A 56,755-nucleotide genomic window follows, 5' to 3' on the forward strand; every position below is an offset into this window, starting at 1 on the left:
AGCGGGTGAAGTGAGCGATGTAAATCTCGCTAACCTCCTGACAAACCGAAGGTTTTCACCTTCATTCACCGCTGGTAACGCTTGGCGTCCCCGGCAGCGGATGCGTACTTTACGGATTCGCCGGGCGTTTGGCAAGGGGCTTTTTGAAATAAGTCTGAAAAACATCAGCGGCCTCTTTTATAAGACCTTGAAAGCACTTCGGCGAACCACGTATTGGCGGTTACACTACCCTCTGCCACTTCATCTACCCACTTATATGTATGAGGTCTGTGATGAGCCCCCATCTGCTATCCGTTGACTCCTTAAACCGCGACAGCGTTAATCACCTTTTGCGCGTTGCGGCGCAAATGGAGCCAATAGCCCAACGCCGCCAGATTACGCGTGTTCTTGAAGGAGCCGTACTGGGTAATCTGTTTTTCGAAGCCAGTACGCGTACGCGAGTGAGTTTTCATACGGCGTTCTGTCGGCTGGGCGGTAGCGTGTGCGATACCACTGGCTTTACCTTCTCATCCATGGCTAAAGGCGAGTCGCTTTACGATACCAGCCGGGTAATGAGTGGCTACTGCGATGCAATCGTTATGCGTCACCCGGATCAGGGTTCTGTTGCGGAGTTTGCGGCGGCGACGAATGTACCGGTGATTAACGGCGGCGACGGCCCTGGTGAACACCCAAGCCAAGCCCTGCTGGATATTTATACGATCGATAAGGAGTTTCAGCGGTTAGGCAAATCGTTTGGCGGGGCACATATTCTGCTGACTGGCGATCTCAAGTATGGGCGTACCGTCCACTCGCTGATCAAGCTGCTGTCTCTTTATGATCCGCTCCGTATTACGCTGGTATCACCGCCCGGGCTTGAAATGCCTACTGCACTGATTGACCTGGTCATATCTCGCGGGCACCAGGTAGAGGTACGCGATCATTTAGCCACCGACTTCAGCGATTTGGATGTGGTGTACACCACGCGGATCCAAAAAGAGCGTTTCACCGAGGAAATGAACGAGAACTTCCAGGGCATCTCGGATGACTTTATGGTCAATAAAGCGTTTTTGGATCAGCGTTGCACTGATTCCACCATCGTTATGCATCCGCTGCCCCGCGATAGCCGCGCCGGCGCGAATGATTTGAACGTCGATCTTAACGGCGACCCGAGACTTGCGATCTTCCGCCAGACAGATAACGGTATTTCCATGCGGATGGCTATCTTTGCCACGCTGCTACAGGTCGATACGCTGATCGAAAAAGATCTTCGCCCGGTGCGCTGGTTTGTGCCCAGCCAAATCGGCACGCTGGACCGCTAAAATTGCGTTCAGATTAGTAAGCAGAGCGCCCATCGGGAAGGCCTTCCTGGTGGGCGAACCAGCCTTCCAGGATCAATACCGCCGCAATGCCATCTACGCTCTCTTCGCGGTAGTTACCCCGATGCCCGGCATCGCGTGCGATCTGCTTGGCTTCGCGAGTAGAGCCGCGTTCATCGACCATCACACACGGTTTGCCGTAGCGCCCGTGCAGCCGATTGCCAAACTTGCGCGCACGCTTGCTCATGTCCGACTCGCTACCATCCATATTAAGCGGCAGGCCAACGACCAATAGGTCCGGCTGCCACTCTTTCAGCAGCTGCTCGACCTTATTCCAGTCAGGGATTCCATCGCGCGCGGTGAGCGGGGCAAGCTCACGAGCACTTCGCAGCAGCTCATTACCCACCGCCACACCGACTCGCCGCGTGCCATAGTCGAAAGCAAGAATTAAGCGCTGGCCAATATCCGCCATTACGCGTGCCCTGCGTCTCGGGTCATCAAGTTAAGGTCAACGCCAAGCAAGCCTGCCGCGGCGGTTAACCGCTCCACGGGTGGCGTGTTGAACAATACCTCAGGCTGCCCTTCAACCGTCAGCCAGCTATTTTCTTTAAGTTCATCTTCCAGCTGGCCGACTTCCCAACCAGCGCAGCCCAGGCAAATCAGAAAGTGCTCGGGCCCTTCGCCGTTGGCCAACGCCTGAAGAATATCCATGGAGGTTGTCAGCGCAATATCATCGTCTACCTGAACGCTTGAGTCCCACTCCTGGCTGTCGCCTAGATGCAGAATAAAGCCACGATCCTTGTGCATTGGGCCACCATAATAGACTGGCGCGTTACGGTGAGGGCTATCTTCACCGCCCAACTCTAACTGCTCAAACAATGCATCCAGGGTGATCTCAAGCGGCCGATTGGTAATAACGCCCATACAGCCGTTGTGGTCATGCTCGCACAGGTATATCAGGCTACCCTCAAAATTGGGGTCATCCAGATGGGGCATTGCCATCAAAAAGTGTTGCTTCAAACTTTGCATGCGTCTCCTACGGCCTGCCGGCATGACCAGCAGACCTCAGTCATCAAATGTGAATCGGTTTCTCAAGCAGCACTCAGGCGGCGCTCAATGGCATCCAGCAGCAGGCCGGCGATATTCGTGCCGCGCTGGTCATCAATTTCACGCACACAGGTCGGGCTAGTGACGTTAATTTCAGTGATGTAGTCGCCGATCACGTCCAGCCCCACAAACATAAGGCCTTTCTCACGAATCATGGGCTGTACTTGCTCAATGAGCCAGTAATCGCGATCGGTAAGCTCACGTGTGACGCCACGGCCGCCCGCTGCCAGGTTACCGCGCGTCTCGCCTGCCGACGGGATACGCGCCAGCCCAAACGGCACCGGCTCGCCATCGACCAGCAGAATGCGCGTATCGCCGTCTTTAATTTCAGGTAGATAACGCTGTGCCATGATCTGGCGCTGGCCACGTAGCGTTAGCTGCTCAATCACTGCGCCAATATTGCGGCCTTCAGGGCCGATATGAAAAATACCGGTGCCGCCCATACCGTCCAGCGGTTTAAAGATCACATCGCCATGCTCGGCATGAAAAGCCCGCAGCACGTCATCCCGGCTGGCAACCATGGTGGGCGTACAACACTCGGGGAACTGCTGGGCAAACAGCTTTTCGTTACACTGCAAAAGTGCGGCGGTCGGATTGACGATCAACACGCCTTCACGCTCGGCAAAGCCTAGAAGGTGAACCGCATTGGTGAAGTCAGCGTCCACCGGCGGGTCTTTACGCATTAATACCACATCCAGCTCAGCCAGTGGCCGGGCGGCCGCTTCGCCAAGGTCGTACCAGTGGTTAGGGTCGCGATGCACCGTGAGCGGACGCATGCGTGCATAGGCCTGCCCCGCCTGTAAGAAAAGATCTTCCTGCTCCATGTAGTGCAGAGTATAGCCACGTTCCTGGGCCGCCCATAGCATGGCTATAGTGGTATCTTTCTTGTAAGCGATGTCGCTGATGGGGTCCATCACGACGCCGAGATGCAGATTTGATTGACTCATCGGGGCACAATCCATACTTAAACAATAGATAGGCAGTATGCCGCACTGCCTGTCCAGCTCCAACCGCTGACGCCGTTACGGGGCAAGCACACCCGGCACCAAGCGTATCGCGTCAGGCGCAAGAGTAATCAGCTGCTGCTTATAGAGCCGCCCAATGGCTTGTTTAAACGCACTTTTACTTACGCCTAGACGCGCCTTAATCGCATGGGCGTCACTTTTATCGCCCAGCGGCAGGTAGCCGCCACTTTCACGCAGCGCTTTGAGTATTTTCTCACCCACCACGTCCAGGCGTGCGGCTCCTGGCGGTAATAGTGAGATATCCAGGCGCCCGTCTTCACGGCGCTGCTTCACGTAACCCGACAGCGCCTGCCCACGGCGCAGCGGCTGGGTAATATCATCCTGGTAAATTAGCCCCCAATAGCGGTGGTCGACTACGACTTTCATGCCTAGATCGGTGCGATCGGCCATCATCACGGCGACTTCAGCGCCTTTTTCCAAGGCCCAGGCGTCATCGGTCAAAAAACGATCCAGCTTCATCGTGGCAACAGGACGCCCCTGGTCGTCGCTATACAGCATTACCAGTACGCGTTTGCCAACGTCCGGCCGGAAATGTTGCTCACTAAAAGGTAGTAGCACATCTTTAGGCTGCCCCCAGCGCAAGAAGGCACCGGTGTTATTGACGGCCACAACGGTTAAATACGCCACTTCGCCTATTTGGGCAGATGCATCGCTGGCAGCGCGAGGAGGAGTTGTTGATTCACGGGCCATGGGTGCCGTCCTTAAAAAGTGAACCTGCATTATGGCGCCTGAGGATCATTGGGCAAAGTGGCAGCGCACTTTATTAACCCGCCGGGCCTCTTTCAAAATGACCGTAAAGCCAGGCGAAGCATGGAAGGCATCAATCATACTGCGCAGACTATCTGGCAAGCCGTTGGTATTCAGCGGGCTTAAACAGGCATAAAGCGAATATTCAGACATCCCCAAAAGCCAGGTCATCTGGACGTGGGAGCTAGGCAGGATAGTTAGTAAGTGCTTACAAATCGCCGAAGTAGTGCTGTAACAACGTTAAAGCAACCACCGGGGCGGTTTCAGTGCGCAGTACGCGCGGACCCAAGGTTAACGGCGTAAAGTCAGCCGCCTGGGCAGCTGCAATATCGGTGTCCGTCAACCCCCCCTCAGGGCCAATTAAAAGCGCGGCGGTTTCGGGGCGTTCTGACTGGTTAAACGCATTGCCGGTCGCTAAATGCAGCATCAGACGAAGCGGTTCCTGACGAGCGCTCAACCATTCATCAAGGCTCAGTGGAGAATGCACCGTGGGCACTACCGCTCGGCCACTTTGCTCGCAGGCACTGGCAGCCACCGCCTGCCAATGAGCCAGCTTTTTAGCTTCGCGATCTCTCTTCAAGCGTACATCGCCCCGCTCGGTATACAGCGGGGTAATGGCGGCAACCCCCAGCTCAACGGCCTTCTGGATCGCATAATCCATCCGGTCGCCCTTGGAGATCGCCTGACCAAGATGAACGGCAAAGGGTGATTCACTTTTACCCCGCCACAAGGCGTCCACTACGGCGAAGGTGTGCTTTCGCCCCACCTCTGCCAAGCGAACACCCGCTTCTTGCCCCTGACCATCAAACAGCACCAACGGCGCGCCTTCACCCATCCGTAATACACGGGTCACATGGCGCGCCGGGCCTTCCGGCAGCTCTACCGTCTCGCCCACATTAAAAAACGCCGGTACATAGAGACGGGGCATTTTGCCATGCAAGGCATACCAGTCGGCTGCTTGCATGCTTAGTGAGTACTTGCTTCGGCTTGGCTAGCCTGCTGCGCTTCACGCTGCTTGCGCTGGGCGTACATGGCTTCGAAGTTGACCGGCGCCAGCATCAGCGGCGGGAAGCCACCACGGTTGACCAGGTTATCCACGCACTCACGGGCGTAAGGGAACAGCAGGTTGGGGCAGAACGCACCTAGCGTCTGTTCCAGCTGCGCGCCTTCAATGCCGGAAATACGGAACAGGCCCGCCTGCTGGACTTCAGCCAAAAACGACGTGGTGCCGGTTTCGTTATCGTTCACCTGAGCGGTCACTTTTATAACCACTTCGTATTGGTCGTCAGCGATTTTTGTGCTGCTGGTATTGAGATCCAGATTCACCTTGGGCTTGAAGGCCTGTTTGAAAACAGATGGCGAATTCGGCGCCTCAAAGGAGATATCTTTTACATAAATACGCTGCAAAGAGAACTTCAGCTGCGGCTTATCGCCTGACGCTGCTGCGCCAGCTTGCGGGGTGTTGTTATCTTCCGCCATGGGGAAACTCCTCGTTGTTCATTCAATCAATATAAAAGGTGCGACGTTACTTACTTCTTGACCACAGGAAGGCTATCAGCCTGCCACTGCGCCATACCGCCTTTTAGCTTAAACACGCGCTCAAAGCCCGCCTTGGCAAGCTTGGTCTGAACCACACCTGAGCTCTGGCCCTGCTTGCACACCACAATGATCGGCTGATTTTTTACTTTATTCAGTTCGCTCATGCGGCTGTCGATATTGCTTTGCGGGATGTTACGTGCGCCAGCGATATGCCCAGCTTTAAAGTCTTTCGTTTCGCGAATATCCAGCACAACCGCGTCTTCACGGTTAATAAGCTGGGTTGCCTGCGTTGAGGTCACCGCGTTGGTTGAGGCACTGCGTGTTTCATAAATAAGCCACGCTACAAGCACCAGTAAAAACGCCCCGACGAGCAGGGGGTGGTTCTGTACGAATTCGAGCAGCTGATCGATCATCGCGAACACAATCTCTTAGTCTATGCGGAAAAAAGCGGCTGAACCGCTGACAAAACGCGACAAGTATACACGTCACAAGGCACCCCGCGCAGGCCTTGGTCATGACGCCCGGCAGTTGCCTACGTTATGATGCCCCAAGCGTGCGTCAGTCGCGACCCTGTTCACAAGGCATTGTCTGAAAATAACCGGTGTGGCACGTTTATTTTCAAATAATTCTTTAGCGTCAAATCATCTTTTCGCTTTGCGCCGCTTTTTAAGCCGCTTCGATTATTCAACCTAACGAGGTTTTTATGGCTACTTCTACCCCGCGCCCCGTCGCGCTGATCATCCTCGACGGTTATGGCCACAATCCTGATAACGCGCACAACGCCGTGGCATCCGCCAACACGCCGGTAATGGACGACCTGTGGGCCAATCGGCCACACGCCTTTGTACATACCGATGGCCGCCACGTGGGCCTGCCCGATGGCCAGATGGGCAACTCTGAAGTCGGCCATATGAATCTAGGGGCGGGCCGCATCGTTTACCAGGACTTCACCCGCATTACCAAAGCGATTGAAGACGGCGACCTGGATATTAACGAAAACCTGACGCAGCCAATCGATGAAGCGGTGGCCAATGGACGCGCCGTTCATCTGCTGGGCCTGCTTTCCCCGGGTGGCGTGCACAGCCATGAAGATCACTTTATCGCCATGGCCGAACTGGCGGCGCGGCGCGGCGCGCAGCGCATCTTCATTCATGCGTTTCTAGATGGCCGAGACATGCCGCCGCAAAGCGCCCTGTCTTCCATCGAGCGCGCTAACGCCCGCCTGGCCGAGCTGGTAGGCGCTGACAATGGCTTTGTGGCCTCGATTATTGGCCGCTTTTACGCCATGGACCGTGACAACCGCTGGGAGCGGGTCGAAAAAGCCTACCACTTGCTGACGGAAGGCCAGGCGGACATCTATGCGACCAGCGCCGAAACTGCGCTGCGCGACGCCTATGAGCGTGGTGAAACCGACGAGTTTGTATTGCCAAGCTGCGTATTGCTCAATGATAAGTGCGTTACTTTACAAGACGGTGACGCCGCTCTGTTCCTCAACTTCCGCTCTGACCGTGCCCGCGAGCTTACCCGCGCGTTTGTAGAGCACGAGTTCAGCGGATTTTCACGCAAAGCCCGCCCGTCACTGGCCGGTAAAGGGCTGGTCATGCTGACCCAGTATGCAGCGGACATTTCCGCACCGGCCGCGTTCCCGCCATTTGATCTCAACGACACCTTAGGCGAAGTCGTCGCCAAACGTGGTTTAACCCAACTGCGTATTGCCGAAACCGAAAAATACCCGCACGTAACGTTTTTCTTTTCAGGCGGACAGGAAACGGAGTTTGACGGCGAAACGCGTATTTTGCTGCCCTCCCCTCAGGATGTGCGCACCTACGACGAAAAGCCTGAGATGAGCGCCTATGAAATTACCGACAAGCTGGTTGAGGCGATCGATGCCGGGCAGTTTGACTTGATTGTGTGTAACTACGCTAACGGTGACATGGTTGGCCATACCGGCGACTTTAACGCCGCGGTAAAAGCCATTGAAACGGTCGATATCTGTGTAGGCCGCGTTGTAGAAGCCATTGAGCGGGCAGGCGGCGCGTGCCTGATTACTGCCGATCACGGCAACGCCGAGCAGATGGTTCACCCAGAGACCGGCGCCCCGCAAACCGCGCATACAACGTTCGTCGTGCCGCTGGTCTACGTGGGCGAACGCGCCGGCGCGTTAAGCGATGGCCGTCTGTGCGATTTAGCGCCCACGCTATTAACCATGATGAATCAATCCGTTCCCCAGGCGATGACCGGGAAGCCATTGATCGATTTCAGTTGATTATACGTCTGCTAATATCCATGCGTGCGGCATTAGCGCTTAGTGCGCTTTTGATAGCCATGTATTCACCGGCGGGCTTGGCCCAGCCGGATGAAAACGCGGCACGCCAGCAGCTAGACGCGCTAGGCCAGGAAATCGAGTCGCTCTCACAGCGACTGAGCGCCACCGGCCAAGCGCGCGATAGCGCCGAACGTGAATTGCGTGAAGTCGAGACGGAACTGGCCGAGACTCACCAACGCCTTGATGCCCTGCAGGCCGAGCGGCGTCAGCTAGATGACGAAATGGCCCAGTTAAACCAACATCGCGAGCGCCTGGAAGGAGAGCGAACCGGCCAGTATGCGGCGCTCAGTCAGCAGCTGGCCGCCCTGTATCGACTAGGCCCTACGCCGCAGCTTAAGCTACTGCTTAATCAGGGCGACCCGGCCGAGCTGGACCGCATGCAGGCTTATCTCAACCGGTTTACCCAAGCGCGTAACCAGCGGCTTGCCGATATCGCCCGCCTGGACGCCGCGCTTGCCGATACCCAGCACGCGCTGAATGAACGCCAGACGCGCCTGTTGAGCCTGGAGGACGAGCTGGATTCACAGCGCGCTCGATTGGTCGAACGCACTAACGAGCGGAGTAGCGTGGTGGCAACGCTGGATGACCGTTACGGCAGCGAAGCCGACCGGCTAGCGGACCTGAACGACAACCGAGAACAGGCGGAGCGCAAGCTGCGTGAAATACAGGCAGAACTCGCTCGCCTCGATGCCCCCACGCCTACGACCAATATCACCCGCACCCAGGGAGATTTGCCGTGGCCGGTACAAGGTGACATTACCACGGCATATAACCGTCGTGACGGGGTTCACTATAATGGTATTGTCATTCAGGCCAGTGCCGGTACTCAGGTGGGTGCAGTGCACACTGGGCGGGTGGTATTTGCCGAATGGATGCGCGGGTTTGGCAATCTGGTGATTATCGACCATGGTGATCAGGTAATGACGCTTTACGCTCACCTGCAGCAGTTTAGCGTTCGCCCCGGCCAGCAGGTCAGCCGTGGCGATGAGATCGGTCGTGTAGGCGACAGTGGCGGGCAACCCCGCGCCGCGCTCTACTTTGAAGTACGTCAACGTGGCGAACCAATTAACCCTCAGCGTTGGATTGCGCGCCGCTGACGGGATAAGCTGAAACGCATTAATGTCAACTAAGGTGGCGCTTTGTAACGCTGCCTATCGCCTTGCGGAGTCTGCATGACGCCATTTGTTACCGACGTATCGGCCCCTGCCAAGCGACTCTTGGCTACCCTGCTTCCCCTTGCGCTACTGTCGGCCCCGCTACCGCTGCTTGCTCAGCCAGCCAACCAATCGGTAGCCGATGACCTGCCGCTTGAAGAGATCCAGACCTTCGCCGAGGTATTCGAGCGCATCAAGCGTGGCTACGTTGAAGAGGTCGATGACCGCACTCTCTTGCGTAACGCCATGCGCGGCATGCTGAGCGAGCTGGATCCGCACTCGGCGTATCTCGATGAAGAGGAATACCAAAGCCTGCGTGAAACCACCCAGGGCGAGTTTGGCGGTATCGGTATCGAAGTGGGCATGGAGAACGGGCAGCTGGTGGTGGTAACGCCCATCGACGATACCCCAGCCTCACGGGCAGGGCTGCTGTCACGCGATGTGATCATTGCCATCAACGGTACGCCTACCGAAAGCATGTCGCTGCAGGAAGCGGTGACCATGATGCGCGGCGAACCGGGCAGCGAGCTGCGTATTTCCGTGCTGCGCACGGGCGAAGAGACGCCGCGCACCTTTACGCTGAACCGCGAAGTGATTCGCAGTGAAAGCGTCAAGCACGAGCTGCTTGAGCCAGGCTATGGCTATTTACGCATCAGCCAGTTCCAGACGCGCACCACGGAGCAGGCACGCCAGGCGATTGAGCGCATGATGCGCGAGCAGCCGCTGGAAGGCCTGATCCTTGATCTGCGTAACAACCCCGGCGGTATCCTGCAGGCCGCGGCTGGCGTGGCGGATCTCTTTTTAGATGATGGCCTGATCGTGTACACCGAAGGACGCCTTTCTGACACTGAGCTTTCGTTCTCAGCCTCGCCGGATACCCCCGCAGGCGATATTCCTCTGGTGGTGCTGATTAATAGCGGCAGCGCATCGGCCGCAGAAATTGTTGCCGGCGCCCTTCAGGATCAGCGGCGCGGCGTGATTATGGGCACCGATAGCTTCGGCAAGGGCTCGGTTCAGCAAATTATGCCGCTGGGTAATGGCGAAGGCCTGAAGCTCACCACGGCGCTCTACTACACGCCGAACGGGCGCTCCATTCAGGCCCAGGGCATTGTTCCAGATGTAGAGGTGGTCCGCGGCCGCCTTGAAGTGGCCGAAAGCCGCCTGGAACTTCGCGAGTCGGATTTGGGCGGCCATCTGGATGCTCAGCAGCCAGCGACACAGGCACGCATGTCAGCGACTGAACGGCTGCGCGACGACTACCAGATGAGCGAAGCGCTTAACCTGCTTAAAGCCCTCAACGTGGTGGATCGCCGCCGCCGTTAACGACAGCTAAGCGGCAGGCGCCCACGCTCTCCGGTGGCCTGCCGCATTACCATTCGCTTTAAAGGACTGAGTCGATTCATACCGCTCATGCCCAGGTTGCGCACTAACGTAAACACCGGCATTTGGGTACCAAACAGCTCTCTAAAGCCCTTCATCAGGCCTAACATGGCGCTATTGTCCAGACGCCGCCGACGCTCATAGCGGCGTAGCGTGGTTAGCTCGCCCCAGGGGGCACCGCGTCGCCAGGCACTGATGACTTCTTCAGCAAGCACCGCTGCATCCATCAGGCCCAGATTAACCCCCTGCCCCGCCAGCGGGTGAATACTATGTGCGGCATCGCCCACCAGCGCAAAGTGCGCCAGCACATACTGCTTTGCATGGCGCTGCACCAGCGGAAAACGGTATGCCTGATCACAGGCGACCACGTCGCCCAAACGATGGCCAAACGCCTCGCCTAGCGCCTGGCCCAAAGCCTCGCGCGATAACTGGCCAAGCGTTGAGGCGTGCTCAGGCGTGGTCGACCAGACAATCGAGCAGTAGCGTGCGTCACCATCTACGGTAAGCGGTAAAAAAGCCAGCGGCCCGCCCGCCATAAACGCTTGGCGCGCAGTGCTGCCATGGGTTTGCGTGCACTTGACGGTGGTGACCACGGCTTCCTGGCCCATGTCGTCACTGACAACGTCTATCTCGGCCATTTCGCGCAGCGTTGAGCGCGCGCCATCCGCCGCCACCAGCAACGGCGCATGCAGCGTGCGCCCGTCAGCCAGCTTCAACCAGCGCCCGGTGACCGAGGTTTGCAGCGCCCGTAACGTCGCCCCAAAAAAGCACGTTACGTTGGGGTGACCAAGCACCTGATCGTTTAGCGCTGCTTGGGTGACCGCGTTTTCAACGATATGTCCAAGCACGGGCACGCCGGCTTCGTCGGCAGAAAAGTTGATCTCCCCACTGCCATCGGCGTCCCAGACCTGCATATAGCGGTAAGGCGTTACACGACACTCGGCCATCGCGGGCCATACGCCCAAATGGGTGAGCAAGCGCTGGGAGACCGGCGTTAATGCGCTTACCCGAGGGGCTGGCAATGCCTTGTCGATCGCCTCCCAGCCAAGCGGTTCTTTACGTGCCTCAACCAATGCAATGCGCATGCCCGCCTGCGCCAGCAAGGCAACCAGCGCCGTCCCGACTACGCCCGCACCGACGACGACAACGTCAAAGCATTGGGTAGGGTCAGTTTGTGTCGCATGCGTATCCATAGCGTTCCTTGGGTCTGATCTTGATTATCCTGCGGTTGGTTCGGCGCTTTACTCAAGCCTGGGCGAGCGGTTGATAATTAACGCTCCAAACCCATCGCCCGGCGTGCCAAGCCGCGGCGCAACGGTCCAATCAGATTAAGGCCAATCAGTCCCGCGGCCCTGGCATGCGGCAGTAACGGCAATGATTGACCAAACAGGCGCACCAGGCCATCGCTAAAGCGAATCACATTGCTGCGATCACGCGCCCGCTTTTGCTCAAAAGCCAGCAGCGTGGCCATATCGCCCAGTGACCGCTTGGCCTGTTCGCCCTGCTCGAGTGCTTCGACTAAATCCATGATACCGCGCAGCGCCAGATTAAAGCCCTGCCCGGCGACCGGATGTAGTGCATGGGCGGCGTTGCCCAGAACCGCAAGCCCTGGGCGAACCGGTTCTTCTGCCGTCACCAGCGAAAGCGGGTAGCTATAGCGCTTGCCTGCCCGGGTAAAGCGCCCTACACGATCACCAAAAGCGGCCTGTAACTGAGAGAGGAATTCGCGATCTGGCAACGCCATTCGCGCCTGCTCCTGGCCCGAGGGATGTGTCCATATCAATTCCATTGCCTGCCCGGGAAGAGGCAAAAGGGCCATCGGCCCTTCCTGGGTAAAACGCTCATAAGCCACCCCCTGATGGGGCTGGCTGATACCTACATGAGCAATCAGTGCGGTCTGCTCATAGGAGTTACGCCGGCTGCTGATGCCCAACTGCTCTTTAAGGCCCGAACGGCCACCGTCGGCAAGTACGGTTAATGCTGCACGTAGTTCGCTACCGTCAGAAAGGCGCAGATAGTGGCCATTTGCTTCAGGTGAGAGCTTGTCTACCTTGGCCGGGCAGTACCACTCGACCGGCAGGGTTCTTAAGTGGCGATGAAGAACCCGCCCCATCCAGGCGTTGGGAATGACATGCCCCAGCGCATCGACCCCTAGCTCCTGAGCACTAAGGCGTGTAGCACCCAGACGCCCGCGCTCGCTGATATGAATATTTCGAATAGGTGTCGATTCCGCCTGCATGGCCTCCCAGACGCCCAACTGGCGAAAGCGCTGCGCAGAGCCCTCGGCAATAGCGCTTGCCCGGGCGTCAAAGCTTGGCTGCCAACTCTCGTCAAGCGGCGCGTCATTAAGCGGGGTCGCTTCGATAATTGCGACTTTCCAACCGTAACGCTCGATCAGCGGAGCCAGTGCGCAGCCTAAGCTGGCGCCCACTAGCCCCCCCCCGACGATGACAATATCGTGGGTGGTCGTCTGTGCTGGCGTATGCCCGGACTGCGCCATTGGCGTCTCCTGTTACTTAACTCACCACCACTTTGTAATGGTGTAATGTAATTTACATAAGGGCAGCTCAAGCCGTATGGAACTGCTTATTATTTAACCATCAGCGCTTCAATGTCAGCTACTTGCTTTGGCACACCCGACGTCAGGTTTTCATGACCATGAGCAGTCACGACCAAATTATCTTCGATGCGGATACCTACACCCCGATAAGGCTCAGGGATATCATCTTCATCAGGAATATAAAGACCCGGCTCAACGGTCAAAACCATTCCAGCGGCAAGCGGGCGCGGTGTCTGTTCATCCAGCCGGTAGCTGCCCACATCATGAACATCCAGACCCAGCCAGTGAGAGGTGGAATGCAGGTAAAAGCGTCGATAGCTTTCATCATCGATTCGCGCCTGCACATCGCCTTCCAGCAGGCCCAGCGTAATCAGTCCCGCGGTTAGATCCTTCACCACATTCTGGTGGATATCGATAAGCGTGGCGCCAGGTTTTACCGCCTCTACTGCCCGCTCCTGGGCATCGAGCACAACCTGATAGAGGGCTCGATGCGCATCGCTAAACCGTCCGCCCACCGGGAAGGTGCGCGTAATATCGCCTGCATAGAGATCAAACTCTACACCCGCATCGATCAATACCAGTGTGTCATCGACTAACGGTGCATCGTTCTCAATATAGTGCAACACACAGGCATTGGCGCCGCCGCCCACAATGGTGCTGTAGGCGGGCGCGCTGCCGCCCTGCCAGACAAACTCATGCTCAAGTTCGGCCTGCAGCTGGTACTCGAAAAGCCCTGGGCGCGATACCTGCATAGCGCGTACATGGGCCTTGGCCGACACCGCGGCGGCGTGACGCAACAGGTCAATTTCCGCGGCGCTTTTAATCAGACGCATCTCATGAATCAATCCACTAACATCAAACCAGCCCTTTAACGGCGCCTGCCCACGACGAAGCCCAGCCTGCGCGGCAGAAAAAGCTTCTTCGGCAATGCCTAGCGCGTCGGGATTATCCAGCGGCATATAGAGCAGTTCGCGCCCTTCAAGCAGGGCGGGCAACAGCGTTTCACGATCAGCATTTTCAAAGGCCTGAGCGATACCATGCTCGCGTTCAACGCCTCGGGCTCCCAGCCGACGGCCGGTCCAGGCTTCCTTCGTCGGGTCGCGATCCTGACAGAACACGACGCTTTCTCCCGCCTCACGCCCAGGCAGCAGAACCAGCAGCGCATCGGGTTCGGTGATCCCGGTCAAATAGTAAAAGTCGCTGTTTTGACGAAACGCGTATTCGCTATCGTGAGAACGGGTAACCAGTGAGGCGCCGGGCAGCACAACCGCTGCATTGGCAGGCAACTGCGCCATCAAAGCGTCACGGCGCGTGCGGTACTCACTCACGGTGATCGCGGGCGGCCGGGGAAGTAGCTCAGGCAACATACAGACTCCGAAAGATTAGTGAACTGGCGCGTCGGCTTGCTCGACCTGGGGTTTACCCGGGTGCTGCTCGGTATACAGCAGCATGGCTGCCATGCGCACATGCTCAGTCAGGGCAAACAGATCGTTTTCATTTTCAGCGCTGTCGTCGATATCTGTTTCGATATGGCCAATGCCCGCCAGGTCATCAATGGCTTCACACAGGGTTTGCGACCAGCGCTCGCGAAGCTCCCCATCCACTACATCCTCGACCACCTCCATAAAGCCCAGCGTCCACTCTTTTAGCCCCTGGGCCTGCTCGCCTAACGAGAACAGCTCATCAGGGAGTAGCGGGGCGAAGTTCAGGTCGCTGGCGCTAAGTGCTTCCAGCGTTTGCCGGCGCCAACCCAGCAGACGCTCTGCGCTGGCCTGATCGCGCGGCTGCTCAACCCCGAGACTGACACACACTTCCTCAAGCCAGTCTTCTGCGCTGACATCACGCAGCGCCAGAAGCGCACTTAAGCGGCCATCCAAAAAGGCCGGTGACTGCATGCTCCCATGCAACAGAAAAACATCGGCAACGTCAGAGAAATCCTGGCGTTCATCGATCAGTGACATAGTAATAACTCGCTGTGTAAATGGATCATACGTTAAGACATCCGGACATCTTGCGCGTTGACCCCGCGCAAGCGCCTCTCTTATAGTGAGCGACGTCTGTTTTTCCTATGCCATGATGTTAACGCATTGGGCCCCTCGCTGGCCCGCGCCGGAGCTTTAAATGAGTAACGCCAAGCGGCCAACGAAAGAAATTACCCTTCTCGGGCGCAGCTATATGATTGCCTGCGATACAGGAGAAGAAGCCAAGCTTGATCGCGCAGCTCGCTACCTGGACCGTGCCATGAACGGTATTAATGCGCAAAGTGGCACCCTGGGCAGTGAACGCGTCACGCTCATAGCAGCGCTTAATATCACCCATGAACTGCTCGAGGCCCTTGATGAGCACCGTGCAAGCGAAGCCAACTTGAACCGGCTCAATGACCGCCTTGAACGAGCGTTGGCTAAAACCCGCCAACCTTAGTTAACCTTTCACTCAACACTTTGGCATCGCCGCTGGCTCTGTTAGGATAGCGGGGTTCTCTGGGGTGTACGCCAGTCGTTATAGTCCCTCGAGCCTATGCGCAGTACCCAGGGGGCCAAATGCTAGCCAGGCCCGTGTGCATGTCCGTGCGTCGGAAAGCCTGACGGTCTGGCTGCGGCCACCCACTCTGAACCAGTAGGTTCAGGGCCAGAATGACAGCGGCACTCTGGGGAACACTTATTTTATGGATAGCCTGCATCATCCTGAGGCCAAGCGCGCCCTGCGTCTTAAGCTGCGGCGTAAGCGCTTTGAACTATCAAAGCAAGAGCAGCGCCAAGCCGCTCGCCGCCTTTGTCAGCAACTTAAACACCTGCCTGAAATTCAACGTGCCCGGCGTATCAGCTTATATCTGCCGGTAAACGGTGAGATTGACCCAACCCCTCTGTTGTCCTGGTTTCGTCAGCGAAATGTCGACGTCTATCTGCCCGTACTGCGTCCGCTCAGCGATAACTCACTCTGGTTTGTGGCTTACCACGCCAACACGCCCATGGTAAAAAACCGCTTTGGCATACCCGAGCCGGATACACGCTTTGCCGCTCATCGCCGCAACCGGTTACCCGCCTGGGCCTTGGATACGCTTATCGTGCCGCTGGTGGGCTTTGATGCCCAGGCTAACCGCATGGGCATGGGCGGCGGCTTTTATGACCGAAGCCTGGCCTTTATGCGCCGCCCAGGCCCTGCGCCTTCGTTAGTCGGTGTTGCCCATGCCTTCCAGCAGGTTGAATCGCTACCCGTGGAACCTTGGGACGTACCCTTAAGTGCCGTCGTCAGCGACCTTGGCGTGGTGCGGGCAGGCAAAAAAAAGAGCTGACCCTGATGGGGTCAGCCCGTATCGCCTTATGATGACTGGCAGTAATGTCTTTACGTTACGGTTAACTTCCCGATAACGCTTGCGCATAGCCAGTGGCCAGTACGCCTAATAAAAACACCACCGTTAATGCCATCACCATATCAGGCTTCTTCCGCCGCATGCCGCTTCTCCACCACTTACGCCATTGCATTAGTGCATCATCCCAACTCATTGGGGCAGGGATGATGCTTCTCATAAATTCGCTGATGACTATAGGGCTATAAGGGTCTCGATGACAACGGCAAAACAGACTATTTTTTAGCTTATTTAGACGTTTTGATAATTTATCAGCCCCTGGCAGCTCTGCACTAAGCGGTTAGTAACTACTTACCTACGCAAAGCAGCTTACTACGCCATGAACAGTCGGTATGCCGGGTTATCACTTTCATGCCAGTAGCGATAGCCAATCGCGTCCAAGTAATCAGCAACATGCGTCTGATCGCTGCTGGGCACCTGCATACCTACCAACACGCGCCCGTAAGCCGCGCCGTGATTGCGGTAATGAAATAGCGAGATATTCCAGTCATGGGGCAGCTGGGTCAGGAAGTTCATCAGCGCACCCGGGCGCTCTGGGAACTCAAAGCGGTAAAGCTCTTCTTCAAAGTGCTCGCTTGGGCGGCCACCGCTTAAATGTCGAATATGCAGCTTGGCCAGCTCGTTATCGGTTAAGTCTTCTACCTGATAACCGCCCTCGCGCAGCCTTTCGATGACTGCCTGACGATCTTCACCGCCAGGCTTTACCTGAACGCCGACAAAAATATGCGCTTCCGTCGCATCCGCGTAGCGGTAGCTGAATTCGGTAACCATGCGCTTGCCCAGAGTGCGGCAAAACTTTTTGAAGCTGCCGGGTTTTTCGGCAATGGTGACCGCTAAAATAGCTTCACGCTGCTCGCCAAGCTCCGTGCGCTCGGCAATATGCTGCAGACGATCAAAGTTAGTATTAGCCCCCGAGTTAATGCATAAAAGCGTTTCGCCTTCGGCACCGGTTTGCTGCACATATTTTTTCAGACCGGCCAGCGACAGCGCGCCAGAGGTCTCAGCAACCGCCCGGGTATCCTCAAAAATATCTTTAACGGCGGCACACATCTCATCGGTATTGACCGTGATCACATCATCGACCAGGTCTTTCACCAGAGAGAACGGTACTTCGCCAATTTGCGCGACCGCCACGCCTTCGGCAAATACGCCCACCTGATCGAGTATCACGCGCTTGTTGGCTTTTAGCGCGGCTTTCAGGCAAGCGCTGTCTTCGGCTTCAACGCCAATGATTTTAATATCCGGGCGCAGATACTTGATGTAGGCCGCCACACCGGCGATCAGTCCGCCGCCGCCCACGGGCACGAAAATAGCGTCCAGGCGTCCGCTGTGCTGACGCAGAATTTCTACCCCAATCGTGCCTTGGCCCGCGATCACGTCAATATCATCAAAAGGCGGAATATAGGTGTAGCCATGCTCTTTGATCAGCTCCTGGGCATGCTCGGCAGCGGCGGCAAACGCATCGCCTTTAAGCACTACCTTCGCCCCCCGGGCACGCACGGCCTGTACCTTGATCTCCGGCGTAATACGCGGCATCACGATCACCGCCTTGACGCCCATCAGCTTTGCTGCCATGGCAAGGCCTTGTGCGTGGTTTCCCGCCGAGGCGGCAATTACGCCCTTGGCTTTTTGCTCATCAGAAAGCTGGGCCATTTTGTTATAGGCACCGCGAATCTTGAACGAGAACACCGGCTGGAGATCTTCGCGCTTAATCAAAATCTGATTGTTAAAGCGACGCGACAAAAAGGGAGCAGGCGAAATCGGGGTCTCACAAGCGGCTTCGTAAACGTTGGCCTGGAGAATCTTTTTGACGGTAGCTTCAAGCATGCAGGTATCCAAAGGGAAAAGCGTGATAGTGATGGCGGTCGTTACAGCCGCCGTTACAACAAGTGTTAAGACGCAAACAAAGCCTGTATTGGTAGCAGATTACGCCTACCGGCGTCTACTGTGTTTCCATCGGCAGCCAGCGCTTTGGCCGGTATACTAGCGCGATAACTCCATCTCCCTGACCTACAAAGGCATCCCATGACGCAAGATGAACTTAAAGCCGCCGTCGCGGACGCGGCCATTAAAGAGATCACCCCGGGACTTGAAAAAGACACCGTGCTGGGCATTGGCACTGGCTCAACGGCGAACCTTTTTATTGATCGCCTGGGGCCGCTTCGCGACCGTTTTAAGGGGGCGGTCGCAAGCTCAGAGGCCAGCGCCAAGCGTCTGCAAGGCTTGGGCATTGAAGTGTTCGAGCTTAACAATGTTGGTACAGTGCCTTTCTATATCGACGGCGCCGACGAAGTGAATGCTCACTTACATATGATCAAAGGCGGCGGCGCCGCACTTACCCGTGAAAAAATCGTCGCGGCGTGCGCCGAACGCTTTATCTGCATTGCCGATGGCTCAAAGCTTGTGAATACCTTGGGTGACTTTCCTCTGCCCGTCGAGGTCATTCCCATGGCACGCTCCTACGTCGCGCGAGAGCTGGTTAAGCTGGGCGCCGACCCGGTGTATCGCCAGGGCGTGGTCACCGATAACGGCAACCAGATTATCGACTGCTACGATTTTATGATTGAAGATCCGGTCGCCATGGAAGCCAAAATCAACGCCATCGTGGGCGTGGTGACCAACGGCCTGTTTGCCGCTCGTGGGGCTGACGTACTGCTGCTGGGTAAAGAAGGCGGCGTCGAGCGCAGCGTGCGCTAAGGGCTAGGACGATAAGGGCTAAGCAGCGCCTCAAGGCCATTCAGGGTGCGCGCAAGCGCACCTTGGCTGGCCTTGATAGCCGATTGACCGGCCTGGCCTTCTTGCAGACAACGCGCTGGATCAGCGAAGCGGCTGTGTAACGCCTTTACTAAAGCGTCCACATCTTCCACCAGCGTGAGTGCACCCACGGTTTGCAGGGGCTCGACCACGTCGGCAAAGTTTTCCACATAGGGGCCGCTGAGAACGGGTTTGCCCAGCGCTGCCGGCTCAAGCACGTTATGCCCGCCAAGCGGCACCAGGCTGCCACCCACAAACGCCACTCGGCCAGCGCCATAGAGGATGGCAAGCTCACCCAGCGTATCGCCGATATAAACCTGCGTCGCCTGGGTAACGGGTTCGCCCTGGCTGCGCCGGCTCGTTTCCCATCCTTCCGCCCTACATAGTGCCGCAACCTCATCAAAGCGCTGCGGGTGGCGCGGGACGAGCACCAGCAGCGCATCAGGATACTGGTGTAACAGCTGCCGATGCGCTTCAAGCAGCAGTGCTTCTTCACCATCGCGAGTAGAACCGGCGACCCACACAGGCCGTTTTCCCCACTGGGTAAGTAAACGCTCACTTTTCTCTAAAGCGCCTTCCTGCAGCTCCATCTCAAACTTCAATGACCCCACCACCGCCGTCTTAGAGATCGTCGCGCCGAGGGTTTTAAACCGCTCGGCATCGGCTGCGGACTTGGCTGCCAGCCAATCGACATCGGCCAGCGTGCGGGCCATTAACGAAGCGATTTTCTGATAGCGTTTGAACGCCCGCGGCGAGAGCCTGCCGTTGACCACGGCAACCGGCACTTTGCGTTGCTGGCAGGCGGAAAGCAGGTTGGGCCATAGTTCGGTTTCAAACATGATGGCCAGCTCCGGCTTTACCTGACGCACAAAGCGTTTGGCCGCGCCGGGGAAATCCAGGGGTAAAAAGCAGTGTATGAGCCGGTTGTGATCAGCCTGCGGCTCATCCATCAACGCCTGCGCCTGCTGGGCACCCGTCGCAGTCATGGTGGTCAACAGCAGGCTATGGCGCGGGTAGCGAGCAAGCAGACCGTCGATAAGCGGGCGGGCAGCTCGTACCTCACCGACCGACGCACAGTGCAGCCAGATGCGCGGCGGCGCAGGTAGCGCGCCAAGGTGCAAGCCTAGCCGTTGCCAACGCGAGTGAGTGGGCACTTGCTCACGCCAGATGCGCCAGCCAATCAGCGGAGCAAGCGCATAGAGCACCGCCGAATAGCCAAGCCGCGGCCAGTTGATTCGCCCCATTAGCCTTCGCGGTCCAGAATGGAGCTGATCATCGCGGTAGTCGATACGCCATCTTCAAACCCGAGGACCTTCACCTCTCCCCCGTTGGCTCGAACGGCTTCTCCTCCCGCGATATCATCAGGATGGTAATCACCGCCCTTGACCAGAATATCGGGCAGAACGGCTTCAATCAGCGCTTGGGGCGTATCATCGCTAAACGGCACGACCCAATCGACCGCGCCAAGACCTGCCAGCACCTGCATACGCCGATTAAGCGGGTTGATGGGCCGCTTGGGGCCTTTCAGGCGGCCAATGGACGCATCATCGTTGACCGCCACAATCAAGCGATCCCCCAGGCGCTTGGCCTGCTCCAGGTACGCGACATGGCCCGCATGGAGAATATCAAAGCAGCCATTGGTCATGACGACCCGCTCGCCGCGCAGTTGAGCGGCACGTACCGCGTCAATCAGCGACGTTTGCTCAATCACGCCGAACTCGGCGAGCTTATCGCCATGCAGCGCGGTATATAGCTCAGCTACGGATAGCGTCGCGGTGCCGGGCTTGGCGACCACCAAACCGGCTCCCAGATTCGCCAGCATCATGGCTTCCGGCAGGCCGTGACCGGCGGCAAGCGCCAGGCCCATCAACCCAATCACCGTGTCGCCTGCGCCGGTAACATCAAAGACTTCCTGGGCACGCGTAGGCAGATGAATAGGCGCCAGCCCTTCACGAATCAGGGTCATGCCTTTTTCACTGCGGGTGATTAAAAGCGCCTCCAGCTCAAGTTCGGCACGTAGTGCTTCACCGCGCTTGGCAAGCTCGGCATCGCTTGCGCATGGGCCTACGACGGCTTCAAATTCCGTCAGGTTGGGGGTAATCAAGCTCGCCCCGCGGTATTTGCTGAAGTCCTGCCCCTTAGGGTCAATCAGCACACGTTTGCCGTGGGCGCGCGCCTGGGCAATCAGCCGTTCGACCTGGTTGAGGGTGCCTTTACCGTAATCAGACAGAATCACTACATCGCAGTCCGGCAGGGCCTGCTCGACTTGGGACAGCAGGTCATTGGTATCGACGTTATCCAGACGCTGCTCAAAATCCAGACGCAGCAACTGCTGGTTACGGCTCATAACACGCAGCTTGGTAATCGTGGGTATATCGGCACTGCGCTGAAAGTAAGTACTTACATTGGATGTATGCAGCTGGGCTTCCAGCAGGTTGGCGTTATCGTCATCCCCCACCACACCCGCCAGTGCCACATGCCCACCCAGCGAGGCTACGTTGAGGGCTACGTTGGCGGCGCCACCGGGTCGATCATCCGCATCTTCAACGCGAACCACCGGCACAGGCGCTTCCGGTGAAATGCGCGAGGTGCCGCCGTGCCAGTAGCGGTCAAGCATGACATCGCCAACGACCAGTATATGAGCGTGTTCCAGGGCGGTTAAATCAACTTTCATGGGTAAGTCCTGCGGCGGTGTCTGGTGCTGTATGGGCTAATAGCGCATCCAGATGGGCAATAACGGTATCGGTTTTAATAAGCTGCATCGCATCCTGATGGCGTACCCGCTGTCCCCAGGTCACTTCATCTACCGATTTATGCAGATAGGCGCTTACGGCGTCGGGGTAGGCATTGACGGCAAAGTCGCGCCAGCAATAGGGCGCTGCTCGCTGAGGATTGGTGGTGGCATAGAGACCCAACGTAGGAGTGCCCATAGCATTGGCCATATGTGCCGGGCCGGTATCCGGGGCAATTACTGCTCGCGCCTGACCAATTAGCGCCAGTACGCCTTTCAGCGAGGTGCCACCAATGGCGTTGATTACGCTATCTGGCTGGCACAGCTTTTCTATCTGCTCGCCTATCTCGCGCTCAAGCGAGCTGCTTCCCCCGGTCAAAACGCTTTTTAGACCGTGGTGGACCCAGGCATGTTCAATGACGCTGGCGTAGCCCTCAACCGACCAGTTACGAAAGTTACGCAGACGTGCGTTGCTGCACGGGTTGATGACCAGATAGGGTGACTCGCCGCTGATGACCCGCGCCTCATCAAGGGCTGTGACCGGCACCGGCATGTTCCACTCCAGGCGATCATCGGTCACGCCCAGCAGCCGGGCAAAATCCATAAAGGATTCCAGCACGTGTGCCTGGGCGTGGGGCTTCAACTGGTGCTGGGTAAACCAGTGTTGGGCATCCTTGGCGCGGGCTTTGTCATAGCCCACGCGAACGTTGGCCTTGAGCCCCAACGACAGAATACTGGCGCGGATCGCCTGCTGCATATGCAACAGCACGTCAAAGCGCGTATCAGCAAGCTCACGCCACAGGGTACGCATGCCGGCAAGCCCGGTCGACTTGTCGTAAACGACAAACTCGACCCCGGAAAGTCCCGCCAGTAGACTGTGCTCCCCCTTGCCGATAATCCAGGTAATACGCGCACGGGGCCACTGGCGTTGCAATGCGCGTACCGTTGGCACGAGATTGCACACATCTCCCAGAGCGGAGAGGCGCAAAATGGCAATGTGGTTGGGTTCAGCAGGCAACGAGGGCTTCATGCGCTTAACGGCACTCCGGCAAAAAAATAGTCTGATGTTACATGATGCAGACAGTTTAAGTGACGCACCGGGATCACACAAAATCCAGCCGCGTCTATTTACGGCCGATTACTGGCGCCAGCAAGCCCTGGTGGTAGGCGAAGCGCCTGGCCGGGGAAGCAGCCTTTTTCTACAGGCAACGCCTAGCCAACAGTGGGTACTGCGCCCCTACCGGCGCGGCGGCATGGTAGCCAAGCTCAGTGAAAAGCGTTACCTATGGACAGGTGCCGAGCGTACCCGTGCGTTTCAGGAGCTAAGATTAACCGCGTCGCTTTTTGAGCAGGGCCTGCCAGTGCCCGCACCGATCGCCTGCTGCGTAACGCGCCACGGCCTTACTTATGAGGCGGCGCTGATAACGGTGAGAATTCCAGGGGCCCAAGCATTTGCCGCTCTGCTCGCCGACGATAAAGCCGATAACGCACTGCTTAAGCGGGTAGGCGCAATGATTAAGCGCTTTCACGCTGCAGGGCTTGATCATGTCGATCTTAATGCGCGCAACATACTGGTTGACCCATGCAATACCCCCTGGCTAATTGATCTGGACCGCTGCCGCCTGCGCCCGCCGGGCAAGTGGCAAGCCGCTAACCTGGCACGCCTTTCCCGCTCGGTGGCTAAATTCAGCCGCCCGTCCCAGGTAGCTTACGTGATGGCCTGCATACATGAAGGCTATGTTAATAAAACCGGTGCTAATAAAAACAACGTTCATACAAACGATGTTCCTAAAAACGATGTTCATAAAAACTAGGCAGAAACACTGTAAGCCTCAATTAAGCGCTTAACGTGCTGCTTGTTGCTGAAGTGCTGCTCGACGCGCTGCCGGGCAGCTTTGCCCATGCTTTGGCGCTTTGTTTTATCACGCACCATGGCGTCCATCGCGGCGCGCCATGCGCTAATGTCGTGAGGGCCTACTAATACACCTGAAGTGCTATCGACCAACTCTGGCAGCGAGCCGGTATTCGACCCGATAATCGGCATGCCACATGCCATTGACTCAATAATCGTCAGGCCAAAGGCTTCGTTTTCTGAGGGAATACACACTAGATCGAGCACCGGCAGTATGTCGGTTAAATCGTTACGGTGACCCAGGAACGTAATCTTGTCTTCCAGCGCGGTACCCACAATCAGCGCCTGTAAACCCTGATAAAAGCTTTCCACTCCGCCTGAATCGTAATCGGTGCCACCGATAGAGAGCGCATAGAAATTCAGCTCAGGATCAAGCTCAAGCAGCGCTTTCACCCAGATATCCTGGCCCTTCCCCGGCGTTACGCGCCCAGGCAACCCAATTACGACCGCTTCACGAGGAATGCCCAGCGCATCGCGCTTAATGCGAATGGCGTCCAGATCATAACAAGGCCGGTACTTATTGGTATCGACACCGTGCGGCAGGCAGATAACCTGTTCACGGGCGACGGGCAGATTGCTGACATTACGCTGGTAAGTCGCCTGGCTAATGGATAAAACACGATCCACTTTGCCGTAAGCAAACCGGTGGTAAGGGTTCTTCTTCGGTCGCTGCCCACCGACATGATCGGTATAAAGCACTCTTAAGCCAGGCATCAAACACTTTAATAACGAGCTTAATCTTAAGTCACTCGACTTATGGCAATGAACAACGCGGACGCCTTCCTGTATTAGCCAACGACGAAGGCTGATGACAAGCGCCAGCGCGCTTGCATTACTTTTAAAGGCTTTATACGGCACATTATTTTGCTGCATATACGCTTCCACCTTGGTATTTTCAAGGCAGATGCCGATGACCTCCCAGCCCTCTTCTTTCAAATCACCCATCACACGATCAACATACAGCTCCATCCCGCCTTTGCCGTCAGACATACATAGTTGCAGCACTTTATTTGCCATCACCTCACCTACCCGGCTACGCACCGTTAAACAATGAATACAATCTCTTGTAGTATACAGGCTGCAATTAACGGGGCTTGAACCATGGCAAAGAAATTGCTCGTTGTTCGCAACGACAAAATCGGTGACTTTATGCTGGCATGGCCGGCGCTGGCATGCTTAAAAAGCGCATCGCCTACCCCGCACATTACGGTATTGGTGCCCGCTTACACTGCACCACTGGCCAATGCCTGCCCGTGGGTCGACGAGGTTATTATTGACCCTGGGCGCCAAGCTGACGCTGCGGCTCAAAAAGCCTTGCTTGACGAGGTCAAAGCCGCCCGATTTGATGCGCTGCTAACGCTTTTCTCAACCCCGCGTATTGGCCTGTTGGGCTGGCGGTCGGGAATACCGCTGCGCGTTGCACCGGCGACCAAGTGGGCACAGCTGTTTTATAACGCTCGAATACGCCAGCGCCGCTCTCAATCGGCAAAGCCTGAGTACCAGTACAACGTGGATTTGGCCTGCGAACTGCTCGCAAGGCTTTCGCTTAAGCTTGCAGCACTCCCTTCGCCACCCTTCTGGCCGCTAAGTGATACACATCGCCAACGGCAAGCGTTGCTCGAGACTACGCGGGAAACTAAGCAGGAAGCTGACGGCCCCATCGTTGTCGTACATCCGGGTAGCGGCGGTTCGGCGGTTAATCTCTCGCTTGATCAGTACGCGGCGCTTATTGCGCTCATCAATCAGACGACTGATGATGTTAGCTGGCTAATCAGCGCAGGGCCTAGTGAAGAGGCCCATGCCCAGACGTTGATCGACCAGCTTGCCCAGACGGGCATTACTGCCAGGCGCCTGCCCGCTAGCCAACATGTGGCTGATTTTGCTCTTCAGCTTGCCGGCGCCGATATGTTGATCGCGGGCTCAACCGGCCCGCTGCATATTGCTGGCTGCCTGAACATTGCCACTGCAGGATTTTACCCCGCCAAACGCTCGGCCACGCCGCTGCGCTGGCAAACCTGCAATAGCGCCGAAAAACGCCTGGCGTTCAGTCCACCGGTCGCGGCCGGCCAGCAGGATATGGCGGCGATTGATATAACATCCGCCGCTCAAGAGATATCAGCGCTTCTCCGGCGTGGACGTGCGGGTGCGAATCCATAGGTCAGCGTATTTATTAAACGTTGAGTGCGCCGACAGTAGCGCCAGTAAAAAGCCTTGCTTACCGTCTTTAAAACCGGCCTTTAACAGATACATTTTGATAAAGCAGGCAAGCCCATGGATAAAGCCGCTGCCCAGAGTCGCTGTTTTGCCCTGTGCGGCCCGCTGCTCTGACCACGCCTGGGCGTAGTGAGCCGATTTTTCCAGGTAGTGGCGCAAATCGCGATAGGTATAGTGAAGCAGGTCCCCCGAAAGCCGCTTAACGCTCAGGCTCTCAGGCACTACCAACTTTTCATGCACAAGCGCTGCATTGTAGGAAGCCCGCCCCTTGGGATACAGACGCAGTACTCGGTCCGGGTACCAGCCTGAATGGCGGATAAAGCGCCCAAAGCACCAGGATAGACGGCTGGCACTGTAAACGGCGGGCGGCTGTTGAACCGCCTTGAGAATGCTGTCGCGCAGTTCTGGCGTCACACGCTCATCGGCATCGACCATCAATAGCCACTCATGGCGGGCCAACGCCTCTGCCCGTTGACGCTGTATGCCAAACCCCTGCCAGTCGGTGTTAACGCTGACGTTATCCGTATACTCACGCGCAATCGCACAGGTTTCATCCTGGCTACCCGCGTCCAGCACGACAATCTCATCGGCCCAGGTCAGCGTATCCAGACACTCACGTAAATGATGTGCTTCATTTTTAACAATTAAAACGGCAGAAATTGGCACAGATCACCTTCGCCAGTCAGGGTTAATAAGCGCGCAGGGGCCGCGCATTTGCCAGGGTGCCTCAGTATGAATGCTAGCACGCCCATAACAATATGAATTGCGCATTACGATAACAACATTTGGTAAGCTTAGAGACTCACTTTGGGATATCGAAGGGATACGGCATGCCCGCATTGACGTCATTTAAGCTTACTCCTTGGCTGCCATTGGCTACGATTGGCCTCAGCCTGGGCTATGCCGCAACCGTATTAACCCGCCTACCCTGGTGGACGTTGTTGCTGATCGCAGCGATCTGGATTGGTCTTGGGCTCAAGCTTGCCTGGGGCAAGCCGCTAAATGCCCGTTATCGCAGAATATGGCCCTGGTCACTGGTACCGCTCAGTCTAATGGGCGTGTATGTCTATTTGGCCGACAGCTTTGGCAACGTTGATCTAGGCGCGGTGTTCTTCCATTTGCAGGCTGGCATAGCCGAGCACGGCGGCGCTGGCAAAATGCTCTCCGCCATCATGTATATCATCGTGATGGTAGGAATCTTATGGTCGGTGACCTGGTTTTCGCGCCACGACCAGCGCTGGCGCCTTGCCGAGCGGTATTTCGCGATTGTTTTACTGGCCGCCAACCCGCTGCTGTATGGCTTGGGTCAACGCAGCGTGGCAATTGTGGCAGATGACGGTGAGTGGCTTAATCGACGCTATATGCCGCCCCCCATGGGCGAGCAGCAGCATAAGCCGAACCTGCTAATTATGTATCTGGAAAGCCTTGAGCGTACTTACAGCAACGATATTTTTAACGATGCCTATGCCGATCTAAACACTCTGGGTGAGCAAGGGCTGGTGTTTGAAGGCATCCGCCAGATGGAAAACACCGGCTGGACCATGGCAGGCATGATTGCCAGCCAGTGCGGCGTACCGCTAATGCCTGCTGGGCTTTTACACGATACCCAGTTTGAGCCGCTACAGCACGTGGTACCTGGCGTTGACTGCCTGGGCGATATTCTAGCCGCCCACGGCTATCGGCTGAGCTATCTGGGCGGTGCCAGCACCCAGTTCGCGGGTAAGGGGCTTTTCTATCGCGGCCATCAGTTTAATACCGTCAAAGGTAAAGAGGAGTTCGCGCCTGACCTTGAAGATCCTGAGTATATGAATAGCTGGGGCCTTTATGACGATACCCTTTACGATCTTACCGCTGATGAAATACGCCGCTTGGACGAAGAGGATAGCGGACCCTGGGCGGTGGTTAATCTTAACCTTGCCGGCCACGCGCCAAGTGGCTTCCCATCCCAGACATGCCTTGATCGACAGGGCGAATTCGACGGCCAGGATATCCTTTATTCAGTAAAGTGCTCGGCTTATGAGGCGCGGGTATTCATCGAGCAGCTACAGCAGGAAGGCTTATTGGATAATACGCTGGTCGTCGTCCTTAGCGACCACCTCACCATGCGGGTTTCCGTCTGGGATCAGTTGACGGCACTGGATCGCGACAATACGCTGATTATGCTGGGCGACCATATCGAGCCTCAACGCATTCGCCGTGATGCCACCATGCTGGACGTCTTCCCCACTATATTGGAGGCAATGGGGTTTGAGCTTAACGAACACCGGGCCGGGCTTGGAGCCTCGCTACTCAGTGAAAAACCCACGCTGGTTGAAGTGCACGGTATTGAAATACTCAACGAGCGTCTGCGCCAGGAAACGGCGCTGCAGCACCGTCTATGGGAAGGACTGGCCCCTCAGCGCCGCGAGGAAGAACCGCAACCCACGGTGCAGGTCACCGAAACGCCGGCCGACCAGGCCGGCGAGATCGAAATCATTTATTAATGATACCGTTTTTGCGCTGCTGGTCAGCGCGCATTGCCTGATACACCTGCTCCACCGTCAGCTGATTCAAGCAGTTGGTGTGCCCTAAAGGGCAGGTGCGCTCAAAACACGGCGAGCAATAAAGTCCCAGATAATGAATCACCGCGTTATCGGTGAGTGGTGGCGTATAGGCCGGTGACGAGGAGCCGTAAAGCGCATGAATGCGCACGCCTACCGCCGCCGCCACATGCATCAGCCCTGAATCATTGGTCACCACCTGCGAGCAGTCAGCCAGCAGATCGACGGCGTCGGCCAGCTGGGTTTTGCCACACAGGTTATGTGCGTGGGAGAGCCCGGCAACGATCGTCTCACCGGCATCATGATCTTTCGGCCCACCCAGCACCCGCACTTCAAAACCGTCGCCAATAAGCCGCTTGGCCAAGTCGTGAAAATAGGCCAACGGCCACTGTTTGGCAGGGCCGTACTCGGCCCCTGGCATCATGCCAATGGCTGGGCGCGACGACAATGTATGCGCCAAGCGCAGATTAACCAGGTTATCCCGGTCAATGTTTAAGCGCGGCCTGGGAATAGCGAAGTCGCCGTTGAGCGTTTCTTCAAGGGGTAAACCCAGCGATACAAACCGCTTTACCGTTTGATCCAACACCTGCTTATCGAGCTTGCGGCGCTCCTTTAAAAGCCCGTAGCGGTGCTCGCCCAGAAACCCCACTCGCTCTGGAATCCGCGCCATAAACGGCACCAGCGCGGCCTTCCAGGAACGCGGCAGCACAATGGCGCGATCAAAACGCCCGCGCAACTGGCTCGCCAATTCGCGCCGGTTGGTCAGGCCAAACTCGCCATGGCCCACACTCAACGGCAAGACTTCATCGACCTCGGGCATGCGCTCTAAAATGGGCTGCGACCACGCTGGCGCAACAACGCCTAGCATGGCCCCAGGATGGCGTGCCTTAAGCGTCATAAACAGGCTTTGCGCCATGACCATATCGCCCACCCACGAAGGGCCGACCACCAGCAGACGCTTGGCGGAATTAGCCATTCAGCCACTCCAGGTAGGCTTTAACACCCTGCGCGACGGTTTTGAACTCCACATCGCAGCCTGAATCACGCAGATGACTAATATCAGCGCGGGTATAGCTCTGGTAGCGGCCTTTCAGCTCTTCAGGGAAGTCGATGTAATCAATCTGGCCCTTGCCATAAAAGTCGATGACCGCTTCACCAATTGCCTTGAACGGCTCTGCCCGGCCGGTGCCCAGATTGAAAATGCCCGATGCCTGGGGGTTGTCCAGAAACCATAGGTTTACGTCCACCACATTGCCCACGTAAACGAAATCACGGCTCTGCATGCCCGCCTCGTAGCCGCCGTAAGCACCAAACAGCTTCAGATTTTCGCCGTTACTGACTTGCAGATGGTTGTGGTAGGCAACGCTTGCCATCTTCCCCTTGTGCTGTTCACGCGGGCCATACACGTTGAAGTAGCGAAACCCGACGACCTGCGTTGTCAGCTCGTTCCACCGCGAGCGCACGTGCTGGTCAAATAATAATTTGGAATAGCCATACACGTTGAGCGGTTTTTCATGCTCGGGGGCTTCTTTAAATATTTCGCTCCCGCCATAGGTGGCCGCCGACGACGCGTATAGAAAAGGGATGCCGAACTTCTCGCAGTAGTTGAGCAGCACCTTGGAATACTCGAAATTGTTTTCCATCATGTAGTGACCATCCCACTCTGTAGTATCAGAGCAGGCGCCTTCATGGAAAATCGCATCGATCTTGGGCAGGTCGGTTAGCTCACCGCGTAACGCCGCTTTAACTCTGGCAAGAAAGTCGTCTTTATCCAGATAGTCAGCTAGCGTGCAGTCGGCCAGATTGACAAACTTAGTGCCGTCACGCAGGTCATCCACCACCATGACATCGTCACGACCGCGCGCATTCAGTGCTTTGACAATGTTGGCACCGATAAAACCGGCTCCGCCTGTTACAACGATCATCTCGCTCTCCTTACCTAAAGCGGTTGTGTTGGCTTACGTGCCTATTAGCATACGTGCCTATAACCCATCTGCTTGGGATTGTATACTTGACGGCTTATGAATTCATGGCCAACGGTGCTTTCTGCGATGAGTGTCTCGACAAACCAATCGACGCCTGATGTGTCGACCTTCCAAGGCTTGATCCTTGCTCTGCAACAGTACTGGGCAGAACAGGGCTGCGTCATCCTCCAACCCCTCGATATGGAAGTCGGCGCGGGCACGTTCCACCCCGCCACATTCCTGCGAGCCATTGGCCCGGAATCCTGGAATGCAGCTTATGTTCAGCCTTCCCGCCGCCCGACAGATGGCCGTTACGGGGAAAACCCCAACCGCCTGCAGCACTACTATCAGTTTCAGGTGGTAATGAAGCCCTCGCCAAGCAACCTGCAGGACCTGTACCTTGGCTCGCTTAAGCGCTTAGGCCTGGATCCCCTAATCCACGATGTGCGCTTTGTAGAAGATAACTGGGAGTCCCCTACTTTGGGCGCCTGGGGTCTTGGCTGGGAAGTATGGCTCAACGGCATGGAAGTTACCCAGTTCACCTACTTCCAGCAGGCGGGCGGCATCGAATGCTACCCCGTGACCGGCGAGCTCACCTATGGCCTTGAGCGCATTGCCATGTACCTGCAAAACGTCGACAGCGTCTACGACCTTGTTTGGGCCATTGCCCCAGACGGCAGCCAAGTGACTTACGGCGATGTGTATCTGCAAAACGAGCGTGAGCAGTCCGCCTACAACTTTGAACATGCTGACGTGGACCATCTTTTTGCCGCCTTCGATCATCAGGAAGGTGAGTGCAGCAAACTGCTGGACGCCCGCCTACCGCTGCCTGCCTATGAGCAGGTATTGAAGGCCTCGCATACGTTTAACCTGCTGGACGCCCGCCACGCGATTTCCGTGACCGAACGCCAGCGTTTTATTCTACGGGTGCGCACCATGGCGCGAGACGTCGCCGCTGCTTACTTTGAGTCGCGCAAAGCCGAAGGCTTCCCCATGGCCCCGGAGGCCCTTCGCCGCGAACTACTCGCCGACCAGGGAGACGTTTAAATGGCTGTTGATACGCTTTTATTAGAACTAGGTGCCGAAGAGCTACCGCCGACGGCACTGGATGCGCTCTCCGATGCGTTTGCCGCAGGGATTGAAAAAGGCCTTCAGGAAGCTGAGATACCTTTCCAGAGTGTCAAAGCCTACGCGACACCCCGCCGCCTAGCGGTACAGGTCAGCGAGCTTGCCGACAAGCAGCCCGACCGTGAAGTAGAGCGCCGTGGCCCGGCATTGGCTGCCGCCGTTAAAGACGGCGTACCTACCAAAGCCGCCGAAGGTTTCGCGCGCTCATGTGGCGTTAGCGTGGACGAACTGATCCATCTGGAAACCGACAAGGGCACCTGGCTTGGCTTCCGTGAACAGCAGCAAGGCGAAAGCATTCAGACGCTTTTGCCCGAAATTCTGCGTAAAGCCATTCAGGGACTGCCGGTGCCCAAAAACATGCGTTGGGGTGCGTCTCGTATTGAGTTCTCCCGCCCGGTGCATTGGCTGGTTGCCCTGTATGGCAGCGACGTCATCGCCGCCGAAGCGTTAGGCCTTCAGGCGAGCTGCACGACTTACGGTCACCGCTTCCATGCCCCGAACGCGATTCAGCTCAAGCATGCCGATGAGTACCTTGCCACGCTAGAGAATGCCTATGTACTGGCAGATCGTGAGCAGCGTCGTGAGCGTATTCGTGAACAGGTGCTGTCCGAAGCCGAAGTGCAGGAAGCCAATGCGGTAATCGACGAAGCCCTGCTGATTGAAGTCAGCGGCTTGGTGGAGTGGCCGGTAGCGCTTACCGGTAGCTTTGATGAGCGCTTTTTGGACGTGCCGGCGGAGTGTCTGATCTCCTCCATGAAGGCCAACCAGAAGTACTTCCACCTGCTGGATGACCAGGGCAAGCTCAAGCCGCTGTTTATCACTATCTCCAACATTGATAGTGCCGACCCGCAGCAGGTGATTTCGGGTAACGAGAAAGTCATTCGCCCACGCTTGGCCGACGCCGCCTTCTTCTACGATACCGATCGCAAGCAGAGCCTTGCCTCGCGTATTCCACAGCTTGAAAGCGTGGTGTTCCAGCAGCAGCTAGGTACTCTGGCCGACAAGGCGCGCCGCACTACCGCGATTGCCACCTTTATCGCCGAAAAAATTAACGGCGATGTGGCTTCCGCTCAGCGTGCCGTGGCGCTTGCCAAGTGTGACCTGGTCACCGAGATGGTGCTCGAATTCCCTGAGCTGCAGGGCATTATGGGTCGCTATTACGCCGAGCAGGACGGCGAGCCTGCCGAAGTTGCACAAGCCATTGAAGAGCAGTACCTGCCGCGCTTTGCCACCGACACCATCCCGCAAAGCCTCACCGGGCAGACGCTGGCTTTGGCTGATCGTCTGGATACACTGGTGGGCATCTTCGGTATTGGCCAGCGCCCGACCGGTGCTAAAGACCCCTTCGCACTGCGTCGCGCCGCTATTGGTGTACTCAATATTCTGATTAAAGGCGAATTGGCTCTTGATCTGCGTGAGCTGTTAAACGCGGCTGCTCAGCAGCACCAGGGCCTGCCTAAGGCTGAAGGCCTGGTCGATGACGTGCTGACCTACATGCTCGACCGCTTCCGCGCCTGGGGGCAGGAAGAAGGTATTAGCGCAGAAATGTATCTAGCTGTGCGTGCGCGCCCGGTTACCAACCCGCTCGACTTCGCCCGCCGCCTGCGTGCCGTGAAAGCCTTCGCTCAGCGTGAGGAGGCCACCGCATTAGCCGCCGCCAATAAGCGCGTGTCTAATATTCTGAGTAAACAGGAGCACAACGGCAGCTTAGAGGTTGATGCAAGCCTTCTGCAGGAAGAAGCCGAGCAGGTGCTGTTTAAAGCCGTTACCAGCCGTCAGGAGCAGGTAGCACCACTGTTTGGTACAGGCGATTACCAGCAGGCGCTGGACGTTCTGGCGACCCTACGTGAGCCTGTAGATGCCTTCTTTGATCAGGTAATGGTCATGGCAGACGATGAGGCCGTGCGCAACAATCGTTTAGCACTCCTGGCTAGCCTTCAAGCGCTCTTCCTGGCCGTTGCTGATATCTCCTTACTCCCTCAGTAATCCCCTTCCCTTCTACCTTTTGCCGGTGGCTTTAAGCCGCCGGTAAAAGGCATTTTCGCATCTCATTATTAAAGCGCGAGACCTTCTTAGCGATTCATAGGTGACGTTCACACCTCTGTTAGTGTCTAAGCCTGTGTGAACCTGTCTGGATAGCAATTTAAAACGACTACCTCATGGTGAGTTTACTAAGGCTATTTTCGAAAAACTCGTCGTATTGCTTCACTTTGTTTCACGTGAAACATCGTGAAAAATAATCGATTTTTGGTAAAATAAAATACTTAATGTATTAAAGTCGTCTTTTCGCGCAGTAGATAAGCTCATTGAGGCTGGAGCCTAAGCTCCTTGGAGATGCCCTGTGTACGATCTCTTTTTATTGGACTCGTTTCCCCAGCAGCAGGCGAGCATGGCGTCCCATACGCTTAACGGCGAAAAGGTATGGCTGAAGCGCGCCGCCAAACGTAACTCAAAGCTTGCCTACGCCCCGCTAAAACTATTGGCTGCCTGGTGCAATCTGGACGTGTTAAAACCAGTGCCCAATTTAGGCGGTGAGCAAAGCATCTTGGTCGAATCGGCGCGGATTAAAACGTTGAGCAATGCGGGTATTGCGGTTCCCACGATACTGGCGGAGCACCCTCGCGCCCTTCTTCTCGCGGATGCAGGCTCTTCAGACCAACCCGCTATAACGCTGCTTGATAAGCTTAAAAAAGCACGCAGTGTCGATGAAGTCGACACTACGCTAACGCAAAGTATTCAGGCGTTGAACGCCGTGCATGCGCGTGACTGCTATCTGAGCGAAGCATTTGCTCGCAATATTCTAGTTACCCAGGATAAAACGGTTTTTATCGACTTTGAGACTGATCCAGGCAAGGTACATAGCCCTATTAACTGTATGGTTCGTGACTGGTTTTGCTTTATTTTTTCTCTGTATGGCAAACTATATAAATCGCCCATGCAGGTTGAGCGCTTGTCGCCTGCATTAATTGATGGGTTACATAACGCCCGCCAAGAAGTACAGGATCAGTTTAAAAACACGCTGTCTAAACTTCTTCGTCTGCAAAAAATCCCCTTTAAGTACCTGGGTAGCGATGGGCGTAAAATTAGCGCTACTTTGCAGGCGCTGGCGGTGCTAAATCAGCGTCTCTAGTTGGAAATATAATGCCTACTTCCCCTCAGCAGCTGGTTATTCTTGATCGCGATGGCGTCATTAATCAGGATTCAGATGCGTATATCAAATCGCTTGAAGAGTGGCTGCCCTACTCTTCGGCGATCAGCGCTATCGGCAAACTGTCCCAAGCTGGATTTACCGTGGCGGTGGCAACCAATCAATCCGGTATTGCCCGAGGCTACTATGATGAAAGCGTACTCGCGGCAATGCATGCTCGGTTGAATCAGCTTGTCGAAGCCGCTGGTGGTCACATTGCGCATATTGCTTACTGCCCACACGGGCCGGAGGATGACTGCCAATGCCGCAAACCCTTGCCCGGCTTACTGCATGATATTCAGCGCGAGCTTGATCTTCACAGCTTGGCGGGTAGCTGGATGGTGGGTGATAGCCTGCGTGATTTACAGGCAGGCAAAGCATGCGGCTGTCAGCCGGTATTGGTAAAAACGGGCAAGGGTGAGAAAACGTTAGCCAAGGCGATTGGCCTGGAAGGCGCACGAATTCATGCTGATCTTGCAGAGTTTGTCGATTGGCTTTTAGTTAATCATTCTCCGCTGCAGAAGTAATCATTTTATCAACAGCCTAGTTATCAGCAGCTTACTTATCCCCAACCTGTTTTTATAAAGCTTCTATTTATACTATAAAAATTTTTCATAAAAAAATGCCGCCGGTTTAAAAACCGGCGGCATTTTCATTTTTAGCTATATTTTCAGTACTGTACTAACTTTTTCGTACTGTCATACAATCCGCAGATATGGGCCTGGCGAGTTAAAGGCATGTTTCACGTGAAACATTTAAACCGAGGCCCACATCCTATTTCCAGCACCGTGACTTATACGTCAAGGTTAGCAACCAGCGCGTTAGTCTCGATAAAGTCACGACGTGGCTCTACGTCATCGCCCATCAATGTATTAAACATCTTATCGGCCGCGACAGCATCTTCAATCGTAACACGCAGCATGCGGCGGCTATCCGGATCCATGGTGGTTTCCCACAGCTGATCGGGGTTCATTTCCCCTAGCCCTTTGTAGCGCTGTACCGACAGGCCACGCTGGCCTTCCTGCATCAGCCATTCAAGCACTTCGGAGAAATGCGCAACCGGCTTCTGGCGCTCGCCACGCGAGATAAACGCGCCCTCTTCAAGCAGCCCGTCAAGCGTATCGCCCAGCGCTGAAATCGCCCGATAATCGGCGCTCTCAAAGAAATCTAGGCCCCAGTCGTACTCGGTCGTTACGCCGTGGGCAACCAATGATACGGTGGGTAGCAGTAAGCCGCGCTCTTCATCCTGTTTCAGGTAGAAGGTATAGCGCGGGCCACCTTCATAGGCCACCATGTCATCCATGGTTTTCTGCAGCTCGGCAATCCAGTTCTCCATCGTCACGTGGTCTTTCAGGCTTGTTTCACCCTGTAAGCCGGTGGCATGGATAATCTGTTTTAGCACTTCGATCGGATATACCCGCGCCAGGCGATCAATCCGCTTCATAACATTGCGGTATTGATTAACCAGCGTTTCCAGCTGCGACCCGGCGATTCCCGGTGCCTCGGCGTTGACGTACAGACCTGCGCCATCCAATGCTGTGGTGGTCAGGTAATCAATCATGGCCTGCTCATCTTTCAAGTAAAGCTCTTGCTTACCACGCTTGATCTTATAAAGCGGCGGCTGAGCAATAAAGATGTGGCCACGCTCAATCAGCTCCGGCATCTGACGGAAGAAGAAGGTCAACAGCAGTGTACGGATGTGCGAACCATCCACATCCGCATCGGTCATGATGATGACAGAGTGGTAACGCAGTTTGTCCGGGTTAAATTCTTCACGACCAATGCCACAGCCTAAGGCCGTGATTAGCGTGCCTACCTCTGCAGAGGAAAGCATCTTGTCAAAGCGTGCTTTCTCGACGTTAAGGATTTTACCTTTCAGCGGCAAAATGGCCTGCGTACGCCGATCACGGCCTTGCTTGGCACTGCCGCCGGCCGAGTCACCCTCCACTAGGTAAAGCTCTGATTGACTGGGATCTTTTTCCTGACAATCGGCAAGCTTACCCGGCAGCCCTGCGATATCCAGCGCGCCTTTACGTCGCGTCATATCCCGCGCTTTACGTGCTGCTTCACGCGCACGCGCCGCATCCAGCATTTTATTAACGATAGCTTTGGCTTCGCTGGGCTTCTCGATCAGGTACTCAGAAAACAGGCGACCCATTTCCTGCTCAACCGCCGTTTTCACTTCACTGGAGACCAGCTTGTCTTTGGTCTGTGAAGAGAATTTCGGATCCGGCACTTTAACCGAAATAATTGCTGTCAGGCCTTCACGAGCATCGTCGCCTGCGGTATTAACCTTAGCTTTTTTGAGCAGGCCTTCCGCTTCGATGTAGTTATTCATCGTACGCGTTAGCGCCGCCCGGAAGCCGGCCAAGTGAGTACCGCCATCCCGTTGAGGGATATTATTGGTATAGCAGAAAATGCTTTCGGTGAAGACGTCGCTCCACTGCATGGCCACTTCCACTTCTACGCCATCTTCTCGCGAGGCGTTGAAATGGAAAACAGGATTCAGCACCGTCTTATTGGAATTCAGGTGATCAACAAATGCTTTCAAGCCGCCTTCATAATGAAACAGCTCTTCTTTTCCGCTGCGGTCGTCCAGCAAGCGGATGGCAACGCCTGAATTCAAAAACGACAGTTCGCGCAGCCTTTTAGCCAGGATATCGTAATGAAATTCGATATTGGCAAAGGTATTCGGCGAAGGACGGAAATGAACGCGTGAGCCGGTTTTTTCCGTTTTACCTACGACGCTAAGCGGTGCCTGAGGCACGCCGTGGTGATAAATCTGTTCAAATACTTCACCCTGGCGCCAAATCGTCAGGCGCAGCTCTTCTGACAGCGCGTTAACGACGGAAACACCTACACCGTGAAGGCCGCCGGATACTTTATAAGAGTTATCATCAAATTTGCCGCCAGCGTGTAGCACGGTCATGATAACTTCAGCGGCAGAAACCCCCTCGCCTTCATGCAGCTCGGTGGGTATACCGCGTCCATTATCACTAACGGTTACCGACTCATCGGCATGAATGACCACGCGAATTTCACTACAGTGGCCTGCCAAAGCTTCGTCGATGGAGTTATCCACCAACTCGAAGACCATATGGTGCAAACCGGTGCCGTCATCGGTATCGCCGATGTACATACCTGGACGTTTGCGTACTGCATCCAGCCCTTTGAGCACCTTGATGCTTGATGAATCGTAAGCCTGCTCGCTCATTGACCACTCCGTCGTGAAGTCTGTCTCGTTCCGTGTCGTTTACCCGCCCTGCAACTGGCTAAGCCCCTGTTCACTATGTTTCACGTGAAACATGCTAACCGGGGTTTCTGATTGCCACATATTCTGCAATGCGGCGGGGTCAACGCTGGTAATAAAAGCCTGACACTGCATCTCTTCAAGCAACTGACAAAAACGCTGTCGATGCTGTTCATCCAGCTCCGCTGGCAAATCATCAATTAAATAGATGCAGTGCCGCTGTGCTGTTCTTTCCAGAAACCGCCCTTGGGCAAGCTTGAGTGCGCTTACCACCAGCTTTTGCTGGCCTCTGGAAAGTACTTCTACAGCGGGCTGTTTGTTAAGCCTGATACGTAAATCGGCGCGCTGAGGGCCCTGCTGGGTAAACCCCATCTGCTGGTCGGTTAACCGATTATCTTGAAGCACTTCAGCAAGCGTTTTTTGCTTATCCCATCCACGAGCGTAATTAAGCTTTAAGCCAGGTAATGGAAGCAGTACGTTAAGCGTCTCTTCAAAGACTGGAAGAAACTCGCTAAACCACTCACACCGTAACCTATCAACTACCTCGCCCCATAGGGCCAATTCCTGTTCCCAGGCCGCCATTTCCTGAGGATCTATTCTACCACGCCTGAGTAGCGCGTTCCGATGTTTCACTGCTCGACGCGTGCGCTTCCACGCTTCAAGAAAGTGTTGTTTCACGTGAAACACTCCCCAGTCGAAAAACTCCCTGCGTCCGGCGGGCGACCCTTCCAGCAACCTGAAGGCATCAGGGTTAATTAACTGAAGCGGCATGGCCTCCACTAACTCAGCTAAACGCACCCCTTTATCGCCCCGTAGGCGCAGCTCAAGCTCTCTCTGAGCTCTTAACCGACGAACCCCTACCGAAACCTCAGGCTCACCTTGAAGCCGCCCGTAGAGCGTCATATACGGCTGATCCGCCTGAATGGCATTTTTTAACTGCCGGGTACGAAAAGACCGTCCCATGCCTAGAATATGAATGCCTTCCAATAGGCTGGTTTTACCACTGCCGTTTGGACCGCTAATGATATTAATTCTGGATGAGGGACGCATCTCAAGCGGGATCAAATTCCGCAGGCCCTGGAAGTTAAGCTGTATCAGGCTCATTCAAGCTCGCTGGTTAAAGTCCCACAACAATGAGTAGCCAGGCAAAAAAGTGAAAACGGCGCTTCTGCTGTCAGAAGCGCCGCTCTCCCTGCATAGGCTACTTTACACACCTTACTCGGCATTAAGGCAGCCTGGCGGTTATTTACAGCCGCATGGGCATAACGACGTAAAGCGCGTCGCCACCACCCGGCTCTTCAAGCAATGCACTGCTATTAGGATCCGCCAGCGTCACCTGGACTCTGTCTACGCTCAATACAGACAGTACATCCACTAGATAGCCTACGTTGAAGCCAACTTCCATTGCCGTGCCGTTATATTCAACCGCCACGTTCTCTTCGGCTTCTTCCTGCTCAGGGTTATTGGCCATTACCTTGAGATTGTTCTCCTCAAGATACAGACGCACACCGCGATACTTTTCATTGGAGAGAATCGCGGTACGCGACAACACCTGACGCAGCTCGGCTCGCTCAGCGATCAGCACTTTATCACCATTGCGCGGTACAACTCGTTCGTAATCGGGGAACTTGCCGTCGATCAGTTTCGAGGTGAACGTAAAGTCACCGGTATGGGCACGCACATGGGTTGAGCCAAGCGTTAAGCTGACCGGCTCGTCACTGTCATCAAGCAGGCGCGAAAGCTCAAGAATACCCTTGCGCGGTACAATCAGTTTTTGCGACTGGCTAACCGCAACCTCAACCGGGCGTGAGCACATCGCCAAGCGGTGACCATCGGTTGCGACCGTACGTAATAGATTACTCTGAATCTCAATCAGCATACCGTTGAGGTAGTAGCGAACATCCTGCTGAGCCATGGCAAACGATGTGGCTTCGATAAGATGTTTTAACGTGCCCCGCGGAACACTCAGCTCTTGGCTACCGTCGGCGTCTTCAATATTGGGGAATTCAGCGACCGGCAGTGTCGAGAGCGTAAAGCGTGAACGACCGCTGCGCAGTACCGCACGGCCATCCTCTACCGCCAGATGAATCTCTGATTGATCAGGCAGCGATTTACAAATATCCATCAGCTTGCGAGCTGGCACCGTGGCAGCGCCAGGCTGGTCTACCTGGCTTGCTACCGTACGCCCGATAAGCTCGACTTCTAAATCCGTACCGGTCAAGGAGACCTGATCGCCTTCGACCTGAATCAATACGTTAGAGAGTACAGGCAGCGTTTGACGACGTTCTACCACGCCTGCCACCAGTGTCAGCGGACGCAGCAATGCCTCTCGGGAAATGGAAAATTTCATCAACACTCCGGTTTATATCCTGAAAACCTGCAGACGACAGGCTGATTAGCTGGTTAATAGGCGCAACAGATTTTTATAATCCTCGCGAATATCCGCGCTTTCTTCTTGCAAGGATTTCACCTTGCGGCAGGCGTGAAGCACCGTTGTATGATCACGGCCTCCAAACGCATCGCCGATTTCCGGCAGACTATGATTGGTAAGCTCTTTGGCTAACGCCATGGCTACCTGCCGGGGGCGAGCCACCGAACGCGAGCGTCGCTTGGATAATAAATCCGCCACCTTAATCTTGTAGTACTCGGCTACCGTGCGCTGGATGTTATCCACACCCACCTGCTTATCCTGAAGCGCGAGCAAATCTTTTAACGACTCACGAATAAAGTCCTGGGTAATCGGTTTACCCATAAAGTGTGAGTCTGCAATGACTTTTTTCAGCGCGCCTTCCAGCTCACGAACGTTAGAGCGGATTTTTTGAGCAATAAAGAAAGCGGCATCATGGGGTAAATCGACCTTGGCCTGGTCGGCCTTTTTCATCAAGATAGCGACCCGGGTCTCAAGTTCAGGCGGCTCAATTGCCACCGTCAACCCCCAGCCAAACCGGGATTTCAAGCGCTCTTCCACGCCGCTTATCTCTTTGGGATAGCGGTCAGAGGTAAGAATCATTTGCTGGCCACCTTCTAATAGCGCATTAAAGGTGTGGAAAAACTCTTCCTGAGAGCGCTCTTTGCCAGCGAAAAACTGAATATCGTCAATTAACAGTGCATCAACACTGCGGTAAAACCGCTTGAAGTCGTTAATAGCATTAAGCTGAAGCGCTTTAACCATGTCCGCGACAAAACGCTCTGAATGCAGGTAAACCACTCGGGCATTATCCCGGCGGCCGGCTAATGCATTACCTACAGCATGCATCAAGTGCGTTTTACCTAAGCCTACCCCACCGTATAGAAATAGTGGGTTATAAGCACCGCCCGGATTTTCCGACACTTGTCGGGAGGCAGCGCGGGCCAGCTGGTTCGACTTACCTTCAACAAAGGTATCAAAAGTAAAATTAGGATTAAGCCCACTGCCGTGCTTAAGGCTTCCCTCCACCTGAACCTGGCGCTCATTGTTGCGCCGACGCGGCGCTTCTTCGCGTTCGCGCATCTGGTCGATTTCACGCTCATCGGCAATATCTCCGCGCGGCGGCGTATGTACAGCAGGCGCCGACGAACGGTCAGTGGCCGCTGAAACGGGGTTGCCCAAATCGCGAGGTTGAGGAGCCGGTGCCGCTGGACGGCGGCTACCCACCGTAAGGCTTACCTTAGGCGGTTTAGAGGGCGCAAGCTCACGAATCAGCTCGCTGATCCGCTTAGCATACTTGTCACTCACCCAATCGCGCACAAAGCGATTAGGCGCCAGTAAGCGCAGCTCGTTGGACTCTCCTTCTTCTGCCTGGAGTGGACGTATCCAGGTATTGAATTGCTGTGAATTCAATTCGTCCTGCAGGTAGTCCAGGCACTGCTGCCAAAGCGCGAGTGACACTCATCTCACCATCGGTTGAAAACGGCCGACCATTGTAGCGCCCAAAGGCTCGGTTATCCACACGGGTTTAGCCTTCAATTTCGCCTGTGGACAACTTTCTTTAAGGTCTCGGGACAACCCCCTTAACGGCGTGGGGATAGATTGGATTTTCCGGTTTTCCAAGGGGCTTAATCACACCAAGCCAACAGCTTATTTGCCGGTTATACGATACTTATGCACATTGTTTTTATGATTTTAAGGCAATGATAAATAGAAAGATTAACCACTTATCCACAAATTTTATCCCCACTATTAATAACAATAGGTTTTAAAATACTTAACTAGTAATAGTAGTTGCCAAGGTAATGGGTGAAGATAACCTATCCAACAAATGCCCATTGCCTTTTTGTCGCTTTTTATGCAAGGAAAAATTGCACCCGGCGCGGGAAGTCTCTACAATTTCCGGTCTTGATTTGAAACTCCCCGGCTAGTTTCCTCACTGGACCGGGTCTTTTGGATTCACATCCGTCCTAAACCACGTGGGAATAACGAGTTATGAAACGCACTTTTCAACCCAGCGTTCTCAAGCGCAAGCGCGCGCATGGCTTCCGTGCTCGTATGGCAACCAAAAACGGCCGTGCCGTACTCGCACGCCGCCGCGCCAAAGGCCGCAAGCGTCTGAGCGCCTGATCTCGGATTGCGTGTGCCGCATCAAGGCTATCCCCGGTGTTTACGTCTGCTAAATGCCGGGGATTTTAGTCACGTGTTTGAACAGGCCGACCTCAAAGTTCATGGCAAAGGTATGATGGCGTTAGCGCGCATGAGTACCCGGGGACACCCCCGCGTAGGACTGGTGGTCAGCAAAAAAAATGTAAAGCGTGCTGTCGATCGCAACCGCTTTAAGCGTCTTGTTCGAGAATCCGCCCGCCTTCGCCAGGATCACTTACCCTCAATGGATATCGTGATACTCGCTAAGCGCGGCGTACAGTACATCGATAACGAAACGCTTTTTCGCCAGTTACATGGCATGTGGAAACGGCTTCAGCGTGACGCCCAAACGGTATCAGTAGCACCACCGTCTGATGGCGTAACACGTGACTCTTGACGACGCATCTCGCCGCTCGACCTTGGCCTGCCGCTTGGCAGGCTTTCGTGTGTCATGGGTCGAGTAAATGATACTGCGCCATTAGCATGTTCATCACCCAGCGGGCAGAACCCTCATGGACGTAAAAAGACTTCTATTACTGATTCCACTGGCAGTACTTGCCTATCTACTGGTTATTCAGTGGAATCAGGATTATGGGCCGACAGATTACGACTCGACGCCTGAGATTACACAAAGCACGAACAATGCGCCCTTAAGCGGTAGCGAAGACGAAAACGGTTTAGCCGTTCCATCTACGTCAACGCCCAATACGGCGATAGACGAAGGCATGCCTGGCGACGCGGAAAGTGAAACGTCCAGCCGTGACCTGATCGCAGTGGCCACAGACGTACTCGACGTGCGTATTGATCCGCATGGCGGCGATATCGTGTATGCCGCACTGCCGCAACACAAGATGACGTTGGATACTGAGCGCAACTACGTGTTGCTTTCAGACAATGCAACACGCAGCTACGTTGCGCGCTCAGGCTTGCAGCTGGACGGTCAGGCAAGCCGTATTGCCTTTACCCCGGAAAGCAGCGCCTATCGCATGAGCGATGACGAAGACCAGCTGAATGTCGATCTACGCGCCGAGATTAACGGCGTTGAGATTACCAAACGGCTTACCTTCGAACGCGGAAATTATGCGGTTAACGTCAATTACTATGTTGCCAATAATACCGATGCGCCGGTTAGCGCTCGCTTTATCGGCCAACTGGCACGTGATAACAGCCCGGACCCGTCAAGCGGCGTTGCCTTGGGCATGAAGTCCTATATTGGTGCAGCCTACTCCACGCCTGATGCGCGGTATGAAAAGGTTGATTTCGAAGATATTCGAAACCGCAACTTTGAGAATCGTGAAGCACAAGGCGGCTGGATCGCGATTATTCAGCACTACTTCGTGTCCGCCTGGGCACCAGCGCAAGACCAGCAAAACCTTTACTACGTTACGACCGATTCAAGCGATCGCAACGTGGTTGCCTTTGCAGGCCCGACCAGCAATGTCGCGGCTAATAGCGAAGCAACGCTCGGCGCAACGCTGTATATGGGCCCCAAGGTTCAGGATTATCTTGAGCAAGTGGCACCTAATCTGCGCTTAACCGTCGACTACGGCTGGCTGTGGTTTATTGCCAATCCGCTGTTCTGGCTGCTGGACAAGATCCACGACATCGTGGGCAACTGGGGCTGGTCGATTGTTCTGCTGACGGTCGTGGTTAAGCTGGTGCTCTTCCCGCTGTCTGCCAAGGCTTACAAGTCCATGGCACGCATGCGTAAGCTGGGCCCGGAAATGCAGCGTCTTAAAGAGATGTATGGCGATGATCGCCAGAAAATGTCTCAAGAGATGATGAAGTTCTACCAAAAGGAGAAGATCAATCCTTTAGGTGGCTGTTTACCCATCGTGATCCAGATGCCGGTGTTTATCGCGCTTTACTGGATGTTGCTGGAATCCGTTGAGCTGCGTCACGCGCCGTTTATCTTCTGGATTCAGGATCTGTCGATTAAGGATCCGTACTTCATTCTGCCGATCTTGATGGGTGCGTCTATGTTTGTTCAGCAGATGCTGAACCCGACACCGCCGGATCCGATGCAGGCGAAGATCATGAAGATGCTGCCGATTATCTTCACCTTCTTCTTCCTGTGGTTCCCGGCTGGCCTGGTAATTTACTGGGTAGTCAACAACATCATTTCGGTCGCGCAGCAGTACTTCATAACGCGCAGCATCGAGAAAGACCCAAGCGTGGGTAAAGGGATGCGAACCAAGTAATCCCCCAACGCTTTGCTAACAGACCCCCGCCCTAGTGCGGGGGTCTGGCGTTTTAAAGACGACAAATTCACAATGTAGGCATCTATTAAAGAGGCGCGCCATGGTTGAACGACTTTACACCCAGGATACGATTACTGCGCTGGCCACTCCGCCTGGCCGCGGTGGTGTAGGCATTATCCGCGTCTCAGGGCCTGCCTGCCGGGATATCGCCAAGGCCATACTCGGTGATTGCCCCACGCCCCGAAATGCTTACTTCGGCCCGTTTAAAGGCCCTGAAAGCGTTATTGACGAAGGCATCGCTCTACTGTTTAACGGCCCGCACTCGTTTACCGGTGAAGACGTGCTGGAGCTGCAGGGGCACGGTGGCCCGATCATCATGGACATGCTGCTGGAACGCTGTGTGGCCTTGGGTGCGCGGTTAGCCCGGCCCGGCGAATTCTCCGAGCGCGCTTTTCTAAACGATAAGCTCGACCTCGCCCAGGCCGAAGCCATCGCCGATCTGATTGACGCGACGTCACGCTCGGCCGCAGAGAATGCTGTGCGCTCGCTGCAAGGGGAGTTCTCAAAGCGGGTCGGCGATCTGGTTGGGCAGCTTATCGAGCTGCGTGTCTATGTAGAAGCCGCCATCGATTTCCCTGAAGAAGAGATCGACTTCCTGGCTGACGGGCATGTCACCAAGCGTCTGGAAGGGGTCCAGCAAGCGCTCAGCGACGTGCGCAAGGCAGCCGGGCAAGGGGCGCTCCTGCGCGAAGGAATGAGCGTGGTGATTGCCGGACGCCCTAATGCTGGCAAATCCAGCCTGCTTAACGCGTTGACTGAGCAAGACACCGCCATTGTTACCGATATTGCCGGCACCACGCGGGATGTTCTACGCGAATATATTCATATCGATGGCATGCCGCTGCACATCATTGATACCGCCGGGTTGCGCGATACGCCGGATGCCGTCGAAAAAATCGGCGTTGCCCGCGCCTGGACCGAAATTGAAAAAGCCGACCGCGTACTGCTGCTGGTCGATGCGTCCACTACCGCAGCAACGGACCCCATGGTCATCTGGCCGGAGTTTGTGGCAAGGCTGCCTGACCAGAGCCGTCTGACCCTGGTGCGTAACAAAATCGATACCAGTGCCGAACCAGCAGGCATTGATTTATCCACAGCCACACCGACGTTGCGCCTATCGGCTAAAACCGGTGCCGGTGTGGATAACTTAAAAACCCACCTCAAGGACGTGATGGGCTTCGCCGCCACCACAGAAGGACGCTTCTCCGCACGCCGGCGCCACCTGGACGCCCTCGACCGGGCCATGGCAGCGCTCGACACAGGGCGTGCTCAGCTAGACGGCTACGGGGCAGGCGAACTGCTTGCCGAAGACCTGCGCGACGCGCAGCAGGCCCTCGGTGAAATTACCGGCGACTTTAGCGCTGATGATTTACTGGGCGAAATTTTCGGCAGCTTCTGTATCGGCAAGTAAAACCAAAAACGCCCATCAGGTCGTCCTGATGGGCGCAAAGCGCTATCACCGGTCGGCTCAAGCCGACCCGGTGGCGCCACTTGGATAGGTAGCGTCCTGAGTTTTAAGCCTTGCCATCCAGCACAGCACCAACGCCAACACCCCACATACAGCGATGGTGGCCGGCAGCTGAGAAGGGCTGACGGTGGTCAGGCTGACCGCAAAGCCGACCACGGCGGAGAGCAGGTACTGAAGTACGCCCATCAGCGCCGAAGCCACGCCGGCGGGGGAATCCGCCGCGTTCATGATCAACGCCATCACGTTACCGAACACCATGCCGAGCGAGGCGATCGCGAGCCCCAGAATGAGGCCGTAGGTCAGAAGCGTCGGCGCGCCGAGGACGTTGACGCACCAGAGCGCCGCGCCAGCCAGGGTGTAGATTGCCGTACCCACCACCATGACGCGAAACGTCGACCACTCACGCTTGATGAGCGCGTTGCTGACCGCCCCGCCGACCACCAGACCCACGGAGTTGGCGGCGAAGAGCTGGCTGTACTGGGTCGAATTCAGTCCGAAGTGCTCCATGAACACGAACGACGAGCCGCTGATATAGGAGAAGAACGCTCCCAGCACCAACCCGCTTGCCACGCTGTAGAGCATGAACACCGGCTGTACAAAAAGCCGCGCGTAGCCTTTCACAATGCTCGCCCCGCTGAGTGCCACGCGCTGCTCAATTGCAAGCGTATCCGGCACGCTAACGAGTCCCCACACCAGCGTGATCAGGGCCAGCACCGCCATGGCCCAGAAGATCATGTGCCACTCGGCGTAGAGCAGCACCAGTCCGCCCAGCACCGGGGCCACGATCGGTGCCACCATCATCACCTGCATGAGAATGGAGAGCTTCTGCGCCGATTCCTTGAGCTCGTAGACGTCGTCGATGATCGCGCGCGGCGCCACCAGCCCCGCCGATGCGCCGAGCGCCTGCAGAAAGCGTGCGGCCATCAGCGTCTCGAAGGAGTGGGCCAGGGCGGCGAGAATCGAGCCGCCGATGAACACCAAAAGCCCGGCCAAAAGCGGCCAGCGGCGGCCAAAGCGGTCCAGCAACGGTCCGTAAATGGCCTGCCCGACCGCCAGGCCGATCAGAAAGACCGCCAGGGTCTGCTGAATATGACCGGCAGACACCCCGAGATCCTCGGCAATGTTCGGCATGCCCGGCAGGTACATGTCGATGGCCATGGCGTCCAGCGCGGTGATCAGCGCCAATAGAATGAGAAGCCCGGTCCCGATGGACTGGATGCGATGTGTCGCTTGCTGGGTCATGACGGTTTACCCGTATCGAGATGGTGGGTCAGTGAGTCTTCGAACACGCCCAAGAGCGCCGCCAAGCGGCGCTCGCCGAGCTCGGCGGTGGTGTAGATCAACTTGACCTGGAGGCTGTCGACGATGCCGAGGTAGGCTTCGCCAAATCGCGATACCCGGGTAGATGTCGGCGTGATGGTCGCCTTTTCCCAGCGCGACAGCTTATCCAGAAAATGGGCCTTCAGCTGCGCAAGATACGCCTCGTGCAGTGCGTCGATCGGCTCGGTGAGCGTGACCGGCGATATGTAGCTTGTGCGCAGGAAAAAGCGCAGATGTGCGACCTCACCGAAGCGGCGCACCAGCGCCTGGCAGTAGTGAGAGCCGGGGAGCGCCTCGCTGCCTTCGCCGGCAAAGCAGTCGTCGGCGAAGGCGCGCTCTTTGGCGAGTGCCTCCTCGAAGGCCGCCATGAAGAGCGCCTCCTTGGACGCAAAGTGAGCGTAGAGCGACGCCTTGCGGATTCCCACTGCCTCGGCGATAGCTGATAGCGAGGCGCCGTCGTAACTCGCCGCGGCAAAGTGCGTCACCGCCGCCTCAACGATACGCTGAGTCGCCTTTGAACGTGCCATTTGAACACACCTCGTAAAGCGCTGATGAAAGAAGCTGCGCAATATACTACCTACCGATAGGTAGGTAAATGCTTTCAAGCCATTTAAATCAAAAAAACCCCGCCAACGCATCGGCGCCAGCGGGGTTTGAAAGGTGGGAATGTGAACGTGTTCGGCGCTACTCGCCCCAGACCTCACGGGCGACCTGCACGACCAGCGCGAGTTTGGCCTGCTGCTCGGCCTCGGTGATCGTGTTGCCCTCTTCCGTGGAGGCGAAACCACACTGGGTACTCAGACAGAGCTGCTTGAGCGGTACGAAACGCGCTGCTTCATGAATGCGCGCCTTGATCGTTTCCGGGTCTTCGAGTTCGCCGGTTTTGGTAGTAACGAGCCCCAGCACCACTTTCTGATGGCCGGGCTTGATGAAACGCAGGGGTTCGAAGTCACCGGCACGGTCGGAGTCGTACTCCAGGAAGAAAGCGTCAATATTGACCGAGCCAAACAGCAGCTCGGCAACCGGCTCGTAGCCGCCTTCAGATATCCAGGTAGAGCGAAAGTTGCCTCGGCACACGTGCATACCCACTACCAGATCATGCGGCTTGTCCTCAAGCGCTTGGTTGATAACCTCGGCATACACCTTAGCCAGATGGTCCGGGTCCTCTCCGCGCTCGATCACCAGGGCGCGCTGCTCTTGCGAGCACAGGTACGCCCAGACGGTATCGTCAAGCTGAAGGTAGCGACAGCCAGCGGCATAAAACGCGCTGATCGCATCTTTATAGACGTTCGCCAAGTCGATGAAGAAGTCGTCGATATTCGGATAAGCCTCTTCACTGACCACGCCACGTCCACCCCGAAAATGCAGTACGCTGGGGCTCGGAATGGTCATCTTGGGCACCGCGCCCTTAGCAATGCTGGCAAGAAATGTAAAGTCTTCAAGCATTGGATGACGACCAAATCCCAGTTTGCCCGTCACGCGCACGTTGCGCGACTTGGTCTGCACACCGGCAAACTGGATACCCTGCTCGGCGTCGTAGCCTTCGACGCCTTCAAGACCTTCAAAAAAATCGAAATGCCACCAGGCGCGACGAAACTCACCATCGGTCACCACTTTCAAGCCGCACTGGCACTGGCTTTTCACCGCATGGGCAATGGCGTCGTCCTCGACGCGGCGCAGATCGCGGGCATCCAGATCGCCAGCCTGATGCGCCAAGCGAGCATTTTTAACGGCCGTGGGGCGTAGAAGACTGCCGACCACATCGGCGGAAAAAGGGGCAGGGTTAAGGCTCATTTAGCATCTCCACCGGTAGATTAGGCGTATCGTGTATCGCCCTATCCTCACCCATCCCCAAGACGCATTAAAGTGATCATTTCTTGAGTGTGCATGAACGACTTTAATGCAGAGTAGCCACTTGATATTGCTAGTGGTTAACAATTTATTGCTGGGTACGCTTGTTTAAACGGTGGGTAATATCGCCCTCGATTTTTTGAAATGCTGCCAACCTTCTAGCGCAAGTACCATCACGGCTAACCAAATTGCGATATACGTTGGCCACTCGTGAGGAACAATCACCTCGCCTAAAAGCAGCGCCACGCCCAACAGCAGTATGGGTTCAACATAAACCAAAAGGCCAAACAGGCTCAGATTGAGCAGCGGAGCAGAAAGCGCCTGAAAACCCAGAGCGAGCGCACTGAGCAAACCCAGCCCAGCTACCAACCCCATCGCTTCGATACTGAATGCAAGCGTCTCCGCTATGTGGCCGCCATCAAGAATAAAGTAAACACATACCGGCAGGCTGAGCAGCATATCCCACCAGAGCCCGCCAATATGATTGGTATCGGTTTTACGCCTAAGCCAGAAGTAGCCTGGATAGCCTAAACACACCGCTAGGGTAGTCCAGGCCAGCGTTTGTGATATGACTAACTGATTAGCGATGCCCGCCACCGCCAGCAAACAAGCAATCTTCTGAAAGCCTGACAGCCGGTCGCCGAACGCGACACGTCCAATAATCACCATGGCAATCGGCATCATGAAGTAGCCCAGCGATACCCCGAGGCCGTGGCCATTACCCGGTGCCCACATGAATAGCCAGAGCTGAACGCCCAGCATGAACGCTGACGCCAGCCGGGTGGCCCAGAAGTAGCGCTCTGTGAGCAGGCGCTGGCCGATAATCGCTACCTGTGCCCCATAGCCCCGCCACAGGATAAACAGGCTTAGGCAGGGAAAAGTCAGCAGGATGCGCCAGCCGTAGATCGCTTCTCCCTCCATGGTCGGAAGCAGGGCGGTATAGGCAAACAGTAAAGCAAACAGGGCCGAGGCGATCACGTTCAGCGTGACGCCAGCCGTCGTCGTGGAATCCATGCGCATGAGCTGGTCCGGTCGCGAAATTCAGCGCTATTTTATTGCAGCATGCTTGATAAAGGCGCTTGTATTACCTACCGTCGGCGAGAAATTTTCTCACCGGGCGACCCTGATGACGCTGGATAACTTTGACCGCACCCTGCTTGAGCTTTTACAAAAGGATTGCCAGACGCCGCTTCGCGAGCTGGCCGAAAGGGTTAACCTGTCAACGGCTTCGGTACAGCGGCGCATACAGAAGCTCAAGAGCGGCGGCTTCATTCAGGCAAACGTGGCGGTACTCGACCCGGACCGCCTGGGCCAGGTAATCACCCTGCTGGTGGAAGTGCAGGCGGATAAAACCCACGCCGCCGACCTGACATTGCTCAAGGCCCAGTTTTCCGGGCCTGAAATTCAGCAGTGCTATTACGTGACCGGTGAAGCGGACTTCATGCTGGTGTTGCTGGTGCCCAGCATGAGCCGGTTTCAGGCACTCTGCGACACGCTGTTTCACAACAACCCCAACGTCAAATGGTTTAAAACCACCGTGGTGCTGGACCGGGTCAAAACTACGCTGGAAGTTATATAACCCTAGCTACTCCTCGACCCACCACTGTGCTTCATAGCGGCTTTCATCCCCAAGGTGGGGAGTAAGCTGGGCCATTGCTGCCTCCAGGCGCTCATCCAGCCCCCAGGGCGGGTTAATCACCAGCATACCGCTGCCGTACATACCATGGGTCCGTTCGCCCAGCTCACGCAGTAAAAGCTCGCTACGCCATATCTTACGCACGCCGCTCGTCTTCAGCGCGTCTAGCAGTACGTGATGGTGACCCGCTGGCAGCAGCGGATACCAGACTAGCACTACGCCATGGCGCGCCTTTTCAAACGTATAAGCGATGGTATCGGCTACTTCCTGATACTCCGCTTTACGCTCAAAACTTGGGTCAATCAACACGCAAAGTCGTGGTGTGGCTACCGGTAGCATGGTGCTTAACCCATCAAGCCCATCGCCATAAATGCGTCGCGCCTGGGTGGCCAGCTCTTGGGAAGCCAAGTGCTGGTGCTCGCCGGGATGCAGCTCAAAAAGGCGCAGCTGATCCTGAGTGCGTAACGACTGACCAAACCACCAGGGCGATCCCGGATAGTGGGTAAGCTCGCTAGGCGTTGGCTGTGCGCCCGATAATACATTCATCCAATCCGTTAACAGAGGGTCAGTTAGCTGATCGCGCTTCTGCCATAAAGGCCAAATGCCCTCGCGGTACTCTTGGAGACGCTGTGTCTCTTTAGTGGCAAGTGGATAAAGTCCACGCCCCGCGTGAGTATCTACATATGTAATGGCTGTTTTTTTACGTAATAAATAATTATTAACGCTGTAAAGTGTTAGATGCTTGTGTACATCGGCAAAGTTACCGGCATGATAAGCGTGTTGATAAGACAGCATGGTCGCTCGACATTAAGTGAACAAAAAAGCCCGCTATGGGAGCATAGCGGGCTTTGAAGGACAATGCGCGGGTTACACGGATCGCTTATCTTTGGCCGTTGCCCGTTGGCGTCAAGGTAATTTCTACCCGACGGTTTTGCGCCCGGCCCTGGTCGGTATTGTTGCTGGCAACGGGCTGATTAGCACCGTATCCCATAGTATTAAGACGTGAAGATGAAACGCCATTTTGACTCAGGTAATTGCCAACGGCTTGAGCACGACGCTCAGACAGACGCTGGTTGTAACTGGCGTCGCCCGTGCTGTCGGTGTGCCCGGCAATGTTTATGCGGGTATCAGTGTATTGAGCAACCACGTTCGCGACTTCATTAAGTGCGCTGCGCGCATCGCTGGTCAGGTCAGAAGAATCAAAACCGAACGTAACGCTGCTGGGCATATTCAGCACGATATCGTCGCCACGGCGGTCGATCTCGATGCGCGAACCCTGCAGATTCTGACGCAACTGCTGCTCCTGGCGGTCCATGTAAGCACCTACACCCGCGCCCGCAGCGGCACCAACGGCTGCACCAATCAAGGCACGGTCGCGGCGGCTGGTGCTGCCATCGCCAGAAAGGGCGCCCGCTGCTGCGCCTACTGCGGCGCCAATCCCGGTACCGATACCAGTAGAAGAACGTTGTGTCTGGCCACCGTAAGGATCAGACGTTGCACAGCCCGCCACTAGAATTGCGGCAGCCAATGGGGTCAGTAGTCGAGAAATACGCATCGCTCACTCCTTGTTTGTCTTTGCGCTTAAGTCATTCGTCGCTGATACACTCCAGCAACTCATTCAAGAATAATAGACCTTGAGGCGATGCACGCAGCTTTTCAGGCATTTCCATCAAAAGTCCTTTTTTGTGGGCCGTTTGTAAACGTGTCAGGAGCACCGCATCGACCTGCCCGGTATGCCGTGACCAGGTTTGCATGCTAACGCCTTCGGTTAAACGTAGTGCATTCATGGCGAATTCCAGCGGCAGCTCGTCAATGGTAATCGGCTGTTTGCCCGCTAAAAAGCCCCGCGGATCGCTAGCCCGCCGTAAGTAAGCTTCGGGCTGACGCGTTTTCCAGCGCCGCTCAATATGCCACTGCCCATCGGCATCGATAGTTGTCAGCTTGCCGTGGGCACCAGCGCCAATGCCCAGGTAATCACCAAACTGCCAATAGTTGAGATTATGTCTGCTCTGCCTTCCAGGCTGGGAATAGGCTGAAATTTCGTAGCGCGCAAAACCTGCCTGCTCCAACCGCTGGTGGCCTAGCTCCTGAATATCCCAGAGTGCTTCTTCTTCAGGCAGCACGGGGGGCTGTGAATGAAACGCCGTATTGGGTTCAAGCGTGAGCTGGTACCAGGAAAGGTGGTCGGGCGACAGGGCTAGCGCCTGATCAATATCCGCGAGTGCCAAGGAAGGCGTCTGGCCGGGCAATCCATGCATTAAATCGATATTGATATTATCAAAGCCCGCCGCGCGCGCCTGCCCTACCGCGCTGATAGCTTCTTCGCCACCATGAATACGCCCCAGCGCCTTGAGCTGGGCCGGCTGAAAGCTTTGCGTACCCAGCGAGAGGCGATTAATACCTGCCTCACGATAGCCAATAAAGCGCGTCTGCTCAGTGGTGCCGGGATTCGCCTCCATGGTGATCTCAATACCCGGCGCAAATGCCAGACGCGCGCGTATTTCACTGAAAAGACGTTCATAAAACGCAGGTGACATAAGGCTTGGCGTACCGCCACCGATAAAAATGGTGTGGATCTGGCGTTCAGCAGCTAACGCTAAATCACCATCCAGATCGCTCAGTAGCGCTTTCAAATAATCGGCTTCAGGTAACTCACCGTTAGGCTCATGAGAGTTGAAATCGCAATACGGACACTTACGCACACACCAGGGTGTATGGATATAGAGCGATAACGGTGGCAGTGGATTAGCCATGCGCCACCTTAAGCATATCGACCAACCCCTGGAGTGCCCGACCACGATGACTCAAGCGGTTTTTCATTTCGCTGGGTAACTCAGCCACACTCATTGCCTGATCAGGTAGCCAGAATAATGGGTCATAGCCAAAGCCGCCTTCACCGCGGGGGTGGGCAAGCAATTCACCTTCCCAGCTACGCTGAACAATCACCGGCACCGGGTCCAGCGGATGACGCAAGTACACCAACACGCACCAATAGCGCCCCGTACGCTGGCCCTCAGCATAGTCACTTAATGCCGCTAAGAGCTTTTCATTATTGCGCTGGTCGCTTTTGGGCTCACCGGCATAGCGTGCGGAATAAATTCCCGGCTCGCCGGAAAGGGCATCCACTTCTAAACCGGAATCATCGGCAAGCGCTGGAAAACCGCTAATACGACTCGCTTCGCGGGCTTTCAGCAGTGCATTTTCGACAAATGTCAGTCCCGTTTCTTCAACATCGTGTACGCCAAAGTCTGCTTGAGGGCGTACATCAAATCCTAAAGGGGAAAGTAACTCATTGAACTCTCTTAGCTTTCCTGCATTACCGCTGGCTAGGACAAGGGTATTTACCGTGGACATTACTTTTCTCCAAACGTCAGTCGTTCAGTGTACGCCTAACAAATTAGTTGTATGCCTAACAAAATGTTACCAAATGTACATGACGTTTTAATTAGTAGATTTAAAAAACATTAATAAAAGGTACGTACTAACAATAACTTATTAAAAATACTTTATTTTTTGTCGAGGTCAGCAGCGACAATTACAAAAATAACCTAGTAACAAAACTTTACGTATTCACACTTATAGGCAACACTGACTTCGTCGTCAGCTCACTCCTTCTTACCAGAGGCCCTATCATGAAAAAGGAACAGTCCCTCGATTCGGTATATATCCTTACTGAGCAAAGTCCTCAATCCCAACTATTTGCTGAATATCTAAATAAGCATACCGGCTATCAAGTAAGCATTTACTCGCGCCATTCATCACTGCCTGCGGCTAAATCAGAAAAACTTCTGCTTCTTATTGATTGTGATCACATCAGTATTGATGCACTGCCCGAATGGCAGGATCAGCTACCAGAGGCATTATCAAAAGCAACGCTTGCCGCGTTTAATATCCGCAATATGAATCATGCCTTAGAGGCGCTGTCCTGTGCCCATTTAACAGGCGTTTTTTATCGCGAACAGAGTTTGGATATTATTTGTAAGGGTGTCCATGCCTTATTAGATGGCGAGCTTTGGATGTCGCGCGAATTAATGGCTCGGCTGATCCTTTTTTATCGCAAATCACAAAACAATGCGTTTAGACCTACCTGCGGATTAACGAACCGGGAAATTGAAATTATTTCATTGTTAAAAGCCGGTTCTTCCAATCAACAAATTGCTGAGCGCTTATTTGTTAGCGAGCATACGGTTAAGTCACACCTTTATAATATATTTCGCAAGATAAATGTGCATAACCGTATACAGGCTTTGAACTGGATTCATCAAAATCTCGGCCCTATTCTTCCGGCTATCGATAAACCCCGTGGGCTAAAAAACTAATAATACCACTGGAGTGAGGTTATATCGTGATGCCATTACTTCGTTATTTAACTCCACACTGTGTGCTTTCGCTATTCCTGTTATCACCATTAATGGCCAGTGAGACGCAAACACCGGTTGATGCATCGCGTTTAAGCGCACAAAGCGAACAAGAGGAAATTGATTCCATTAACCAACTATCGAGCCCCGATGGTCCTGAAATAGAAAGTGTTAGAAGTGCCAGCAGTGAACTGACCGGGGTAATGGTAGACCGCACTATTACCATGGCGGGCAAGACGTTTTATCGAGCGTTTAGCCAGCGTGCCATGGATAACCTGATTATTGGCAATGCCACCATCACGATACAAGAACGTCCCGATGCTCGCTGGGGCAGCCAAATATGGGTGATGGATGGGAACCGTATGTATTTTCGCACACAGCTTTCACCACGGATTAGTGAAGCAGATCGCGCCGCAGGAGAAGCGGTACAAATCGTCGAAGAAGCGCTACTACGCCAACAAATAGCCTCAGCGCTAACCTCCGACAAAGACTTGGGAAAAGAGGAGATACGTTAATGACTGCTATAAAAAGAAACGTTCGACGTAATTTGCTGACCCTAGTGGCAGGTTCACTGATAGCCACTACGGCATCCGCCGGTGAGTTGATTTACCAACCGCTCAACCCCTCTTTTGGCGGTGACCCGTTTATGGGGACCTATTTACTGGGCAAAGCACAAGCCCAGGATACCAATAGAGATCCTGACTCAAGAGGAATTGAATCAATTTCCTCTACCGAGCGGCTTATTCAAAGCCTGGAAAGCCGGCTTATTTCCCAGCTTATTTCGGATGTTGGCGCAGGTAATGTAGGCGAAGGTTCTTTTGATAGCGGTGATTTCAGCGTAGTTGTGCGTGACGAAGGCGGACAACTAGTTGTGCGGGTCATCGATAAGGTAACCGGCGATGTTACCAATATCAGCGTCGGTGGCTTGTTTAATCCCTAATAACAGCGCCAGTCGCTTAGTAAAAAAACGAACAAGGCTAAAAAGCCTCACCAACCTTTTTGATGCGGTCAGGGGAACACCCATGAAATTCATTGCTTCACTTATTATGCTCGCATTACTTAGCGGCTGTGCAGGTATGGTCGCAACCTCAGAAAACCTGGAAGGCGCTCAGGCGACGCTTACGCC

At 55.4% G+C, this 56,755-nt stretch carries 55 protein-coding genes and 1 other RNA gene (1 of these 56 cut by a window edge); 24 read left to right on the forward strand and 32 right to left on the reverse strand.

The features are described 5' to 3' along the window. The first annotated feature begins 272 nt into the window (after positions 1 to 272). Complete coding sequence (gene pyrB / locus D467_RS0115035; RefSeq protein ID WP_018918356.1) at positions 273 to 1,298, forward strand: aspartate carbamoyltransferase; 1,026 nt, start codon at positions 273 to 275, stop codon at positions 1,296 to 1,298. 13 nt (positions 1,299 to 1,311) lie between these two features. Here the strand turns inward: pyrB and ruvX are convergent, their stop codons facing one another. The 8 genes from ruvX to D467_RS0115075 all read right to left on the reverse strand — a co-directional run bounded on the left by ruvX (position 1,312) and on the right by D467_RS0115075 (position 6,126). Beyond that, positions 1,312 to 1,767, reverse strand: a complete 456-nt coding sequence (ruvX, locus tag D467_RS0115040; RefSeq protein WP_018918357.1) for a Holliday junction resolvase RuvX — start codon at positions 1,765 to 1,767, stop codon at positions 1,312 to 1,314. Beyond that, the gene (locus tag D467_RS0115045; protein WP_018918358.1) at positions 1,767 to 2,324 is read right to left on the reverse strand and encodes a YqgE/AlgH family protein; all 558 of its coding nucleotides are present in this window, start codon (positions 2,322 to 2,324) and stop codon (positions 1,767 to 1,769) included. Before D467_RS0115045 ends, ruvX begins: the two co-directional genes overlap by 1 nt. A gap of 62 nt (positions 2,325 to 2,386) precedes the next feature. After that, a complete protein-coding gene (gene gshB / locus D467_RS0115050) occupies positions 2,387 to 3,349 on the reverse strand; it encodes a glutathione synthase (protein ID WP_018918359.1) in 963 nt (320 codons plus the stop codon). 75 nt (positions 3,350 to 3,424) lie between these two features. After that, complete coding sequence (locus D467_RS0115055) at positions 3,425 to 4,117, reverse strand: CvfB family protein (protein WP_018918360.1); 693 nt, start codon at positions 4,115 to 4,117, stop codon at positions 3,425 to 3,427. Between the two features lie 45 nt (positions 4,118 to 4,162). Then, positions 4,163 to 4,327 (reverse strand): hypothetical protein, encoded by a 165-nt coding sequence (locus tag D467_RS19875; protein WP_018918361.1) that lies wholly within the window; start codon positions 4,325 to 4,327, stop codon positions 4,163 to 4,165. Between the two features lie 55 nt (positions 4,328 to 4,382). After that, a complete protein-coding gene (locus D467_RS0115065) occupies positions 4,383 to 5,138 on the reverse strand; it encodes a 16S rRNA (uracil(1498)-N(3))-methyltransferase (RefSeq protein WP_018918362.1) in 756 nt (251 codons plus the stop codon). Between the two features lie 2 nt (positions 5,139 to 5,140). Continuing rightward, complete coding sequence (gene secB, locus D467_RS0115070) at positions 5,141 to 5,653, reverse strand: protein-export chaperone SecB (RefSeq protein WP_018918363.1); 513 nt, start codon at positions 5,651 to 5,653, stop codon at positions 5,141 to 5,143. Between the two features lie 50 nt (positions 5,654 to 5,703). Further along, a complete protein-coding gene (locus tag D467_RS0115075; protein ID WP_018918364.1) occupies positions 5,704 to 6,126 on the reverse strand; it encodes a rhodanese-like domain-containing protein in 423 nt (140 codons plus the stop codon). Positions 6,127 to 6,416: 290 nt separating this feature from the next. Between D467_RS0115075 and gpmI the strand changes: the two genes are divergently transcribed. The 3 genes from gpmI to D467_RS0115090 all read left to right on the forward strand — a co-directional run bounded on the left by gpmI (position 6,417) and on the right by D467_RS0115090 (position 10,516). Next, positions 6,417 to 7,979, forward strand: coding sequence for a 2,3-bisphosphoglycerate-independent phosphoglycerate mutase (gene gpmI, locus D467_RS0115080; protein WP_018918365.1), 1,563 nt, complete (start codon positions 6,417 to 6,419; stop codon positions 7,977 to 7,979). Between the two features lie 20 nt (positions 7,980 to 7,999). Further along, positions 8,000 to 9,136: a murein hydrolase activator EnvC family protein gene (locus D467_RS0115085; protein ID WP_018918366.1), complete on the forward strand. Its 1,137-nt coding sequence runs from the start codon at positions 8,000 to 8,002 to the stop codon at positions 9,134 to 9,136. 75 nt (positions 9,137 to 9,211) lie between these two features. After that, positions 9,212 to 10,516 carry a S41 family peptidase gene (locus D467_RS0115090; RefSeq protein ID WP_018918367.1) on the forward strand — a complete coding sequence of 435 codons (1,305 nt, stop codon included), beginning with the start codon at positions 9,212 to 9,214 and terminating at the stop codon, positions 10,514 to 10,516. Here the strand turns inward: D467_RS0115090 and D467_RS0115095 are convergent. The 4 genes from D467_RS0115095 to D467_RS0115110 form a co-directional block, all read right to left on the reverse strand. Beyond that, positions 10,513 to 11,766 (reverse strand): UbiH/UbiF/VisC/COQ6 family ubiquinone biosynthesis hydroxylase, encoded by a 1,254-nt coding sequence (locus D467_RS0115095; protein ID WP_018918368.1) that lies wholly within the window; start codon positions 11,764 to 11,766, stop codon positions 10,513 to 10,515. The two genes, D467_RS0115090 and D467_RS0115095, sit on opposite strands and share 4 nt — an antisense overlap. Positions 11,767 to 11,843: 77 nt before the next feature. Continuing rightward, complete coding sequence (ubiH, locus tag D467_RS0115100; RefSeq protein WP_018918369.1) at positions 11,844 to 13,073, reverse strand: 2-octaprenyl-6-methoxyphenyl hydroxylase; 1,230 nt, start codon at positions 13,071 to 13,073, stop codon at positions 11,844 to 11,846. An 89-nt stretch (positions 13,074 to 13,162) separates the two neighbouring features. Continuing rightward, positions 13,163 to 14,500, reverse strand: a complete 1,338-nt coding sequence (gene pepP, locus D467_RS0115105; RefSeq protein ID WP_018918370.1) for a Xaa-Pro aminopeptidase — start codon at positions 14,498 to 14,500, stop codon at positions 13,163 to 13,165. Between the two features lie 15 nt (positions 14,501 to 14,515). Then, positions 14,516 to 15,094, reverse strand: coding sequence for a UPF0149 family protein (locus D467_RS0115110; protein ID WP_018918371.1), 579 nt, complete (start codon positions 15,092 to 15,094; stop codon positions 14,516 to 14,518). Between the two features lie 160 nt (positions 15,095 to 15,254). On the opposite strand from D467_RS0115110, the gene D467_RS0115115 reads away from it, so the two are divergent. The 3 genes from D467_RS0115115 to D467_RS0115120 all read left to right on the forward strand — a co-directional run bounded on the left by D467_RS0115115 (position 15,255) and on the right by D467_RS0115120 (position 16,425). Then, positions 15,255 to 15,554, forward strand: a complete 300-nt coding sequence (locus D467_RS0115115) for a cell division protein ZapA (protein ID WP_018918372.1) — start codon at positions 15,255 to 15,257, stop codon at positions 15,552 to 15,554. A gap of 53 nt (positions 15,555 to 15,607) precedes the next feature. Further along, a non-coding RNA gene (ssrS, locus tag D467_RS19730) (6S RNA) lies at positions 15,608 to 15,791 on the forward strand. A 7-nt stretch (positions 15,792 to 15,798) separates the two neighbouring features. After that, complete coding sequence (locus D467_RS0115120; protein ID WP_018918373.1) at positions 15,799 to 16,425, forward strand: 5-formyltetrahydrofolate cyclo-ligase; 627 nt, start codon at positions 15,799 to 15,801, stop codon at positions 16,423 to 16,425. 387 nt (positions 16,426 to 16,812) lie between these two features. On the opposite strand, the gene ilvA is transcribed toward D467_RS0115120, so the two are convergent. Further along, entirely contained in the window at positions 16,813 to 18,327 is a 1,515-nt protein-coding gene (gene ilvA / locus D467_RS0115130; protein ID WP_018918375.1) for a threonine ammonia-lyase, biosynthetic, read from the reverse strand. A 198-nt stretch (positions 18,328 to 18,525) separates the two neighbouring features. Here ilvA and rpiA point away from each other — a divergent pair, with 198 nt between their 5' ends. Then, entirely contained in the window at positions 18,526 to 19,197 is a 672-nt protein-coding gene (rpiA, locus tag D467_RS0115135) for a ribose-5-phosphate isomerase RpiA (RefSeq protein WP_018918376.1), read from the forward strand. On the opposite strand, the gene waaA is transcribed toward rpiA, so the two are convergent. The 3 genes from waaA to D467_RS0115150 are packed head-to-tail and all read right to left on the reverse strand — an operon-like array spanning position 19,194 to position 23,015. Next, positions 19,194 to 20,498 (reverse strand): lipid IV(A) 3-deoxy-D-manno-octulosonic acid transferase, encoded by a 1,305-nt coding sequence (gene waaA, locus D467_RS0115140; protein WP_018918377.1) that lies wholly within the window; start codon positions 20,496 to 20,498, stop codon positions 19,194 to 19,196. The genes rpiA and waaA overlap by 4 nt on opposite strands. After that, on the reverse strand, positions 20,498 to 21,928 hold the full coding sequence (hldE, locus tag D467_RS0115145) for a bifunctional D-glycero-beta-D-manno-heptose-7-phosphate kinase/D-glycero-beta-D-manno-heptose 1-phosphate adenylyltransferase HldE (protein WP_018918378.1): 1,431 nt from the start codon (positions 21,926 to 21,928) through the stop codon (positions 20,498 to 20,500). The genes waaA and hldE overlap by 1 nt, the downstream gene beginning before the upstream one ends. Further along, on the reverse strand, positions 21,918 to 23,015 hold the full coding sequence (locus tag D467_RS0115150; protein WP_018918379.1) for a glycosyltransferase family 9 protein: 1,098 nt from the start codon (positions 23,013 to 23,015) through the stop codon (positions 21,918 to 21,920). Before D467_RS0115150 ends, hldE begins: the two co-directional genes overlap by 11 nt. Here D467_RS0115150 and D467_RS0115155 point away from each other — a divergent pair. Beyond that, entirely contained in the window at positions 23,014 to 23,799 is a 786-nt protein-coding gene (locus D467_RS0115155; protein ID WP_018918380.1) for a 3-deoxy-D-manno-octulosonic acid kinase, read from the forward strand. The two genes, D467_RS0115150 and D467_RS0115155, sit on opposite strands and share 2 nt — an antisense overlap. On the opposite strand, the gene D467_RS0115160 is transcribed toward D467_RS0115155, so the two are convergent. Then, a complete protein-coding gene (locus D467_RS0115160) occupies positions 23,796 to 24,914 on the reverse strand; it encodes a glycosyltransferase family 4 protein (RefSeq protein WP_018918381.1) in 1,119 nt (372 codons plus the stop codon). The genes D467_RS0115155 and D467_RS0115160 overlap by 4 nt on opposite strands. A gap of 84 nt (positions 24,915 to 24,998) precedes the next feature. Here D467_RS0115160 and D467_RS0115165 point away from each other — a divergent pair, with 84 nt between their 5' ends. Then, positions 24,999 to 26,054 (forward strand): glycosyltransferase family 9 protein, encoded by a 1,056-nt coding sequence (locus D467_RS0115165; protein ID WP_018918382.1) that lies wholly within the window; start codon positions 24,999 to 25,001, stop codon positions 26,052 to 26,054. On the opposite strand, the gene D467_RS0115170 is transcribed toward D467_RS0115165, so the two are convergent. After that, on the reverse strand, positions 26,013 to 26,777 hold the full coding sequence (locus tag D467_RS0115170) for a glycosyltransferase family 2 protein (protein ID WP_018918383.1): 765 nt from the start codon (positions 26,775 to 26,777) through the stop codon (positions 26,013 to 26,015). The two genes, D467_RS0115165 and D467_RS0115170, sit on opposite strands and share 42 nt — an antisense overlap. 164 nt (positions 26,778 to 26,941) lie before the next feature. On the opposite strand from D467_RS0115170, the gene D467_RS0115175 reads away from it, so the two are divergent. After that, positions 26,942 to 28,594 (forward strand): sulfatase-like hydrolase/transferase, encoded by a 1,653-nt coding sequence (locus D467_RS0115175; RefSeq protein ID WP_018918384.1) that lies wholly within the window; start codon positions 26,942 to 26,944, stop codon positions 28,592 to 28,594. On the opposite strand, the gene waaF is transcribed toward D467_RS0115175, so the two are convergent. Together waaF and rfaD are read right to left on the reverse strand one after the other, a co-directional pair. Then, complete coding sequence (gene waaF, locus D467_RS0115180; RefSeq protein ID WP_018918385.1) at positions 28,584 to 29,627, reverse strand: lipopolysaccharide heptosyltransferase II; 1,044 nt, start codon at positions 29,625 to 29,627, stop codon at positions 28,584 to 28,586. The genes D467_RS0115175 and waaF overlap by 11 nt on opposite strands. Continuing rightward, complete coding sequence (gene rfaD, locus D467_RS0115185; protein ID WP_018918386.1) at positions 29,620 to 30,576, reverse strand: ADP-glyceromanno-heptose 6-epimerase; 957 nt, start codon at positions 30,574 to 30,576, stop codon at positions 29,620 to 29,622. The genes waaF and rfaD overlap by 8 nt, the downstream gene beginning before the upstream one ends. Positions 30,577 to 30,702: 126 nt before the next feature. Here rfaD and glyQ point away from each other — a divergent pair, with 126 nt between their 5' ends. The 4 genes from glyQ (at position 30,703) to gmhB (ending at position 35,457) form a co-directional block, all read left to right on the forward strand. Next, positions 30,703 to 31,662 (forward strand): glycine--tRNA ligase subunit alpha, encoded by a 960-nt coding sequence (gene glyQ, locus D467_RS0115190; RefSeq protein WP_026285791.1) that lies wholly within the window; start codon positions 30,703 to 30,705, stop codon positions 31,660 to 31,662. Next, entirely contained in the window at positions 31,663 to 33,729 is a 2,067-nt protein-coding gene (gene glyS, locus D467_RS0115195; RefSeq protein ID WP_018918388.1) for a glycine--tRNA ligase subunit beta, read from the forward strand. It begins immediately after the preceding gene. Positions 33,730 to 34,084: 355 nt separating this feature from the next. Continuing rightward, positions 34,085 to 34,873, forward strand: a complete 789-nt coding sequence (locus D467_RS0115205) for a BUD32 family EKC/KEOPS complex subunit (protein ID WP_018918390.1) — start codon at positions 34,085 to 34,087, stop codon at positions 34,871 to 34,873. Between the two features lie 11 nt (positions 34,874 to 34,884). Next, complete coding sequence (gene gmhB, locus D467_RS0115210) at positions 34,885 to 35,457, forward strand: D-glycero-beta-D-manno-heptose 1,7-bisphosphate 7-phosphatase (RefSeq protein WP_018918391.1); 573 nt, start codon at positions 34,885 to 34,887, stop codon at positions 35,455 to 35,457. Between the two features lie 266 nt (positions 35,458 to 35,723). Here the strand turns inward: gmhB and gyrB are convergent, their stop codons facing one another. The 4 genes from gyrB to dnaA all read right to left on the reverse strand — a co-directional run bounded on the left by gyrB (position 35,724) and on the right by dnaA (position 42,048). Beyond that, positions 35,724 to 38,144, reverse strand: coding sequence for a DNA topoisomerase (ATP-hydrolyzing) subunit B (gyrB, locus tag D467_RS0115215; RefSeq protein ID WP_018918392.1), 2,421 nt, complete (start codon positions 38,142 to 38,144; stop codon positions 35,724 to 35,726). Positions 38,145 to 38,183: 39 nt separating this feature from the next. After that, complete coding sequence (recF, locus tag D467_RS0115220) at positions 38,184 to 39,284, reverse strand: DNA replication/repair protein RecF (protein WP_018918393.1); 1,101 nt, start codon at positions 39,282 to 39,284, stop codon at positions 38,184 to 38,186. A 142-nt stretch (positions 39,285 to 39,426) separates the two neighbouring features. Further along, positions 39,427 to 40,530: a DNA polymerase III subunit beta gene (gene dnaN / locus D467_RS0115225; RefSeq protein WP_018918394.1), complete on the reverse strand. Its 1,104-nt coding sequence runs from the start codon at positions 40,528 to 40,530 to the stop codon at positions 39,427 to 39,429. 45 nt (positions 40,531 to 40,575) lie between these two features. Next, the gene (gene dnaA / locus D467_RS0115230; RefSeq protein WP_018918395.1) at positions 40,576 to 42,048 is read right to left on the reverse strand and encodes a chromosomal replication initiator protein DnaA; all 1,473 of its coding nucleotides are present in this window, start codon (positions 42,046 to 42,048) and stop codon (positions 40,576 to 40,578) included. A 534-nt stretch (positions 42,049 to 42,582) separates the two neighbouring features. Between dnaA and rpmH the strand changes: the two genes are divergently transcribed. The 4 genes from rpmH to mnmE all read left to right on the forward strand — a co-directional run bounded on the left by rpmH (position 42,583) and on the right by mnmE (position 46,407). Further along, positions 42,583 to 42,717: a 50S ribosomal protein L34 gene (gene rpmH / locus D467_RS0115235; protein WP_008959105.1), complete on the forward strand. Its 135-nt coding sequence runs from the start codon at positions 42,583 to 42,585 to the stop codon at positions 42,715 to 42,717. 13 nt (positions 42,718 to 42,730) lie between these two features. Further along, complete coding sequence (rnpA, locus tag D467_RS0115240; protein ID WP_018918396.1) at positions 42,731 to 43,132, forward strand: ribonuclease P protein component; 402 nt, start codon at positions 42,731 to 42,733, stop codon at positions 43,130 to 43,132. A 115-nt stretch (positions 43,133 to 43,247) separates the two neighbouring features. Then, positions 43,248 to 44,936, forward strand: coding sequence for a membrane protein insertase YidC (gene yidC, locus D467_RS0115245; protein ID WP_018918397.1), 1,689 nt, complete (start codon positions 43,248 to 43,250; stop codon positions 44,934 to 44,936). Between the two features lie 100 nt (positions 44,937 to 45,036). Then, positions 45,037 to 46,407: a tRNA uridine-5-carboxymethylaminomethyl(34) synthesis GTPase MnmE gene (mnmE, locus tag D467_RS0115250; RefSeq protein WP_018918398.1), complete on the forward strand. Its 1,371-nt coding sequence runs from the start codon at positions 45,037 to 45,039 to the stop codon at positions 46,405 to 46,407. A 57-nt stretch (positions 46,408 to 46,464) separates the two neighbouring features. On the opposite strand, the gene D467_RS0115255 is transcribed toward mnmE, so the two are convergent. The 4 genes from D467_RS0115255 to rarD form a co-directional block, all read right to left on the reverse strand. Continuing rightward, complete coding sequence (locus D467_RS0115255) at positions 46,465 to 47,706, reverse strand: multidrug effflux MFS transporter (RefSeq protein ID WP_018918399.1); 1,242 nt, start codon at positions 47,704 to 47,706, stop codon at positions 46,465 to 46,467. After that, positions 47,703 to 48,488, reverse strand: a complete 786-nt coding sequence (locus tag D467_RS0115260; protein WP_155826515.1) for a TetR/AcrR family transcriptional regulator — start codon at positions 48,486 to 48,488, stop codon at positions 47,703 to 47,705. The genes D467_RS0115255 and D467_RS0115260 overlap by 4 nt, the downstream gene beginning before the upstream one ends. Next, entirely contained in the window at positions 48,469 to 49,578 is a 1,110-nt protein-coding gene (locus D467_RS0115265) for a cobalamin-independent methionine synthase II family protein (RefSeq protein WP_018918401.1), read from the reverse strand. The genes D467_RS0115260 and D467_RS0115265 overlap by 20 nt, the downstream gene beginning before the upstream one ends. Positions 49,579 to 49,743: 165 nt before the next feature. Then, positions 49,744 to 50,655 (reverse strand): EamA family transporter RarD, encoded by a 912-nt coding sequence (gene rarD, locus D467_RS0115270; protein WP_018918402.1) that lies wholly within the window; start codon positions 50,653 to 50,655, stop codon positions 49,744 to 49,746. Between rarD and D467_RS0115275 the strand changes: the two genes are divergently transcribed. Next, positions 50,654 to 51,214 (forward strand): Lrp/AsnC family transcriptional regulator, encoded by a 561-nt coding sequence (locus tag D467_RS0115275; protein WP_018918403.1) that lies wholly within the window; start codon positions 50,654 to 50,656, stop codon positions 51,212 to 51,214. The two genes, rarD and D467_RS0115275, sit on opposite strands and share 2 nt — an antisense overlap. A gap of 6 nt (positions 51,215 to 51,220) precedes the next feature. Here the strand turns inward: D467_RS0115275 and D467_RS0115280 are convergent, their stop codons facing one another. The 4 genes from D467_RS0115280 to rdgB all read right to left on the reverse strand — a co-directional run bounded on the left by D467_RS0115280 (position 51,221) and on the right by rdgB (position 54,625). Then, a complete protein-coding gene (locus D467_RS0115280; protein WP_018918404.1) occupies positions 51,221 to 52,066 on the reverse strand; it encodes a 23S rRNA (adenine(2030)-N(6))-methyltransferase RlmJ in 846 nt (281 codons plus the stop codon). Between the two features lie 85 nt (positions 52,067 to 52,151). Then, a complete protein-coding gene (locus D467_RS0115285) occupies positions 52,152 to 52,826 on the reverse strand; it encodes a YiaD family glycine zipper/OmpA-like lipoprotein (RefSeq protein WP_018918405.1) in 675 nt (224 codons plus the stop codon). A 31-nt stretch (positions 52,827 to 52,857) separates the two neighbouring features. After that, the gene (hemW, locus tag D467_RS0115290; protein ID WP_018918406.1) at positions 52,858 to 54,024 is read right to left on the reverse strand and encodes a radical SAM family heme chaperone HemW; all 1,167 of its coding nucleotides are present in this window, start codon (positions 54,022 to 54,024) and stop codon (positions 52,858 to 52,860) included. After that, positions 54,017 to 54,625: an RdgB/HAM1 family non-canonical purine NTP pyrophosphatase gene (gene rdgB, locus D467_RS0115295; protein ID WP_018918407.1), complete on the reverse strand. Its 609-nt coding sequence runs from the start codon at positions 54,623 to 54,625 to the stop codon at positions 54,017 to 54,019. The genes hemW and rdgB overlap by 8 nt, the downstream gene beginning before the upstream one ends. A 278-nt stretch (positions 54,626 to 54,903) precedes the next feature. Between rdgB and D467_RS0115300 the strand changes: the two genes are divergently transcribed. From D467_RS0115300 to D467_RS0115315, 4 genes are all read left to right on the forward strand, one after another. Further along, positions 54,904 to 55,590 (forward strand): response regulator transcription factor, encoded by a 687-nt coding sequence (locus tag D467_RS0115300; RefSeq protein ID WP_018918408.1) that lies wholly within the window; start codon positions 54,904 to 54,906, stop codon positions 55,588 to 55,590. Between the two features lie 29 nt (positions 55,591 to 55,619). Next, on the forward strand, positions 55,620 to 56,144 hold the full coding sequence (locus D467_RS0115305) for a CsgE family curli-type amyloid fiber assembly protein (RefSeq protein ID WP_018918409.1): 525 nt from the start codon (positions 55,620 to 55,622) through the stop codon (positions 56,142 to 56,144). Continuing rightward, positions 56,144 to 56,569 carry a curli assembly protein CsgF gene (locus D467_RS0115310; protein ID WP_018918410.1) on the forward strand — a complete coding sequence of 142 codons (426 nt, stop codon included), beginning with the start codon at positions 56,144 to 56,146 and terminating at the stop codon, positions 56,567 to 56,569. The genes D467_RS0115305 and D467_RS0115310 overlap by 1 nt, the downstream gene beginning before the upstream one ends. A gap of 82 nt (positions 56,570 to 56,651) precedes the next feature. Next, positions 56,652 to 56,755: the beginning of a CsgG/HfaB family protein gene (locus D467_RS0115315; RefSeq protein WP_018918411.1), read on the forward strand. It continues 727 nt past the right edge of the window; 104 of the gene's 831 nt are visible here — the first part of the coding sequence; its start codon is at positions 56,652 to 56,654; its stop codon lies off the right edge, out of view.

Origin of the sequence: Vreelandella zhanjiangensis DSM 21076, assembly GCF_000377665.1 — a bacterium.
Lineage (GTDB): Bacteria > Pseudomonadota > Gammaproteobacteria > Pseudomonadales > Halomonadaceae > Vreelandella > Vreelandella zhanjiangensis.

Bases quoted from the DNA above. Each gene is read 5' to 3' on its own strand.
- pyrB (WP_018918356.1), top strand. From the start codon at position 273: ATGAGCCCCCATCTGCTATCCGTTGACTCCTTAAACCGCGACAGCGTT.
- ruvX (WP_018918357.1), bottom strand. From the start codon at position 1,767: ATGGCGGATATTGGCCAGCGCTTAATTCTTGCTTTCGACTATGGCACG.
- D467_RS0115045 (WP_018918358.1), bottom strand. From the start codon at position 2,324: ATGCAAAGTTTGAAGCAACACTTTTTGATGGCAATGCCCCATCTGGAT.
- gshB (WP_018918359.1), bottom strand. From the start codon at position 3,349: ATGAGTCAATCAAATCTGCATCTCGGCGTCGTGATGGACCCCATCAGC.
- D467_RS0115055 (WP_018918360.1), bottom strand. From the start codon at position 4,117: ATGGCCCGTGAATCAACAACTCCTCCTCGCGCTGCCAGCGATGCATCT.
- D467_RS19875 (WP_018918361.1), bottom strand. From the start codon at position 4,327: ATGTCTGAATATTCGCTTTATGCCTGTTTAAGCCCGCTGAATACCAAC.
- D467_RS0115065 (WP_018918362.1), bottom strand. From the start codon at position 5,138: ATGCAAGCAGCCGACTGGTATGCCTTGCATGGCAAAATGCCCCGTCTC.
- secB (WP_018918363.1), bottom strand. From the start codon at position 5,653: ATGGCGGAAGATAACAACACCCCGCAAGCTGGCGCAGCAGCGTCAGGC.
- D467_RS0115075 (WP_018918364.1), bottom strand. From the start codon at position 6,126: ATGATCGATCAGCTGCTCGAATTCGTACAGAACCACCCCCTGCTCGTC.
- gpmI (WP_018918365.1), top strand. From the start codon at position 6,417: ATGGCTACTTCTACCCCGCGCCCCGTCGCGCTGATCATCCTCGACGGT.
- D467_RS0115085 (WP_018918366.1), top strand. From the start codon at position 8,000: ATGCGTGCGGCATTAGCGCTTAGTGCGCTTTTGATAGCCATGTATTCA.
- D467_RS0115090 (WP_018918367.1), top strand. From the start codon at position 9,212: ATGACGCCATTTGTTACCGACGTATCGGCCCCTGCCAAGCGACTCTTG.
- D467_RS0115095 (WP_018918368.1), bottom strand. From the start codon at position 11,766: ATGGATACGCATGCGACACAAACTGACCCTACCCAATGCTTTGACGTT.
- ubiH (WP_018918369.1), bottom strand. From the start codon at position 13,073: ATGGCGCAGTCCGGGCATACGCCAGCACAGACGACCACCCACGATATT.
- pepP (WP_018918370.1), bottom strand. From the start codon at position 14,500: ATGTTGCCTGAGCTACTTCCCCGGCCGCCCGCGATCACCGTGAGTGAG.
- D467_RS0115110 (WP_018918371.1), bottom strand. From the start codon at position 15,094: ATGTCACTGATCGATGAACGCCAGGATTTCTCTGACGTTGCCGATGTT.
- D467_RS0115115 (WP_018918372.1), top strand. From the start codon at position 15,255: ATGAGTAACGCCAAGCGGCCAACGAAAGAAATTACCCTTCTCGGGCGC.
- D467_RS0115120 (WP_018918373.1), top strand. From the start codon at position 15,799: ATGGATAGCCTGCATCATCCTGAGGCCAAGCGCGCCCTGCGTCTTAAG.
- ilvA (WP_018918375.1), bottom strand. From the start codon at position 18,327: ATGCTTGAAGCTACCGTCAAAAAGATTCTCCAGGCCAACGTTTACGAA.
- rpiA (WP_018918376.1), top strand. From the start codon at position 18,526: ATGACGCAAGATGAACTTAAAGCCGCCGTCGCGGACGCGGCCATTAAA.
- waaA (WP_018918377.1), bottom strand. From the start codon at position 20,498: ATGGGGCGAATCAACTGGCCGCGGCTTGGCTATTCGGCGGTGCTCTAT.
- hldE (WP_018918378.1), bottom strand. From the start codon at position 21,928: ATGAAAGTTGATTTAACCGCCCTGGAACACGCTCATATACTGGTCGTT.
- D467_RS0115155 (WP_018918380.1), top strand. From the start codon at position 23,014: ATGCGCTTAACGGCACTCCGGCAAAAAAATAGTCTGATGTTACATGAT.
- D467_RS0115150 (WP_018918379.1), bottom strand. From the start codon at position 23,015: ATGAAGCCCTCGTTGCCTGCTGAACCCAACCACATTGCCATTTTGCGC.
- D467_RS0115160 (WP_018918381.1), bottom strand. From the start codon at position 24,914: ATGGCAAATAAAGTGCTGCAACTATGTATGTCTGACGGCAAAGGCGGG.
- D467_RS0115165 (WP_018918382.1), top strand. From the start codon at position 24,999: ATGGCAAAGAAATTGCTCGTTGTTCGCAACGACAAAATCGGTGACTTT.
- D467_RS0115175 (WP_018918384.1), top strand. From the start codon at position 26,942: ATGCCCGCATTGACGTCATTTAAGCTTACTCCTTGGCTGCCATTGGCT.
- waaF (WP_018918385.1), bottom strand. From the start codon at position 29,627: ATGGCTAATTCCGCCAAGCGTCTGCTGGTGGTCGGCCCTTCGTGGGTG.
- rfaD (WP_018918386.1), bottom strand. From the start codon at position 30,576: ATGATCGTTGTAACAGGCGGAGCCGGTTTTATCGGTGCCAACATTGTC.
- glyQ (WP_026285791.1), top strand. From the start codon at position 30,703: ATGAGTGTCTCGACAAACCAATCGACGCCTGATGTGTCGACCTTCCAA.
- glyS (WP_018918388.1), top strand. From the start codon at position 31,663: ATGGCTGTTGATACGCTTTTATTAGAACTAGGTGCCGAAGAGCTACCG.
- gmhB (WP_018918391.1), top strand. From the start codon at position 34,885: ATGCCTACTTCCCCTCAGCAGCTGGTTATTCTTGATCGCGATGGCGTC.
- gyrB (WP_018918392.1), bottom strand. From the start codon at position 38,144: ATGAGCGAGCAGGCTTACGATTCATCAAGCATCAAGGTGCTCAAAGGG.
- recF (WP_018918393.1), bottom strand. From the start codon at position 39,284: ATGAGCCTGATACAGCTTAACTTCCAGGGCCTGCGGAATTTGATCCCG.
- dnaN (WP_018918394.1), bottom strand. From the start codon at position 40,530: ATGAAATTTTCCATTTCCCGAGAGGCATTGCTGCGTCCGCTGACACTG.
- rpmH (WP_008959105.1), top strand. From the start codon at position 42,583: ATGAAACGCACTTTTCAACCCAGCGTTCTCAAGCGCAAGCGCGCGCAT.
- yidC (WP_018918397.1), top strand. From the start codon at position 43,248: ATGGACGTAAAAAGACTTCTATTACTGATTCCACTGGCAGTACTTGCC.
- mnmE (WP_018918398.1), top strand. From the start codon at position 45,037: ATGGTTGAACGACTTTACACCCAGGATACGATTACTGCGCTGGCCACT.
- D467_RS0115255 (WP_018918399.1), bottom strand. From the start codon at position 47,706: ATGACCCAGCAAGCGACACATCGCATCCAGTCCATCGGGACCGGGCTT.
- D467_RS0115265 (WP_018918401.1), bottom strand. From the start codon at position 49,578: ATGAGCCTTAACCCTGCCCCTTTTTCCGCCGATGTGGTCGGCAGTCTT.
- D467_RS0115275 (WP_018918403.1), top strand. From the start codon at position 50,654: ATGAGCTGGTCCGGTCGCGAAATTCAGCGCTATTTTATTGCAGCATGC.
- rarD (WP_018918402.1), bottom strand. From the start codon at position 50,655: ATGCGCATGGATTCCACGACGACGGCTGGCGTCACGCTGAACGTGATC.
- D467_RS0115280 (WP_018918404.1), bottom strand. From the start codon at position 52,066: ATGCTGTCTTATCAACACGCTTATCATGCCGGTAACTTTGCCGATGTA.
- D467_RS0115285 (WP_018918405.1), bottom strand. From the start codon at position 52,826: ATGCGTATTTCTCGACTACTGACCCCATTGGCTGCCGCAATTCTAGTG.
- hemW (WP_018918406.1), bottom strand. From the start codon at position 54,024: ATGGCTAATCCACTGCCACCGTTATCGCTCTATATCCATACACCCTGG.
- rdgB (WP_018918407.1), bottom strand. From the start codon at position 54,625: ATGTCCACGGTAAATACCCTTGTCCTAGCCAGCGGTAATGCAGGAAAG.
- D467_RS0115300 (WP_018918408.1), top strand. From the start codon at position 54,904: ATGAAAAAGGAACAGTCCCTCGATTCGGTATATATCCTTACTGAGCAA.
- D467_RS0115305 (WP_018918409.1), top strand. From the start codon at position 55,620: ATGCCATTACTTCGTTATTTAACTCCACACTGTGTGCTTTCGCTATTC.
- D467_RS0115310 (WP_018918410.1), top strand. From the start codon at position 56,144: ATGACTGCTATAAAAAGAAACGTTCGACGTAATTTGCTGACCCTAGTG.